Origin of the sequence: Nocardioides luteus, from assembly GCF_014648595.1 — a bacterium.
GTDB classification, from domain to species: Bacteria; Actinomycetota; Actinomycetes; order Propionibacteriales; family Nocardioidaceae; genus Nocardioides; species Nocardioides luteus.
In genome coordinates this window covers 1-57,671 of sequence record NZ_BMRK01000021.1, presented here as the reverse complement: position 1 = coordinate 57,671, position 57,671 = coordinate 1, and the positions used below count along the sequence as shown (strand labels likewise).

Annotated in this window: 46 protein-coding genes and 1 pseudogene (1 of these 47 running past the window's edge); 16 read left to right on the top strand and 31 right to left on the bottom strand. The window is 69.2% G+C overall.

Annotation, left to right across the window (positions count from 1 at the left end; genetic code table 11):
• The 7 genes from IEY81_RS20390 to IEY81_RS20360 form a co-directional block, all read right to left on the bottom strand.
• On the bottom strand, positions 1-344 hold the 5' portion of the coding sequence (locus IEY81_RS20390) for an iron-dependent transcriptional repressor DtxR (protein WP_189120327.1). Its footprint begins 343 nt before the window's first position; only the first 344 of its 687 coding nucleotides appear in the window; it begins with the start codon at positions 342-344; the stop codon falls past the left edge of the window.
• Between the two features lie 104 nt (positions 345-448).
• Positions 449-967 (bottom strand): MarR family winged helix-turn-helix transcriptional regulator, encoded by a 519-nt coding sequence (locus IEY81_RS20385; protein WP_229788027.1) that lies wholly within the window; start codon positions 965-967, stop codon positions 449-451.
• Positions 964-2,541 carry an MDR family MFS transporter gene (locus IEY81_RS20380; RefSeq protein ID WP_229788026.1) on the bottom strand — a complete coding sequence of 526 codons (1,578 nt, stop codon included), beginning with the start codon at positions 2,539-2,541 and terminating at the stop codon, positions 964-966. Before IEY81_RS20380 ends, IEY81_RS20385 begins: the two co-directional genes overlap by 4 nt.
• Positions 2,542-3,179: 638 nt before the next feature.
• Entirely contained in the window at positions 3,180-5,168 is a 1,989-nt protein-coding gene (locus tag IEY81_RS20375; protein WP_189120325.1) for an ABC transporter ATP-binding protein, read from the bottom strand.
• Between the two features lie 53 nt (positions 5,169-5,221).
• Positions 5,222-6,970 (bottom strand): ABC transporter ATP-binding protein, encoded by a 1,749-nt coding sequence (locus IEY81_RS20370; protein ID WP_189120324.1) that lies wholly within the window; start codon positions 6,968-6,970, stop codon positions 5,222-5,224.
• 18 nt (positions 6,971-6,988) lie between these two features.
• On the bottom strand, positions 6,989-7,180 hold the full coding sequence (locus IEY81_RS20365; RefSeq protein ID WP_189120323.1) for a hypothetical protein: 192 nt from the start codon (positions 7,178-7,180) through the stop codon (positions 6,989-6,991).
• Positions 7,168-7,647, bottom strand: a complete 480-nt coding sequence (locus IEY81_RS20360; RefSeq protein WP_189120322.1) for a TetR/AcrR family transcriptional regulator — start codon at positions 7,645-7,647, stop codon at positions 7,168-7,170. The genes IEY81_RS20365 and IEY81_RS20360 overlap by 13 nt, the downstream gene beginning before the upstream one ends.
• Positions 7,648-7,823: 176 nt before the next feature.
• Between IEY81_RS20360 and IEY81_RS20355 the strand changes: the two genes are divergently transcribed.
• From IEY81_RS20355 to IEY81_RS20320, 8 genes are all read left to right on the top strand, one after another.
• The gene (locus IEY81_RS20355; protein ID WP_189120321.1) at positions 7,824-9,536 is read left to right on the top strand and encodes a S8 family peptidase; all 1,713 of its coding nucleotides are present in this window, start codon (positions 7,824-7,826) and stop codon (positions 9,534-9,536) included.
• A 182-nt stretch (positions 9,537-9,718) separates the two neighbouring features.
• Entirely contained in the window at positions 9,719-10,342 is a 624-nt protein-coding gene (gene pnuC, locus IEY81_RS20350) for a nicotinamide riboside transporter PnuC (protein ID WP_189120320.1), read from the top strand.
• Positions 10,335-11,378, top strand: coding sequence for an AAA family ATPase (locus tag IEY81_RS20345; RefSeq protein ID WP_229788025.1), 1,044 nt, complete (start codon positions 10,335-10,337; stop codon positions 11,376-11,378). The genes pnuC and IEY81_RS20345 overlap by 8 nt, the downstream gene beginning before the upstream one ends.
• Before the next feature lie 79 nt (positions 11,379-11,457).
• The gene (locus IEY81_RS20340; protein ID WP_189120319.1) at positions 11,458-13,023 is read left to right on the top strand and encodes a MoxR family ATPase; all 1,566 of its coding nucleotides are present in this window, start codon (positions 11,458-11,460) and stop codon (positions 13,021-13,023) included.
• The gene (locus IEY81_RS20335) at positions 13,020-13,691 is read left to right on the top strand and encodes a potassium transporter Kef (RefSeq protein WP_189120318.1); all 672 of its coding nucleotides are present in this window, start codon (positions 13,020-13,022) and stop codon (positions 13,689-13,691) included. Before IEY81_RS20340 ends, IEY81_RS20335 begins: the two co-directional genes overlap by 4 nt.
• The gene (locus IEY81_RS20330) at positions 13,688-15,574 is read left to right on the top strand and encodes a VWA domain-containing protein (RefSeq protein WP_189120317.1); all 1,887 of its coding nucleotides are present in this window, start codon (positions 13,688-13,690) and stop codon (positions 15,572-15,574) included. Before IEY81_RS20335 ends, IEY81_RS20330 begins: the two co-directional genes overlap by 4 nt.
• A complete protein-coding gene (locus IEY81_RS20325; RefSeq protein WP_189120316.1) occupies positions 15,567-16,193 on the top strand; it encodes a phosphohydrolase in 627 nt (208 codons plus the stop codon). The genes IEY81_RS20330 and IEY81_RS20325 overlap by 8 nt, the downstream gene beginning before the upstream one ends.
• 2 nt (positions 16,194-16,195) lie before the next feature.
• Positions 16,196-17,566, top strand: a complete 1,371-nt coding sequence (locus IEY81_RS20320) for an AMP-binding protein (protein WP_229788024.1) — start codon at positions 16,196-16,198, stop codon at positions 17,564-17,566.
• Here IEY81_RS20320 and IEY81_RS20315 read toward each other — a convergent pair.
• Together IEY81_RS20315 and pdxH are read right to left on the bottom strand one after the other, a co-directional pair.
• Complete coding sequence (locus tag IEY81_RS20315) at positions 17,550-19,541, bottom strand: beta-galactosidase (protein WP_189120350.1); 1,992 nt, start codon at positions 19,539-19,541, stop codon at positions 17,550-17,552. The genes IEY81_RS20320 and IEY81_RS20315 overlap by 17 nt on opposite strands.
• A 5-nt stretch (positions 19,542-19,546) precedes the next feature.
• Positions 19,547-20,194 (bottom strand): pyridoxamine 5'-phosphate oxidase, encoded by a 648-nt coding sequence (gene pdxH / locus IEY81_RS20310; protein ID WP_189120315.1) that lies wholly within the window; start codon positions 20,192-20,194, stop codon positions 19,547-19,549.
• 70 nt (positions 20,195-20,264) lie between these two features.
• On the opposite strand from pdxH, the gene IEY81_RS20305 reads away from it, so the two are divergent.
• Entirely contained in the window at positions 20,265-21,368 is a 1,104-nt protein-coding gene (locus tag IEY81_RS20305; RefSeq protein WP_189120314.1) for a citrate synthase 2, read from the top strand.
• A 72-nt stretch (positions 21,369-21,440) separates the two neighbouring features.
• Here the strand turns inward: IEY81_RS20305 and IEY81_RS20300 are convergent, their stop codons facing one another.
• Positions 21,441-21,920 carry a GNAT family N-acetyltransferase gene (locus tag IEY81_RS20300; RefSeq protein ID WP_189120313.1) on the bottom strand — a complete coding sequence of 160 codons (480 nt, stop codon included), beginning with the start codon at positions 21,918-21,920 and terminating at the stop codon, positions 21,441-21,443.
• Between the two features lie 43 nt (positions 21,921-21,963).
• On the opposite strand from IEY81_RS20300, the gene serC reads away from it, so the two are divergent.
• Positions 21,964-23,079: a phosphoserine transaminase gene (gene serC / locus IEY81_RS20295; protein WP_189120312.1), complete on the top strand. Its 1,116-nt coding sequence runs from the start codon at positions 21,964-21,966 to the stop codon at positions 23,077-23,079.
• A gap of 278 nt (positions 23,080-23,357) precedes the next feature.
• On the opposite strand, the gene IEY81_RS20290 is transcribed toward serC, so the two are convergent.
• The 3 genes from IEY81_RS20290 to IEY81_RS20280 all read right to left on the bottom strand — a co-directional run bounded on the left by IEY81_RS20290 (position 23,358) and on the right by IEY81_RS20280 (position 26,247).
• Positions 23,358-24,332, bottom strand: coding sequence for a hypothetical protein (locus IEY81_RS20290; RefSeq protein ID WP_189120311.1), 975 nt, complete (start codon positions 24,330-24,332; stop codon positions 23,358-23,360).
• On the bottom strand, positions 24,332-25,540 hold the full coding sequence (locus tag IEY81_RS20285; protein WP_229788023.1) for a class I SAM-dependent methyltransferase: 1,209 nt from the start codon (positions 25,538-25,540) through the stop codon (positions 24,332-24,334). Before IEY81_RS20285 ends, IEY81_RS20290 begins: the two co-directional genes overlap by 1 nt.
• A gap of 134 nt (positions 25,541-25,674) precedes the next feature.
• On the bottom strand, positions 25,675-26,247 hold the full coding sequence (locus IEY81_RS20280; protein ID WP_229788022.1) for a TetR/AcrR family transcriptional regulator: 573 nt from the start codon (positions 26,245-26,247) through the stop codon (positions 25,675-25,677).
• Positions 26,248-26,338: 91 nt separating this feature from the next.
• Between IEY81_RS20280 and IEY81_RS20275 the strand changes: the two genes are divergently transcribed.
• Positions 26,339-26,710, top strand: coding sequence for a DUF4267 domain-containing protein (locus tag IEY81_RS20275; protein ID WP_189120309.1), 372 nt, complete (start codon positions 26,339-26,341; stop codon positions 26,708-26,710).
• Between the two features lie 10 nt (positions 26,711-26,720).
• Here the strand turns inward: IEY81_RS20275 and IEY81_RS20270 are convergent, their stop codons facing one another.
• Positions 26,721-29,528: an FAD-binding and (Fe-S)-binding domain-containing protein gene (locus tag IEY81_RS20270; protein WP_189120308.1), complete on the bottom strand. Its 2,808-nt coding sequence runs from the start codon at positions 29,526-29,528 to the stop codon at positions 26,721-26,723.
• A 150-nt stretch (positions 29,529-29,678) separates the two neighbouring features.
• Between IEY81_RS20270 and IEY81_RS20265 the strand changes: the two genes are divergently transcribed.
• Positions 29,679-31,037, top strand: a complete 1,359-nt coding sequence (locus IEY81_RS20265; protein ID WP_189120307.1) for an MFS transporter — start codon at positions 29,679-29,681, stop codon at positions 31,035-31,037.
• 17 nt (positions 31,038-31,054) lie between these two features.
• A complete protein-coding gene (locus tag IEY81_RS20260; protein WP_189120306.1) occupies positions 31,055-32,014 on the top strand; it encodes an ornithine cyclodeaminase family protein in 960 nt (319 codons plus the stop codon).
• Positions 32,015-32,348: 334 nt separating this feature from the next.
• Here IEY81_RS20260 and IEY81_RS24545 read toward each other — a convergent pair whose 3' ends face one another.
• Positions 32,349-33,293, bottom strand: coding sequence for an NUDIX domain-containing protein (locus tag IEY81_RS24545; RefSeq protein ID WP_189120305.1), 945 nt, complete (start codon positions 33,291-33,293; stop codon positions 32,349-32,351).
• Entirely contained in the window at positions 33,293-34,546 is a 1,254-nt protein-coding gene (locus IEY81_RS20250; protein ID WP_189120304.1) for a geranylgeranyl reductase family protein, read from the bottom strand. The genes IEY81_RS24545 and IEY81_RS20250 overlap by 1 nt, the downstream gene beginning before the upstream one ends.
• 114 nt (positions 34,547-34,660) lie before the next feature.
• Between IEY81_RS20250 and IEY81_RS20245 the strand changes: the two genes are divergently transcribed.
• The 3 genes from IEY81_RS20245 to IEY81_RS20235 are packed head-to-tail and all read left to right on the top strand — an operon-like array spanning position 34,661 to position 37,460.
• Positions 34,661-35,719 (top strand): FecCD family ABC transporter permease, encoded by a 1,059-nt coding sequence (locus IEY81_RS20245; RefSeq protein ID WP_189120303.1) that lies wholly within the window; start codon positions 34,661-34,663, stop codon positions 35,717-35,719.
• Positions 35,720-35,736: 17 nt separating this feature from the next.
• Positions 35,737-36,708 (top strand): ABC transporter substrate-binding protein, encoded by a 972-nt coding sequence (locus tag IEY81_RS20240; protein ID WP_189120302.1) that lies wholly within the window; start codon positions 35,737-35,739, stop codon positions 36,706-36,708.
• Complete coding sequence (locus IEY81_RS20235; RefSeq protein ID WP_189120301.1) at positions 36,705-37,460, top strand: ABC transporter ATP-binding protein; 756 nt, start codon at positions 36,705-36,707, stop codon at positions 37,458-37,460. Before IEY81_RS20240 ends, IEY81_RS20235 begins: the two co-directional genes overlap by 4 nt.
• A gap of 5 nt (positions 37,461-37,465) precedes the next feature.
• On the opposite strand, the gene IEY81_RS20230 is transcribed toward IEY81_RS20235, so the two are convergent.
• The 15 genes and pseudogenes from IEY81_RS20230 to IEY81_RS20160 all read right to left on the bottom strand — a co-directional run.
• Positions 37,466-37,951 (bottom strand): pyridoxamine 5'-phosphate oxidase family protein, encoded by a 486-nt coding sequence (locus tag IEY81_RS20230; RefSeq protein WP_189120300.1) that lies wholly within the window; start codon positions 37,949-37,951, stop codon positions 37,466-37,468.
• A gap of 63 nt (positions 37,952-38,014) precedes the next feature.
• The gene (locus IEY81_RS20225) at positions 38,015-38,428 is read right to left on the bottom strand and encodes a DUF4232 domain-containing protein (protein WP_189120299.1); all 414 of its coding nucleotides are present in this window, start codon (positions 38,426-38,428) and stop codon (positions 38,015-38,017) included.
• 499 nt (positions 38,429-38,927) lie between these two features.
• Positions 38,928-42,806: a DNA-directed RNA polymerase subunit beta' gene (locus IEY81_RS20220; protein WP_189120298.1), complete on the bottom strand. Its 3,879-nt coding sequence runs from the start codon at positions 42,804-42,806 to the stop codon at positions 38,928-38,930.
• 87 nt (positions 42,807-42,893) lie between these two features.
• The gene (gene rpoB, locus IEY81_RS20215; RefSeq protein WP_229788021.1) at positions 42,894-46,364 is read right to left on the bottom strand and encodes a DNA-directed RNA polymerase subunit beta; all 3,471 of its coding nucleotides are present in this window, start codon (positions 46,362-46,364) and stop codon (positions 42,894-42,896) included.
• Positions 46,365-46,717: 353 nt separating this feature from the next.
• Positions 46,718-47,674 (bottom strand): J domain-containing protein, encoded by a 957-nt coding sequence (locus tag IEY81_RS20210; protein WP_189120297.1) that lies wholly within the window; start codon positions 47,672-47,674, stop codon positions 46,718-46,720.
• Complete coding sequence (locus IEY81_RS20205) at positions 47,671-48,267, bottom strand: hypothetical protein (RefSeq protein ID WP_189120296.1); 597 nt, start codon at positions 48,265-48,267, stop codon at positions 47,671-47,673. Before IEY81_RS20205 ends, IEY81_RS20210 begins: the two co-directional genes overlap by 4 nt.
• Before the next feature lie 137 nt (positions 48,268-48,404).
• Positions 48,405-49,676 carry an MCE family protein gene (locus IEY81_RS20200; RefSeq protein WP_189120295.1) on the bottom strand — a complete coding sequence of 424 codons (1,272 nt, stop codon included), beginning with the start codon at positions 49,674-49,676 and terminating at the stop codon, positions 48,405-48,407.
• Positions 49,673-51,142 carry an MCE family protein gene (locus IEY81_RS20195; protein ID WP_189120294.1) on the bottom strand — a complete coding sequence of 490 codons (1,470 nt, stop codon included), beginning with the start codon at positions 51,140-51,142 and terminating at the stop codon, positions 49,673-49,675. Before IEY81_RS20195 ends, IEY81_RS20200 begins: the two co-directional genes overlap by 4 nt.
• A complete protein-coding gene (locus tag IEY81_RS20190) occupies positions 51,142-52,281 on the bottom strand; it encodes an MCE family protein (protein ID WP_189120293.1) in 1,140 nt (379 codons plus the stop codon). The genes IEY81_RS20195 and IEY81_RS20190 overlap by 1 nt, the downstream gene beginning before the upstream one ends.
• A 79-nt stretch (positions 52,282-52,360) precedes the next feature.
• Positions 52,361-53,338: an MCE family protein gene (locus IEY81_RS20185; protein WP_189120292.1), complete on the bottom strand. Its 978-nt coding sequence runs from the start codon at positions 53,336-53,338 to the stop codon at positions 52,361-52,363.
• The gene (locus tag IEY81_RS20180; protein WP_189120291.1) at positions 53,335-54,387 is read right to left on the bottom strand and encodes an MCE family protein; all 1,053 of its coding nucleotides are present in this window, start codon (positions 54,385-54,387) and stop codon (positions 53,335-53,337) included. Before IEY81_RS20180 ends, IEY81_RS20185 begins: the two co-directional genes overlap by 4 nt.
• The gene (locus IEY81_RS20175; RefSeq protein WP_189120290.1) at positions 54,384-55,745 is read right to left on the bottom strand and encodes an MCE family protein; all 1,362 of its coding nucleotides are present in this window, start codon (positions 55,743-55,745) and stop codon (positions 54,384-54,386) included. Before IEY81_RS20175 ends, IEY81_RS20180 begins: the two co-directional genes overlap by 4 nt.
• Positions 55,742-56,569, bottom strand: a complete 828-nt coding sequence (locus IEY81_RS20170) for an MlaE family ABC transporter permease (RefSeq protein ID WP_189120289.1) — start codon at positions 56,567-56,569, stop codon at positions 55,742-55,744. Before IEY81_RS20170 ends, IEY81_RS20175 begins: the two co-directional genes overlap by 4 nt.
• Before the next feature lie 12 nt (positions 56,570-56,581).
• Positions 56,582-57,367 carry an MlaE family ABC transporter permease gene (locus IEY81_RS20165; protein WP_189120288.1) on the bottom strand — a complete coding sequence of 262 codons (786 nt, stop codon included), beginning with the start codon at positions 57,365-57,367 and terminating at the stop codon, positions 56,582-56,584.
• Positions 57,367-57,671: pseudogene (locus IEY81_RS20160) on the bottom strand (ABC transporter ATP-binding protein); the annotation flags it as partial. The gene IEY81_RS20165 and the pseudogene IEY81_RS20160, both read right to left, overlap by 1 nt.

The following is a 57,671-nucleotide window of genomic DNA, read 5'->3' as shown; positions in this document are numbered from 1 at the left end:
CGGCGCTCGACGGTCTCGGACATGACGTGCTCCCAGCGGCACGCCTCCTCGTGGACGAGCTCCCACTCGAGACCGATCACGTCGGTGAGCAGACGCTCGGCGAGACGGTGCTTGCGCATCACCCGGGTGGCCAGGCGGTGGCCCTCGTCGGTGAGCTGGAGGTGGCGGTCGCCCTCGACGGTGAGCAGACCGTCGCGCTCCATCCGGGCGACGGTCTGGGAGACGGTCGGACCAGACTGGTGGAGGCGCTCGGCGATGCGGGCGCGCAGCGGAACGATCCCCTCTTCGACCAGCTCATAGATGGTGCGAAGGTACATCTCGGTGGTGTCGATGAGGTCGCTCACGGGTTAATCCTACATCCTTGAATCAGTCAAAAAAACCGAACCCAGCAGGGTGTGTCCCGGACGACATCGGCCTGCAGGAGAGACCAGCGCGCGAGCCTGATCCCCTAGGAGCCCTGGCCCTCGAGGGCTTCGTTGTATCTGGCAAGCATAGCGCTGAGCTGATCGATCTCGCCCGGCGTCCAGCCGGCCAGCCGGTCGTTGAAACGTACGCGGCGCTCCCGTGCCACGCGGTCGAGCCCCTCGCGCGCCTTCTCCGTGACCGAGACCAGGCTGGCGCGGCCGTCGGCGGGGTCGGGGTGTCGCTCCAGCAGACCCAGGTCGATGATCGTCTGCACCATCCGGCTGACAGCACCCTTGTCGAGACCGAGGCCGTCGACCAGGGCCGATGCGCGCACCGGCCCGTGCTCGGCCAACCAGGTCAGCAGCATGTAGCCACCGGGCGGCAGATCGGGGTGGAGCATCCGGCCACGGGCACCCATCGCCCGCTTCCCACGCCGCAGGAAGACGCCGAGCTCGGCCTCGAGCCGGACCAGCGAGTCGACCCGGCTCTCATCGATCTCGTCGCCCTCGGCGGTCACGGCACCCCCGGCGTACTGGTCGGCGTACTGGTCAGTGGCGGTCAATTCCGAACAGCTCCCTCGGGCACGGTCGCGGCCACCGGGACGGCCATCTCCTCGGGGAGCTCGTTCTTGATGCTCGTCTTGAGCGGGACCTCCCTGATGCCAAGGATAGCGATCAGCGCGATCAGCGCGCACGGGATGGCGACCAGGAAGAGATCGGCGGTCGCCACCGCGAAGGCGTGCTCGTAGAGCGCCTGCATCGCGGGCGGCATGCTCGACGGGTCGGCCAGCCCGCCGCTCTGCAGGCTCTGCAGCTCCTCGGGCGTGACCTTGCCGCTGCGGACCAACTGCGGGACACCGTCGGTGATGACGTCCTCGACCCGGTGGGAGAGCACGGCGCCGAGCGCGGCGATGCCCATCGAGCCGCCCATCGAGCGGAAGAAGGCGACGACCGAGGAGCCCGCACCCATGTCCTTGTTGTCGAGGTTGTTCTGCACCGCGAGCACGAGGTTCTGGTTGGTCGAGCCGACGCCGAGACCGACCACGGCCATGAAGGCGCCGACCACGGCCAGGTGGGTGTTCTCGTCGATGGTGCTGAGCAGGTAGAGGCCGATCGGCAGCATGATGCCGCCGAAGACCAGGTAGCGCTTCCAGCGGCCGCTCGCGCTGATCAGCCGGCCGGTGACCATGCCGGCGCCGGAGAGGCCGAGCACCATGCAGATCGACATCAGGCCGGCGTGGGTCGGCGTCATGCCGCGGGCGGTCTGGAAGTACTGCTGCAGGTAGACCGTCGCGCCGAACATGCCGGCGCCGACGAAAAACGAGGCGACCGTGGACAGCACCATGGTGCGGTCGCGGAAGAGTCGCAGCGGGATGATCGGCTCCTTGGCGATCCGGCCCTCGGCCAGGAGCGCAAGAGCCAGCACGGCGACGCTGCCGCCGACCAGGGCGTACGAGGTGAGCGAGGCCCACTCGAAGGACTGACCACCCAGGGTGACCCAGATGAGCAGCATCGAGACACCGCTGACCAGCAGGAACGCGCCGAGGTAGTCGATGCTGACCTCGCGGCGTACGTGCGGGAGGTGGAGGGTCTTCTGGAGCAGGACGAACGCGACGACAGCGAACGGGACGCCGACGTAGAAGACGCCGGGCCAGCCGAAGGAGGAGTCGACGATCACGCCGCCGACGAGCGGGCCGATGACGGTGGCGAGCGCGAAGACCGCGCCGATGTAGCCGGAGTAGCGGCCGCGCTCACGCGGGGAGACGATCATCGCGATGATCACCTGGATCAGCGCGACGATGCCGCCCATGCCGAGACCGGCGATGACACGACCGGTGATGATCACCGGCATCGACGGCGCGAGCCCACAGATCGCGGAGCCGACGATGAACAGGCCGAGCGCGACCTGGACCAGGACCTTCTTGTTGTAGAGGTCGGCGAGCTTGCCCCAGATCGGGGTGGTCGCGGTCATCGCGAGCATGCTGGAGACGACGATCCAGGTGTAGCCACCCTGGGTGCCGTCCAGGTCGGTGACGATCCGCGGCAGTGCGTTGGCGACCGACGTGCTGGAGAGCATGGCGACGAAGAGCGCCATCAGAAGGCCCGAGAGGACCTCCATGATCTGACGGTGGGTCATCTCCGGCGCCTCTTCGGCACGCGAGGAAAGCTGCGACTCTGACAAGTGAAGACCTGACTCTCAGGAATTGGTTGACATCTACAACCAATGTACGTCCCGATAGTTGCGGAACACAACTTGTCGAGGCTCGCCGGCGATGTGATCTGCGCCTCTGATCCGCGCTTCTGGTCCGCTCATCTGAAATGGGACGACCCGCAGGCGGGCCTCTGGCCAACCCGGTGGATGAGTCCGGTACGCCTGCGGGTCGGGTGGCTGCTGTTGGATTGCCAGCCCACATCCCTTGTCCGGGAAGCTGCTAGCGAGCAGCCACCTCACGCATCCAATCGTTCTTCATCTGATCGGATCACCTCCTTTCCCGTGTGCTTCAACGGTAGGCGTCGAAGCGATCCGGATTCAAAGGGTTTTCTCGTCCGCTCGGTTCTCAGGACGACGGTGTCGGTCTCGACGAGCTCGACCACCGCGCCCGGCTGGTCGAGCCGCGAGCGCCAGCGAGCGTGTCGAAACCAACACGGTCCTTTCGGCGCTCCCTGGGACTGTGTTGGTCTCGACCCGCCCGTCGCCGGCTCGCAAGCTCGCCGGTGGGGCTCGCTCGGCCTCTTCGGGTTAGCGGCGTGCTCGCAAGCTCGCACACCGCTACCTCAGACCTCCACGAGCGGGTGGCTGAACTGCGACTGGTAGAGCTCGGCGTACGCCCCGTCGGCCTCGAGCAGCTCGGCATGGGTGCCCTGCTCGACGATCGCGCCGTCCCGCATGACCAGGATCAGGTCGGCGTCGCGGATGGTGGAGAGCCGGTGGGCGATCACGAAGGACGTACGATCCGAGCGCAGCGCGGCCATGGCGTGCTGCAGCAGCAGCTCGGTGCGGGTGTCGACCGAGGAGGTCGCCTCGTCGAGGATCAGCAGCGACGGCTCCGCGAGGAAGGCTCGCGCGATCGTCACCAGCTGACGCTCGCCCGCCGAGAGGTTGCCGCCCTGGTCGGTGATCAGGGTGTCGTAACCGTCGGGCAGCGAGTGCACGAACCTGTCGACGTACGTCGCCCGGGCGGCCTCGAGCAGCTCCTCCTCGGTCGCGGACGGCCGGCCGTAGAGGATGTTGTCGCGGATCGTGCCCTCGAAGAGCCAGGTGTCCTGGAGCACCATGCCGGTGCGGCCACGCAGGTCGGCGCGCGGGATCGAGGCGATGTCGGCGCCGTCGAGCGTGATCCGGCCGGCGTCGAGCTCGTAGAACCGCATGATCAGGTTGACCAGGGTGGTCTTGCCGGCGCCGGTCGGGCCGACGATCGCGACGGTCTGTCCCGGGCGGGCGACCAGGGAGAGGTCCTCGATGAGCGGCTTCTCCTTGTCGTAGGAGAAGGAGACGTGCTCGAAGCGGACCTCGCCGGCACCCTCGGCGTCCGCACGGGCGGCACCGGCGTCGGAGGACTGCTCCTCGGCGTCGAGGAGCTCGAAGACACGCTCGGCCGAGGCGACGCCCGACTGGAGCAGGTTCATCATCGAGGCGAGAGTGGTGATGGGCTGGGTGAACTGGCGGGAGTACTGGATGAAGGCCTGCAGGTCACCGAGGCTCAGCGCGCCGCTGGCGACGCGGAGCGACCCGACGACGCAGACCACCACGAACATCAGGTTGCCGACGAACATCATCAGCGGCATCAGGATCCCGCTGATGAACTGCGCCTTGAAGGCCGCCCCGAAAAGCTTGTCGTTCTCCTCGGCGAAGGTCTTCTCGACCTCCTCCTGACGGCCGAAGACCTTGACCAGGTCGTGGCCGGAGAAGGTCTCCTCGATGTGGCTGTTGAGCTTGCCGGTGTGGCGCCACTGGGCCACGAACTGGCCCTGCGAGCGCTTCATCACCATGCCGGTCACCAGCAGCGAGACCGGCACCGCGATCAGCGAGATCAGGGCCAGCATCGGGCTGATCCAGAACATCATGAACAGGACCGTGACCAGCGTGAACAGCGCGGTCAGCACCTGGCTGAAGGTCTGCTGCAGCGTCTGGCTGATGTTGTCGATGTCGTTGGTGACCCGGCTGAGCAGCTCGCCGCGCGGCTGCTTGTCGAAGTAGGACAGCGGGACGTTGTGGACCTTCTTCTCGACGTCCTCGCGCAGGCCGCGCACGGTACCCTGGACCACCGAGTTGAGGATCCAGCCCTGCGCGAACGAGAGCAGGGAGGCCACCACGTAGACGGCGAGCACCACGAGAAGCGCGTTGCGCAGCGCGTCGAAGTCGACGCCCTGCCCCGGGGTCACGTAGTCCATCCCGGAGAGCATGTCGGCGAGCTTGTCGTCGCCCTGGGCCCGCAGGCCCTCGACCGCCTCCTCCTGGGTGACTCCGGCGGGTAGCTCTCGGGAGAAGATGCCGCCGAAGATGATGTTGGTCGCCCGGCCGAGGAGCCAGGGGCCCAGCGACATCAGCGTGACGCTGATCGCCGCGAGCACGATCGTGGCGCAGGCGTGGATCTTGTAGGGCGCCATCCGGCGCAGCAGGCGCCTGGCCGAGGGACCGAAGGCCATCGCCTTGTCCCCCACCGCGCCGGCGCCACCCATCGGTCCGGGGCCGCCGGCGGGACGTACGATCCGCTCGGTCTTCTTCATCTGACCGGGCTGCTCGGTCTCGGCCTTGTCGCTCATGGTTTTCGGGGTCCCCGCGGCGCCCGGAGCGGAGCGAGGACGTCGTGGGGTGTTCATGCTGCAGCCTCCTCGGCGCTGAGCTGGGAGGAGACGATCTCCTGGTAGGTGGGGTTCTCGGCGAGCAGCTGCTCGTGGGTGCCCTCGCCGACGATGGCGCCGTCCTCGAGCACGAGGATCTTGTCGGCGTCGCGGATGGTGGAGACGCGCTGGGCGACCACGATGACCGTGGCGTCGCGGGTCTCGGGGGCGAGCGCGGCCCGGAGCCGGGCGTCGGTGGCGACGTCGAGCGCGGAGAAGGAGTCGTCGAAGAGATAGATGTCGGGCCTCCTCACCAGCGCCCGGGCGATGGCCAGGCGCTGTCGCTGACCACCGGAGACGTTGGTGCCGCCCTGGTCGATCTCGGCGTCGAGGCCGGTGCCGCCCTCGGGCGCCATCCGCTCCACGAAGTCGCGCGCCTGGGCGACCTCGAGCGCGTGCCAGATCTCCTCGTCGGTGGCGTCCGGCTTGCCCTGGAGCAGGTTGGACCGGACGGTGCCGGTGAAGAGGAAGGCCTTCTGCGGCACCAGCCCGAGGGTGCTGCGGAGGGTGGCCGGGTCGAGGTCGCGTACGTCGGTGCCACCGACGCGCACGACACCGGCGGTGGCGTCGAAGAGCCGCGGGACGAGGCCGAGGAGGGTCGTCTTGCCGGCACCGGTGGAGCCGATGATCGCGACGGTCTGCCCCGGCCGGGCCTCGAAGGTGAGGTCGTGGAGGACGGGGTGGTCGGCGCCGGGGTAGGTGAAGCCGGCACCCACGAGGTCCACGTGGCCGCGGCGGGAGATCTCGGTGACGCCGTCGGTCGGCGGGACCACGCTGGCCTCGGTGTCGAGGACCTCGGCGATCCGGTCGGCGCAGACGGACGCACGCGGCACCTGCATGAGCATGAACGTGCCCATCATGATCGACATCAGGATCTGCATCAGGTACTGCAGGAAGGCGGTCAGCGGGCCGACCTGCATCTCCCCGTTGTCGACCCGGATGCCGCCGAACCAGATCACTGCCACGCTGGCGACGTTGATGACCAGCATCATCAGCGGGAACATCGTCGACATCCAGCGGCCCGCGCGCAGCGCGACGTCGGTGAGCTCGTCGTTGGCCTTCGCGAAGCGCTCGGTCTCCTGACGCTCGCGGACGAACGCGCGGATCACCCGGATGCCGGTGATCTGTTCGCGCAGGATGCGGTTGACCGCGTCGATGCGCTCCTGCACCTTGCGGAAGTTGGGCACCATGCCGCGCACGATCACGGCCATGGAGAGGAGCAGCACGGGGATGACCACGGCGAGCAGCCAGGAGAGGCCGGCCTCGACCCGGATGGCCATCACGACGCCGCCGACCATCATCATCGGCACCATCACCGCGAGCGTGCAGGTCAGCACGGCGAGCATCTGGACCTGCTGGACGTCGTTGGTGGTGCGGGTGATCAGGGAGGGGGCACCGAAGCGGCCGACCTCGCGGGCGCTGAAGGAGCCGACCTTCGCGAAGATCGCGGCGCGCAGGTCGCGGCCGAAGCTCATCGAGCTCCGCGCAGCGAAGTAGACGCTGGCGACCGAGCACAGGATCTGCACCAGCGCCACGGCGAGCATGATCGCCCCGATGCGCATGATGTAGGCGGTGTCGCCCTCGGCCACGCCGTTGTCGATGATGTCGGCGTTCAGGCTGGGCAGCAGCATGAACGCCGAGGTCGACAAGAGCTGCAGGATCGCGATGACGATCAGGAATCTCTTGTAGGGGAGCAGGTGGTCCCGCAGGAGTCGGAGAAGCATGTGAAGAGGTCTCTCAGGTCAGCTGTGGAGCAGGATCCCGCCGAGCAGCACGTCGATGACGTCGTCGCTGCTCAGCGGCTGGTTGGTTCGGTGCAGACCGGGGAGCCAGGCCCCGACCGTGAGACTGCGCAGCACGAGCGCGGCCTTGCGCGGCGGCAGCCGCAGCTCGTCGACATGCGGCTCGAAGACGAGCCGCGTCAGGTTGTCCACGAGGGCCCGGTTGGCCTCGATGAGGAACGCCGGCGGGCCCGCCGGCTGGCGTACGTCATCGGGCCCGGAGGGCCCGCCGGCTGGCGTACGTCATCGGGCCCGGAGGCCTCGACCACGGCCGAGCGCACCGCCATCATGATGAGGACTCCCCGCTGCGAGGACGCGGCGAGCAGCTCGATGACGGCGCGGAGCTTGTCCTCGATGGCGGTCTCGCCCTCGACGACCTCGCGCATCGCCTCGCCGGCCTTGACCGGGTCGAAGACGTTCTCGGCCACCGCCCGGTAGAGCTCGCGCTTGTCGCGGAAGTGCCGGAAAATGGTGCCTTCCGCGACTCCCGCCGCCTCGGCGATCAGCCGCGTCGTCGTCGACGTGCCGTGCTCGATCAGCAGCGTCTCGGTCGCTGCAATGATCGCCGCACGGCGATCGGCTGCGGGAATCGGCTTGGCCCGCGTACGTCGTTCGTCCACATCGACGAGCCTAAATGAGTGAGCACTCACTCACGACTCGATTATTGACTTTCCAGAGGCCCCGAAACTCTGTTCCCCCGATGCCGACTAGGGCATGCTGGGCCCACTGTCGGACCGACAAGGGCCAGGCAGGGGTGGCCGACGATCTCGACCACCGATTCGGGAATGGAGACAGCATGCGTAGGTTGTTGACAGGCGCGACGGCGGTCGCGCTGGGGGTCACCGGCACCCTCGTCATGGCGAGCTCGGGCAACGCCACCTCCGACCAGGAGATCCGCTATGTCGTGGCGTACGCCGAGGGATCCTCGGCCGCCAGCGCCCGTGCCGCAGTGAAGGCCGCCGGGGGCGAGATCGTCTCGGAGAACACGGACATCGGCGTCGCGACGGTCACCGCGGGCGAGGACTTCGCGGCCGCCGCGAACGCCTCGGGTGCGCTCGTCGGCGCCGCCCAGGACAGGATCGTGGGTGCGAACACCCCGGACGCGGCGAGCAAGGTCCGCAAGCAGAAGGCGTCGAAGGTCGAGACCGAGTTCCGCGGCCACAAGGGCAAAGGACCGAAGCCTCCCAAGCCGAAGGGCAAGACCGAGCCGCTCTCGGCCCTGCAGTGGGACATGGCGCAGATCGACGCGCCCGCGGCCAACAAGACCGAGCGCGGCAAGGGTGTCCGCGTCGGCATCCTGGACACCGGTGTGGACGGGTCCCACCCCGACATCGCCCCCAACTTCGACGCGCGGCTCAGCCGCAACTTCACCACCGACATCCCGGTCGACGCCAACGGCGACACCGTCGACGGTCCGTGCGAGGAGGAGGCCGACGGCTCCTGCTTCGACGCGGCCGACGTCGACGAGAACGGTCACGGCACCCACGTCGCCTCGACCATCGCCTCGCCCGTGAACGGCGTGGGCATCTCCGGTGTCGCCCCGCAGGCCGACATCGTCAACCTGCGCGCCGGCCAGGACTCCGGTTACTTCTTCCTGCAGCCGTCCGTCGACGCGCTGACCTACGCCGGCCGTCACGGCATCGACGTGGTCAACATGAGCTACTACATCGACCCGTGGCTCTTCAACTGCACCAGCCACCCGGCCGACTCCCCCGAGGACCAGGCCGAGCAGGCCACGATCATCACCGCGATGCAGCGTGCCCTCGACTTCGCCCGCTCCCGCGGCGTCACCCTGGTCGCCGCCGCCGGCAACCAGGCGATCGACTACACCAAGCCGCAGACGGACGCGAGCAGCCCCGACTTCGCCAGCGAGCCGGGCGAGGCCGCCTACGTCCGTGACCTGCTCGACCCGAAGACGTGCGTCTCGATGCCGACCGAGGGCAAGGGCGTCATCGCGGTCAGCGCCACCGGCCCGTCCGAGCGCAAGTCCTACTACTCCAGCTACGGCAACGGCTTCGTCGACGTCGCGGCGCCTGGTGGGGATGCGTACGACTCGGCCGACGGCACCCGCGACTACGCCGCCACCATCCTGGCCGCCTACCCCTACGACCTGGCTGTCGCCGAGGGCGCGATCGACCCGGCGACCGGCGAGGTCCTGGTGCCGTGGGCGGTCGCGGACTGCTCCAGCGGCGAGTGCTCCTACTACCAGTACCTGCAGGGCACCTCGATGGCCTCCCCGCACGCCGCTGGTGTGGCCGCGCTGATCGTCGGCAAGTACGGCAAGCACGACCTCTCCGGCAAGACCCTCGCCCCCGCCAAGGTCGAGAAGATCCTGCGCTCGACCGCCACGAAGAAGGCCTGCCCCGAGCCGGCCGACTACACCTACGTACGCCACCTGCCCGACGGCTCCACGGTGACCTCCACCCACACCTGTGAAGGCGGCAAGGCGCCGAACGGGTTCTACGGCAGCGGCATCGTGGACGCCAAGGCGGCCATCGGGAAGCGCTGAGTCACATCCGTCACACCAGCCCCATGAATACCCGGTTGACCGGGTATTCATGGACTTGACGGGCACTGAAACACCCGACAAGTCCAGGGATACCCGGTCGACCGGGTATCCCTGGGACGGACGAACGGGCCCGGATGCTCAACCCGAGCATCCGGGCCCCTTCCGTCCCATAAGGTTCGGCCATGCAGAGTTGGCTGGTGGCGCACTGGGTCGAGATCACAGGCGTCGTCACCGGAGCGGCGTGCGTGATCCTGGCCGCACGCCGGAGCATGTGGACCTATCCGGTCGGCATCGCGAACACCGCCCTCTACCTCGTCGTCTTCACCGAGAGTGCGCTCTACGCCGACGCGGCGCTGCAGATCATGTTCATGGTGCTCTCGGTGACCGGCTGGATCGACTGGGCGCGGGCCCGGCGCCGCGAGTCGGAGGCACATCTGCAGCGCGACGATGCCTTCGTCGGCGTCGCCTCGACCGGCACGCTGCTGCTCCTGGCGCTGGGGTTCGTGGTGGCGCTGGCAGCGATCGCGTACGTCCTGCACGCCTTCACCGACTCCACGACCGAGCTGCCCGACGCGACCGTGACGGCGGGCAGTGTCATCGCCCAGATCATGCTCAACCGGCGCTGGTGGCAGTGCTGGCTCGTCTGGCTGGCCGTCGACGTCGTCTCCGTCGGGCTCTACGCCTACAAGGGACTGTGGCCGACCGCGGTGCTCTACCTCGGCTTCTGCGTGATCGTCCTGGTCGCGCTGCGCGACTGGCGTCGGGTGCTGACGACCTCGCGAGAGAAGGAGGCCGTCGGTGTCTGAGCTCGCTGCGAAGCCCTATCGCCACGGCATGGTGCTCGGGAAGTTCTACCCGTTCCACGCCGGCCACCAGGCACTCATCCGGGCCGCCCTGCGGTCCTGCGACCGGGTCACCGTCGAGCTGCTCGGCTCGCAGGTCGAGACCATCCCGCTCGAGGTGCGCGCGGAATGGCTGCGCGAGGAGCACCCGACCGCCCACGTGGTCGCCGGGATGGACGAGGCCCGCATCGACTTCGCCGACCCCGCGGCCTGGGACGAGCACATGGTGGTCATCTCCGAGCTCCTCCCGGCGCCCGTGGACGCCGTCTTCTCCTCCGACGCCTACGGCGAGGAGCTCGCCCGCCGGCTCGACGCGACCTGGGTGCAGGTCGATCCCGGCCGCGCGCTCAACGCCGTCTCCGGAACCGCCGTACGCCTCGACCCGGCCGCCCAGTGGGCCGAGCTGCCCGCCCCGGTGCGCGCCTGGCTCACCGAGCGGGTGGTGGTCCTCGGCGCGGAGTCGACCGGCACCACCACGCTCGCCGAGCACCTGGCCGCCGACCTCGGCACCCACTGGGTCCCGGAGTACGGCCGGCTCTGGTCCGAGACGCGCGACGGCGGCCTGTTCGCCCCGTGGCGCAGCGAGGAGTTCGACCTCGTCGTGGACCGGCAGATCGGCTGGGAGGACGCCGCCCGGCGCCGGGTGCCGAAGCCTGTTCTCGTCTGCGACACCGACGTGCTGGCCACGACGCTGTGGCACGAGCGCTACGTCGGCACCGCGCCCGAGCGGCTGCTGCGGCGCGCCGCGGAGCACCGGCCGGTCGCGTACGTCCTGACCGGCGACGAGATCCCGTTCGTGCAGGATGGGATGCGCGACGGGGAGCATCTCCGGCACCGGATGCAGGAGCGGTTCCGCGAGGTGCTGGCCGGCCAGCCGGTGCCGTGGATCGAGGTCCGCGGCAGCGTGGCCGAGCGGCTCGTCGCGACCAAGGAGTTCCTCGAGCCGCGGCTCGGGCGAAGCAACCGGATCGGCCCGTCACTGGAGGAGCTGGGTAGATGAGCGAGCGTCAGCGAGCGGCAGTCAGAGCTCTCATCGGGCTGCGTCCGTATTCTTGCGCCTGCGCGACGGAGGTGACCCGATGAAGGATCGCTGGCAGAAGACGTCGGCGTCGCCGACCGTGCCGCACGTGCACCACGGCGGCCCGCGCGACGGCCTCACCGCAGCCGACCTCTTCCGCTCCCCGGAGGAGACCGTCGCGCTCGACGAGAAGCTGCGGCGCACCTACTTCTGGCTGGTCAACAAGGCTGTGATCTCGCCGTTCTACGACGTCGAGTTCGACGCCGCGAAGGCCAACCGGTTCCCGCTCGGCGACGCCGGCGCGGAGATCACCCTCCCTACGCAGCCGGCCTACTCTTCCAACGTGCTGCTGCCGCTGCTCACCTTCGCGGTCGGCGGGAAGTGCCTGATGATCGGCGGCCCCGGCCGCGGGAAGACGACCCTCGCGGTGCTGATGGGGGTGCTGTCCGGGGCGGCGCCCGAGGACGTACGCCGCCATCTGCAGCAGGGTCAGCCTCAGCTGACCGTCTCCGACCTCGTCGGCTTGCCGCTGCCGCGTGATCTCGTCTCCGCCGGGTCGCTGGAGGAGATCACGATCGCCTGGAAGTCCTGGCTGACCGCCCGGGTGAAGATCGTCGACGAGTACAACCGCATCCCCACCAAGACCCAGTCGGCGCTGCTCACCATGGTCGCCGAGGGTTACGTGGAGAGCCACGACCAGCTGCGCCGGACCGCGCCCGAGGAGGGCGTCGAGAGCTGGTTCTTCACCGCCAACGACGACGCCGGCGGCGGCACCTTCCAGGTCATCCAGGCCCTCAAGGACCGCCTCGACGTCACCGTGCAGGCCTTCGGCTTCAACGGCCGCTTCTTCGACGAGCTGGTCACCCGGGTCGAGGCGGGCGAGCGACCCGAGGAGCACGTGCCGGACTCGCTGGTCTTCTCCCCCGACGAGCAGACCGCGATGCTGGCCGCGATCCGCGCGGTGCCGCTGCCCGCCGACGTACGCCGGAGGCTGGAGTACTTCACCGGGCAGTTCGAGTTCGTGCAGCACGGCGGCCAGCGCTTCGAGTACCGCACCAAGGACGTGGTGGCGACCGCCGGCGGCGACGTCGGCGCGGTCATCGACGCCAACTCCGGAGCGGACCTGGTCGTCGACCTCGGCGCGCAGACCCTCAACGGCCTCTCCGTCCGCGCGCTGCAGACCCTGATCCTGTACGCCAAGGCGTCGGCGTGGTTCCGCGGGGCCGCCGAGGTCGGGGTCGACGACGTGCGCGCGATGGTGCCGTTCGTGCTCCGCGGGAAGCTGCTGCCCAACCCCCAGCACCCGCGCTTCGAGGCTGGCGACAAGGAGCTGGCCCACGACCCCGCCTCCTGGCTGACCGACCTCTTCGACACCGCGATGAAGCAGTTCGTCGCGCTCGGGCTCGACCGCGACGACCCGGTCGGTGACCTGCTCGCCGAGCTCGGCGGAGGCCTCGACGGGCTCGACCGGCTCACCGTCTCCCGGCGGCTGACCCGCATCGAGTCCGAGGTCCGCCGCATCTCGAAGGTCGGCAAGATCTACGGTCGTGACTACGACGACCTGGTCGCGCTGAAGTATCTCCACCAGCGCTACTCCAACTATCTCCACTGGCTGGAGGGCGCATGATCCGGCGTCCCGGCCACTCGGTGAACGCCGCCGCGCACCCCGCCGAGACGGCTGCGATGCCCGTCGTCGTCGGCCTCGACCTGGAGCTCGCCGCCGCCAACGTCGCCCGTTTCGGCGGGGACGAGCGACGGTTCGACTCGTCGCTGCGGGCCGGGCTGAGGGCTCCGGGATCCCTGCCATCCGAGACGCAGGCCGTCCAGGACCTGGCCGCCGTCGCGGCCTGGCGGGCAGGCGTGATCGGGCTGCGCACCGACGCCCTGCGCGCCCTGGGATCATGCCTCGACCACGGGCTGGCCGACGCCGTCGCGGCAGTGCTCGGGATGCCTCCCACCAGCGTCGCGGAGTTCGCCGAGGCGCAGCGTACGGACCGGTTCTTCTGGCCCGCCTGGCGCGGCCTCGGGCGGGCCTATCTGATCGCCCGGATCGGTGGGTTCACCGGCCTCGGCGGGCCGTGGCTGGCCCATCCCGGCGAGGTGATCCCGGCCGGCGAGGGTCGCTGGCTGGTGGAGGTCGGCGAGGAGCTGTGGGAGGTCACCGCGGACCTGTTCGGCCACTCGGTCTCGCTCGCCGGTGACGACGCCGCCTCCGACGACACCGACACACCGGGCGTACGCGTGGTCAGCATCCCCACGTCCTACCTGCTCGAGGTCGTGCGGGAAGCCGCATGAGAGCCCCGACCACAGCCGAGCGCGAAGCGTGGGAGGCCGCCCTCGACCTGTGGGGCGTCGACCTTCACGACCCGGTCGTGCACACCCGGTCCGACGCGGGCAGCTTCGCCTGGTTCGGCTTCCCGCCCGAGGTCAACGTCGACCCCGGCAAGCTCGCCGAGCACGGCGGGAAGGACCATCTGACCAGCGTCTTCGCGCACGAGATCGGTCACCACGTGCTCTCCCCCAGCACCAAGGTCGACTCGTTGAAGATCCGCCAGCAGATGGCTCGGGTGATCGACCTCTACGACCGTCGCCATCGCCTCGACCTGGCCGCGGCGAGCGGTTTCTGCGCCAACCTGTGGTCGGACATGCTGATCAACGACCGGGTGATGCAGCTGCAGCGCGCCCGGATCGACCCCGGCGAGACCCCCGACATGGTGCTGCTCACCCGAGCGCTGGCCGCGAAGACGCTGGCCAAGGGTGCGCGCGGCGCCGAGGACAACGAGCTGTGGTGGGTGGTGCAGCGGGCCTACGAGCTGCTCTGGCGTCTCCCCGAGGGCGAGCTCGCCTGGCCCGAACCGCCGGTGCGGTGGAAGGCCGACTATCAGGAGCAGATCCACCACGCCCGGAATCTCGTGCGCAACGCGAAGCGCAAGCCTCAGGGTCCCGATGGCGGGCGGTCCGCGGCCTATGAGCAGCACCAGCGCGAGCGGGAGCTCGTCGAGCTCGAGTACGACCCACGCTCCGGCCTCGACCCGGCTCATGACGCGACCACGGTGGCCGAGGTCGTACGTACGCTCGCCGCCGACCCGGTCAGCGGCGCGATCCCGTGGGCGATGGTGATGGTCCCCTACCTGCTGCTCGGCTTCCAGAGCACCGGATGTCACGAGGAGTCGACGGGGGCGCCCACCGCCGCCGAGCTCGCCGGCGCGATCGGCGACCCGAGGCTGCAGAAGCCCCTGGCCCACCCCGAGGACGCCGAGGTGGTCCTGGCGGACGCGGTCACCACCTCCGACGGAGACGGCAGCGGGCAGGCGCTCGGGCTGGCCCGCACCCTGGAGCTGATGGCCGGCGCAGACCCGAACGCGGTGATGGCGGCCTGGTACGAGGCCGAGGCACGACCGCACGTCGCGCCCCTGGTCCAGCGCGGGCTCGCCCCGGCGGGCCCCGCCATCCCGGGCCCCACCGAGGAGTGGGAGCTCGGCGACGACCTGGCCGACCTCGACTGGCCGGCGACGCTGACCGGCGGCGCGGCCTTCGTGCCCGGTGTGACCACCCGGCGGCGTACCTTCATCCCGGACGAGCCCGAGCCCGACCACGAACCGGTGCTGCTCGACCTCTACCTCGACTCCTCCGGGTCGATGACCCACCCGACGCGCGGGTCGGCGGCGATCGTCGCCGGCACGATCCTGTCGCTCTCGGTGCTCCGTGGCGGCGGCCGGGTGCGGGTCACCTCGTGGAGCGCGGCCGGGCAGGTCGCCGGCGACAGCACCTACACGCGCGACCGGGTCGAGATCATGCGCCAGCTGACCACCTTCTTCGGCGGCGGCACCACCTTCCCGCTGGACCTGCTGCGCGCTCGCTACCCGGAGTCCGTGCGGCCGATCGATGGGCAGCGTCACCTCGTGGTGCTCTCCGACGCCGGCCTCGACACGTTCCTGGGCCGGGGCCAGGAGGAGTACGCCGACGTGGCCGGTGCCGTGCGCCGCGTCATCGACACCGGGTCGCTGATGATCATCGGGCGCTGGCGCGGGGAGTCGCGAGACGCGGCCGAGCGGCTCGGCTACGACGTCGCGGAGATCCCCGACGTGATGCAGGCGCCGGCGGCATGCGCCGCGCTGGCCGCACGGATCGCCGACCACGTCGCCACCGGAACAGCGAAGGGAACGAGCATTGGTTGACGAGGAGCTGTTCGAGGCCTGGCTCGACGAGGAGCTCGACCCCGAGGCCGCCTGGACCGGGCTGACGCCCGGGCCGTCGGTCGACGAGGTGATGTCCCGGATCTCGACGACGCCGTCGTGGTTCCTCGACGATGCCGTCGACGTGGTCGCGCTCGCCGGCGACGTGTTCGACACCGCCGACGGGCGACCGGTCGCGGCGGCGCGGCGGGTGGCCGCGACCGGGAAGGCGACCGCGCGGCAGGGTGCCGGGGTGGTCCTGTGGCTGGTCGCCTCGCAGGAGCTGGCCGGTCCGTTCTCGGCCGCCCTGCGCGAGGACCGACTCGACCGGGCGCTGGTGACGATGGCAATGCGGCTGGCCGCCGTGGTCGAGGCGCCCCGCTGGGTCGAGGAGGCCGAACGCCGCGAGGAGGCCGCCCGCACCTTCCTGCTCTGGAGCGGTCAGCTTCCCGGGCGCGAGGACGAGCGCAACGCCCGTGCCCTGCTCGCCCGCCTCGACTCCGCCGCCCGCGCCGAGGCGCTGGAGCGGGCCCGGCGCGACCGCGAGCACCGTGCGGAGATCCGCCGTCGGCTGGAGGACGCGCGCGCCCGCGAGGCCGCCAGCCGCTACAGCCCGGAGTGACCGTGACCGTTCCCGAGACCGTGCCCGAGACACCCGACCCGCTCGACCTGGCCGAATACACCCCGATGTCCTCGGTCGCTCTCACCGACGCCGAGCGCTGGCCGGGGTTGTCGCCGGTGGGAGCCGCCCGGCGCGCGGCCGCGGAGAACCACCCGTCGGCGCCGGGCTGGCGCCACCGGGTCGGCCACCGGCTCACGCCTGCCGAGCAGGAGGCCGCCCGCACCCAGGTCCCGCTCGCGGGCTGGCTGGAGGAGCACCTGGCGGTGGCGCGGTCGCTGCCTGCGTACCGTCGTCATCGGGGACCGCTCGACCGCCTCGAGGACTTCCCGCTGATCAGTCGGCAGGACCTGGTCGAGGACATCGGCGGGTTCGTGCCGCTGGACGCCGACTACGGACGGATGCTCCACGGCACCTCGTCGGGGAGCACCGGGGCGGCGCTGGTGATGCCCGACGACCCCGACGAGCTGGCTCGCGGGTTCCACTGGCTGCGTGGCGTCGTCGCCGATCTCTCCGGCGAGTGGGAGCCGGACCCGGCTCGGTTCGCCGTGGTGCAGGTCGTGTGGCAGCGGCAGGCGTTCACGTACGTCTCGGTCGCGCCGGGCTTCGGCGAGAGCCTCGTGGCTCGGGTCAACCTGCATCCGGACGAGTGGGCGGTCGACGATCAGCGGGCGTTCCTGCGCGACGCCGACCCACAGGTCGTCTCCGGCCACCCGACGTCCCTGGAGCGCCTGCTCGACCTGCGGGGCGTGGTCCGTCCGATCGCGATCATCTCCTCGGCGATGGCACTCAGCGCGACGCTGCGGACGGAGCTGGGGCAGACCTTCGGCTGCCCGGTGATCGACGTCTACGGCCTGCACGAGACTCGGCCGGTGGCGGTCAGCACCGACGGCGGGCCGTTCGTCGTCGCCGACCGCCGGGTGCACGTCGAGATCCTGGGGTCCCACGGCTCCCCGGTGCCCGAGGGCGAGATCGGCGAGATCGTCGTCACCGCAGGTGAGAACGTCTTTCTCCCGCTGGTTCGCTACCGAACGGGCGACACCGGCCGGCTGGTGCGTGTCGACGGGCGACCTGCTATCGACGCCCTCGAGGGCCGGGACGCGACGGTCTTCATCACGCCGGTCGGCGACCGGGTCCCCTGCGTCGACCTCACCCAGCACCTCCAGGACGCGGGCGCCCACGGGTGGTCGGTCGAGCAGGCCGTCGACGGCTCCGTGGTCGCAACGATCGCTGGCGGTGACGCCGACATCGTCGCCGAACGGCTCGGTGCCATGCTCGCGCGCACCATCACCGTCCGTCGCGTCGGGACGCTCGCGGATCTCGGCGAGGGCAAGCCACGCCGCTACCGATCGGCCGCACTCACTCCTCCCGGATGACCGCGACCTGCCCCGCACGCACCAGGTGCGGACCACCCTCGTTGCCGGAGAGCAGTTCGACGCCACGCACCGGGACGATGACCGGCTCGTGGGTGTGGTTGATGACGAAGACGTACGACCCCTGCTCGCCCACCCGCCGCACGGCCTCGACGCCCTCCGGCAGCCCGGCGACGACCGGCCTGGTCTCGCTGAGGACCTGGCTGACCAGGGTGTCGAGGGCGTCGGGGGTGAGCTCGGTGCCGACGTACCAGGCCGCGCCCTTGCCGACGCGGCGCCGGGTGACGGCCGGGTCGCCGGCGACGTCCCCGAAGGCGTACGCAGCCACCACATCGGCCCCGACCGCACGGCCGCGCTCGCTCCAGATCGTGCCGGTGCCGTAGGCGGTCAGCGGGATCTCGTCGCCCTCGGGGAGCGGGCAGAACTCCTCGATCCGCACGCCGAGCAGGTCGCGGAGCGCGCCCGGGTAGCCGCCGAGACGGATGTGGTCGTGCTCGTCGACGATGCCGGTGAAGTAGGTGGCGACGAGGGTGCCGCCGGCCTCCACGAAGGCGGTGAGCCGCTCGACGGTCGCGTCGGAGAGCAGATACTGCACGGGCAGCACGACCACCTCGTAGCCGTCGAGCGGATCGTCGACGCCGACGACGTCGACGCCGAGGTTTCGTGTCCAGCAGGCCTTGTGCCAGGCCCGTGCGGTGGTCATCGGGTCGACGTCGACCGAGGGGTGGGAGTCGAAGGTCGCCGCCCACCACGAGGTCCAGTCGAACAAGATCGCCACGCTCGCCTGCGCGACGCGGGTGCCGGCGACCTCGGCGATCGCGGAGAGGTCGTCACCGAGCCGGACGACGTCGCGCCACACCCGGCTCTCGGTGCCGGCGTGGGGCACCATCGCGGAGTGGAACTTCTCCGAGCCGGCGCGGGAGGCACGCCACTGGAAGAACATCGCCCCGTCGGCGCCGCGCGCGACGTGCTGGAAGGAGTTGCGGCGCATCTCGCCGGTGGTCTTGGCGATGTTGCGCGGCTGCCAGTTGACCGCCGAGGTGGAGTGCTCCATCAGCAGCCACGGTTCGCCGTGTGCCAGCGAGCGGGTCAGGTCGGCGGTCATCGCGAGCTGCTGGGTGCGGTCCTCGTCCTCGGCGATCAGGTAGTGGTCGTTGGAGACCAGGTCCTCCGCGGCCACCCACGGACGCGGGTCCGACAGCTTCCAGAAGCCCATGAAGTTGGTGGTCAGCGGCTTATCGGAGATCGCCCGCACCGCCTCCGCCTCGGCCTGGAACAGCTCCAGGAGCGCGTCGGAGGAGTAGCGCCAGAAGTCGAGCTGCTGGCCGGGGTTCGGGTGGGAGTTGTCGGAGACCTCCCGCGGCGGCTCGATCTGGTCCCAGTCGGTGTAGCGCTGGCTCCAGAAGGTGGTCAGCCAGGCCTCGTTGAGCCGGTCGAGCGTGCCGTAGCGGCGTCGCAGCCAGGTGCGGAACGCGGCGGCGCTGGTGTCGCAGTAGCAGTGGGCGTTGTGGTTGCCGTACTCGTTGCCGACGTGCCACATCACCACCGCCGGGTGGTCCGCGTAGCGCTTCGCCAGCTCGGTCGCCAGCCCGGTGGCGGCCTCACGGAACGCGGGCGACGCGGTGCAGTAGGCCTGCCGGCTGCCGAACGCCCTGCGTACGCCTCGGGCGTCGACCATCGCCGCCTCGGGATGCTGCTGGAGGAACCACGGCGGCGGGCTCGCGGTCGCGGTGGCCAGGTCGACGGCGATCCCGCCGGCGTGCAGCTTGTCGAGCACCCGGTCGAGCCAGCCGAAGTCGTAGGTGCCGGGCTCCGGCTCCAGCAGGGCCCAGGAGAAGATCCCCACGCTGACCAGGTTGACCCCGGCCTCCTGCATGAGGCGTACGTCCTCGTCCCAGACCTCCTCCGGCCACTGCTCGGGGTTGTAGTCGGCGCCGTAGGCGATCCGACCGCCGAGCGCCTCGGTGACCCGCGCCATCCCGGTCACGGGGCGAGCCTCTCCGTCCGCCAGCCGTCGTCCTCGCGGCGGTAGACGAGCCGGTCGTGCATCCGGCCGGGCCGCCCCTGCCAGAACTCCACGGTCCTCGGCTCGACCCGGTAGCCGCCCCACTCCTCGGGCACCGGCACCGGCTTCCCCTCGAACTCCGCCTCCACCCGCGCGTACGCCTCCTCGAGCTCCTCCCGCCCGGAGACGACACTGCTCTGGTGGGAGGCGTGCGCGCCGAGCTGGGAGCCGCGCGGGCGCTGGGCGAAGTAGGCCTCCACGTCGGCGCGGGAGAGCTCGTGGGCGAGCCCGTCGATGCGTACCTGCCGCTCCAGGGGGTGCCACGGGAAGAGCACCGCGCAGCGCGGGTTGGCGCCGAGGTCGGAGCCCTTGCGGGATGCGGTGTTGGTGAAGAAGGTGAAGCCCTCGGTCGAGAAACCCTTCAGCAGGACGGTGCGCGAGGAGGGCGCACCGTCGGCCGAGACGGTGGAGACCACCATCGCGTTGGGCTCGACGATGCCCGCGTCACGGGCCTCCGCGTACCACCTCTCGAACATCAGGAACGGGTCGCTCGCGAGGTCGTCCTCGTGCAGCCCGCTGCGGGTGTAGTTCTCTCTTGCTGCCGCCAGCTCAGCCGCCAGATCCATGCCGTCGAGCCTATCTTCTGGGCGCGTGGGGCAGAATGCGGAACGACACTAGGAGAATTGGAGAAGGCAAGTGAGCCAGGTACAGCACGGTCTCGAAGGCGTCGTGGCTTTCGAGACCCAGATCGCGGAGCCCGACAAAGAGGGTTCGGCCCTCCGCTACCGCGGGGTCGACATCGAAGACATCGTCGGGCGGGTGCCCTTCGAGAACGTCTGGGGACTGCTGATCGACGGCTCGTACGGCCCGGGGCTGCCGCCCGCCGAGGCCTACAACCTGCCGGTCCACACCGGTGACGTGCGCGTCGACGTGCAGGCCGCCATCCCCATGCTCGCGCCGGCCTTCGGCTTCGGGCAGACCTACGACATCTCCGACGAGCAGGCCCGCGCCGACCTCGCCCGGGTCGCCGTGATGGTCCTCTCGTACGCCGGCCAGTCGGCCCGCTCGATCCACCTGCCGGTGGTGCCGCAGCGCGAGGTCGACAACGGCAAGACGCTCGCCGAGAAGTTCCTGATCCGCTGGCGGGGCGAGGCCGACCCGGCCCACGCCCACGCCATCGACGCCTACTGGTCCTCGGCCGCCGAGCACGGCATGAACGCCTCCACCTTCACCGCCCGGGTGATCACCTCGACCGGCGCGGACGTGGCCGCGGCGTTCTCCGGCGCCATCGGCGCGATGAGCGGCCCGCTCCACGGCGGCGCCCCCTCGCGCGTGCTCGGCATGATCGAGGACGTCGAGAAGTCCGGCGACGCGTCGGCCTACGTCAAGGGTCTCCTCGACTCCGGCGAGCGGCTGATGGGCTTCGGCCACCGCGTCTACCGGGCCGAGGACCCGCGTGCGCGCGTCCTGCGCCGCACCGCCCGCGAGCTCAACGCACCCCGCTACGAGGTCGCCGAGGCCCTGGAGAAGGCTGCCCTCGAGGAGCTGCGCGCCCGTCGCCCCGACCGCGTCCTGGAGACCAACGTCGAATTCTGGGCCGCGATCGTCCTCGACTTCGCCGAGATCCCGGCCAACATGTTCACCTCGATGTTCACCTGCGCCCGCACGGGTGGCTGGTCGGCCCACATCCTGGAGCAGAAGAAGACCGGTCGCCTGATCCGCCCGAGCGCCGTCTACACCGGCCCCGAGCCGCGTCCCGCCGACGCGGTCGAGGGCTGGAACGCCGACTGGGCGAAGTAGGACCCTCTCGACGTCAGGGGCCGACCGGCAGCGCGCCGGTCGGCCCCTGGTCGTCTTCAGGTCGCCTGAGGGTCAGTGATCGAGGCGCTTGGCCATGCAGACGACGAGCTCGTCGTCCTTGTAGTAGCCGAACGGCTCGACCTCGACGTAGCCGTGGGCGCGGTAGAGGCCGATCGCCTCGTGCTGGAGGTCGCCGGTGGTGAGCACGAGGCCCTCGAAACCGGCGCTGCGGGCCGAGGCCTCGACGTGGGCGAGCATCCGCTTGGCGAGCCCCTGCCCTTGAGCCTCCGGGACGACGTACATCCGCTTGATCTCGGCGGTCACCTCGGTGCCGAGAGCCGGTTCGCCGGAGCGGCGCCAGGCGCCGGAGGCGACCGGGACGTCGTCGAGATAGGCCAGGAAGTACGCACCCGCGGGCGGCTCGAACATCTCCGGGTCGGTCGGGTCGGTGTCGGGCTCGCCGTAGCGCTCGACGTAGAACTCCTGCACCCGGTCGACCAGCTTCTGCGCATCCGGGTGGTCGTAGCCGACCCGACGAATCTCAACTGACACGTCGATATTCTGGACGATGCCCGGCTCTTGCGAGAATGGGGTCATGACGCTGCAGATCCCCGCTGACCTCCTGCCCGCTGACGGACGTTTCGGGTCCGGGCCGTCCAAGGTGCCCGCCGGACGGCTGGAGGCGCTCGCGGCGAGCGGGGTGTCGGTGATGGGCACCTCCCACCGTCAGCAGCCGGTGAAGGATCTCGTCCGCCGCGTCCAGACCGGGCTGGCCGACCTCTACTCGCTGCCCGACGGCTACGAGGTCGTCATCGGCAACGGTGGCTCGGTCGCGTTCTTCGACCTGGCGACGTACGCCCTGGTGCGCGAGCGCAGCCAGCACGCCGTCTTCGGGGCCTTCGGCAAGAAGTTCCTCTCCGCCACCAAGGCGGCACCGTGGCTGGCCGACCCGGCGGTGATCTCGGCCGACCCGGGTGGGCTGGCCGTGCCCGCCGCTGAGGACGATGTCGACGTCTACGCGTGGACCCACAACGAGACCTCCACCGGCGTGATGGCGCCGGTCGCACGGCCTTCCGGTGCCGGCGCAGACCAGCTCACGCTCGTCGACGCGACCTCGGCCGCCGGTGGGCTGCCGCTCGACGTCACCCAGAGCGACGTCTACTACTTCGCCCCGCAGAAGTCCTTCGCCTCCGACGGCGGCCTGTGGCTCGCGCTGCTCTCCCCCGCCGCGATCGCGCGCGCCGAGGAGATCGCGGCGAGCGGGCGCCACATCCCGTTGTTCTTCTCGCTGACCGAGGCGATCAAGCAGTCGCGGGCCAGCCAGACCGTCAACACCCCGTCGGTCTCCACGCTCTTCCTGATGGCCGAACAGCTCGACTGGATGAACTCCTCCGGCGGCCTCGACGCGATGGTCGCCCGCACCACCGCCTCCTCCGACGCGCTCTACGCCTGGGCGGAAAAAGCGTCCTACGTACGCCCATTCGTCGAGGACCCCACCCACCGCTCCCTCGTCGTCGGCACCGTCGAGCTCGACGCCGCCATCGACAAGGACGAGCTCCGCCGCGTCCTCACCGCCAACGGCATCGTCGACCTCGACGCCTACCGCGGCGTCGGCACCAACCAGCTCCGCATCGCCATGTACCCCTCCGTAGACCCCGCCGACGTCGAAGCCCTCACCACCTGCATCGACTGGGTCGTCGACCACCTCTGACCCGCGACCCGGCGCAACTGCCCCAGCCCTGATCGCCGAGTCGGCGCATCTGCCCCACATCCGGACGGCGAGTCGGCGCATCTGCCCCACGTACGGACGCCGAGTCGGCGCATCTGTCCCAGATTTTGTCGCCGAGTCGGCGCAACTGCCCCAGAATTCCGCGTCGAGTCGGCGCAACTGCCCCGAGTGGTGAGGCAAACACGCCGACTCGGCGCCTCAGAGCGGGGCAGATGCGCCGACTCGGCGCCTCAGAGCGGGGCAGATGCGCCGAGTGGGCGTCAGGAGCGTTTGCGGAAGATGAAGTACGCAGCCACGGCGAGCGCGACCAGGGCGATCGGGCCGGCTGAACGGCCGTCGGCGTCCTCGTCACCTGATGACTTGTCGTCACTCGTCGACTCGTTCCCGTCGGCCGGCGATGGCTCCGCACCTGGGGTCGGGGCAGCGGTCGCGGAGGGCTCGCCGATGACTTCTCGGATGAGCTCTGGGTCGACGCGGATGACCTCGGCTTGGATGCCCTCGCTGGTCACCACGACCTCGCCCTTCGGGGTGACACCGATGGCCTCGCCCTGCTCCTGGTCGGGGGTGCGGAAGGAGCCGACGCGGTCCATGGAGGGCCAGTCGTAGATGGTGGCGGAGTAGTAGCCGCGTACGACGACGTGCTTGCCATCGGGGAAGAAGGCGCCGTCGGTGGCCAGCGGGATGACCGGGGCGACCTCCTTCAGCCGGTTGGGACGGTCGGGGTCGAGGCGCTTCGGGACGGCGTAGAGACGGCCGCCGCCCCAGTCCTTGGTGGCGATGTAGACGCGGCCGTCGGGGTGGGCGAGCAGTGACTCGGCGTTGTGAGGACCGTCGGGGTAGACGAGCTCGTAGACGGTCGGCGTGACCGTGCGTTCGCCCCGGCCGACCCGCACCTTCGCGATCCGGATCGATTCCCAGACGCTGTTGTTGTCACCGATGTCGCCGACCCAGACGTGGTGGCGTCCCGCGGGCGCGAGCCCTTCGACGTCGACCGGATCGTCGGCCCAGTGGGTGACCCCGACCGTCTCGCCGCGGGAGTCGACGGTGAAGACGCGGCCGCTGTCGCCGGAGTCGTTGGTGGTGGCGTACAGCCCCTTGCCGAGCGGGGTCAGCCCGCTCGCCTCGCTGATCGCCGGATCGGTGAAGGCGAAGAGCACGTCGTCGCCGGCGTGGGCAGGAACGGCGGTGAGCAGCACCAGCCCGAGCGCGCCCGCAGCGGCGGTGACCGCCCTCATCACTTGGCGAGCAGCTCGCCGAGCTTCGGACGTACGCCCCACTCGGCCACGAGCTCGTCGTACTCCTTCTTCACCGAGCCACCCTTGACCGGCGAGCCGGTGCGGATCGCACGGAGCATGGTGTTGCGCGGGGTGTGCTGGCTCTCCACGAACTGCACCACCTCGACGCGGTAGCCCGCCAGCCGCAGCAGGGAGGCGCGCAGGGCGTCGGTCAGAGTGTCGGCGAAGCGCTCACGGAGGATGCCGTGGCGGGTGAGCATCGAGTAGGGCGCAGGCGTCGGGGCCTTGCGCAGCTGAGCGGCGATGTCGTGGTGGCAGCACGGCGCGGCCAGGATCAGCGGCGCCTCCCACTCGACCGCGCGAGCCAGCGCGTCGTCGGTGGCGGTGTCGCAGGCGTGGAGGGCGAGCACCACATCGGGCTGCTCGGCGAGCTGCACGCCCTCGATCGTCCCGGCGACGAACTCCGCGTTCACTCCGAGCTCGGCGGCGATCTTCGAGTTGTGCTCGCGCGACTGCTCCTTGACGTCGACGCCGGTGACGACGACGGGGAGCTCGCGGACCTCGGTCAGGTAGCGCTGGGCGGCGAAGGTCAGGTAGCCGTTGCCGGCACCGAGGTCGATGATCCGCAGCGGGTCCTCGGCGGTCGGGCGGCGGACCTTCCCCGACTTCATCGCATCGCCGAGGGCGGCGTCGAGCTGACGCAGGAACTCCTCGACCTGGCGGTACTTCGCTTGGCGCGACGGCTTCAGCTTGCCGTCCCTGTCGGAGAGCCCGAGCACCCGGAAGACCGGGTCGGACTCCGGCAGCAGTCGCTCCTTGGCCTGGTCGTGCCCGCGCTCGGCCTCGACCGGTGCGGTGAGCTCCGTGGTCGAGACGAGAGCCGTGGTCGGCGTCTTCGCCTGGATCTGGGTCTGCTCGGTCGCGGTCGTGAGGATCCAGTTGGCGAACGGTTCGTCGAGCAGATCGTCCAGTGCCGAACTATCTCCTACAGGATGGTTCGCCGTGAACGCCTGGGTCGCGTCGTACGTCGTGATCTGCAGATGCCGCCCGGCCTTCAGGTCGACATAGCGGAGCTCGGCGCGACGCCACTTCGGCGTGGTGCCTCGCTGCTTGCCGGACGCGACCGCCTTCACCAGCTGTTCGGGGTCGAGGATCACCGACCGCATCCGGTTCAGCGCTCGCAGCAGCGGTTCGGACTCCCTGCTCAACTCAGCACCCCGGCAATGACGACCACCAGCAGAAGGGCGACCAGCGCACCGGGAATGATCATTCGGCGATAACGCGGGTTCACCGTCTCAGTCTAGGCGCGAGCAGTACGCCGACGCCCATCGCCGCGGTGGGCTCAGGTGGTGAGCAGGTCGACGAGCACGCGCAGCCGGGCGGCCTTCTGCTCAGGGAGGAGCCGCTGGTTCCGGGCGAGGGTCGCCTGCCCGTGCAGGGCGCTCCAGACGACCTCCGCGACCGTCGGAGCCGGACCCTCGACAGGCAGCGCGGAGACGGACGTCACGATCTCCTCGAACGCCTGCTTCATCGGGGCGGGCGTCTCCTCGACCGCGAAGGCCAGGGTGGTCGGCGCATCGAACATCAGCCCGTACGTCGCGGGCCACTCCTCCGCGAAGTCGAGGTAGGCCGTGGCCAGCCGGTTCATCACCTCGCGTGGCGCCCGGGCGCGCCCGCGACCGCTGCGGATGCGCTCACCCAGCTCGTCGAACCCCTCGAGCGCGACGGCGGCCGCGATGCCGGCCTTGCCGTCGGGAAAGTGACCGTAGAGGACCGGCTGGCTGTATTCGATCGCGTCCGCCAGCCGACGCACGGTGACCGCCTCCCAGCCGTCGGCCTCGGCCATCCGGCGGGCGGTGCGCACGATCTTCCGGGCGCGTTCGGTCCGGTCCTGAGCCTGCCGCTGCTGGTTCACCACATCTCGAATCTAGCACTGCTAGACGGATTGACCAGACACGGTCTAGCATTGCTAGAAAATCTAGCATTGCTAACTCAGGAGCATCGACATGCTGCACACCATCGGTCTCGTCCTCGTCTGGATCGTCTGCGTCGGGATCATCTACATCGGAACGATGTACTTGCTGAAGAACGAGCCCAACGCGACCGGATTCGGCCTACCCGTCCTCCCCGCCCACGACGCCCGGGCCTGGTGGCAGCTCAAGGGTGTGCGCGACATCGGCAGCGGACTCGTCCTGGTGCCGATGATCTTCTTCGAGCCCGACGCCCTGCCCTGGGTCGTCCTCGTCGAGGCTCTGATCCCGCTCGGCGACATGCTCGTCGTGCTGGGCAACGGTGGCAGCCGAGCGAAGGCGTTCGGGATCCACGGCCTGACCGCAGCGGTCATGCTCGTCGCCGTGGTCCTGCTCTGGGTGGGCTGACGCCCGGGGGCTACACGCGGGAGGCGAAGAGCTCGGCGAGATGCATGGCGGGGACGTCGGCCAGATCGTCGAGCTGCACCCGGCAGGACATCCCGTCGGCCAGCACGATCGCGTCGGGCTGGGACCGCACCGCCGGCAGCAGATTGGTCTCCGCGACCGCCACCGACACCTCGTAGTGCCCCTCCTCGACCCCGAAGTTGCCGGCCAGACCACAGCAGCCCGACACCCTGGTGACGGTCGCGCCGGCCTGCTTCAGCAGCGCCTCGTCGGCAGCCCAGCCGAGCACGGCGTGCTGGTGGCAGTGCGGCTGCGCGACGACCTCGACACCGGAGAGGTCGGGCAAAGTCACCCGCCCCTCAGCCACGAGCCGGGTCACCAGCTCGGCGAAGGTGAGCATTCCGTCGCGTACGACCTCGGCCTCCGGAAGCGCCGAGAGCTCCACCGAGTCGGACCGCAGCGTCGCGGTGCACGACGGCTCCAGCCCGACGACCGGGACGCCGGAGGAGACGTAGGGCGCCAGCGTACGGACCGTCTTCTCCATGATCGCCCGCGCGTCGTCGAGCTGGCCGGTGGTGATCCAGGTCAGGCCACAGCAGGCCTTCTCGCCGATCACCCGCACCGTCAGCCCCTGCGACTCGAGCCACTTGATCGCACCGTGGCCGGACTGGGCGAAGAAATGGTCGGTGAAGGAGTCGGCCCAGATCCACACGTCCACGGTCTCCGGCGCAGACCCGAGCTTCGCCACCGGCGCCGAGCGCTTCAGCGTCTTCGGCGCGAACGCCGGGATCGAGCGGCGCTGGTCGATGCCGGCGGTCTTCTTGGCGATCTTGGCCAGCGGGCCGACCTTCAGCGACGCGTTGGCCATCTTCGTGAACGGCCCCGCGAGCCGCGCCCACTTCGGCAGCTGCCCGAGCATCGCGTGCGAGCGCGGCCGTCGCTGCCCCTGGACGTCGTGCTTCTGGTAGAGCGCCTCCGACTTGTACGTGGCCATGTCGATGCCCGTGGGGCAGTCGGACGCACACCCCTTGCAGGCCAGGCACAGGTCGAGCGCCTCGGCGACCTCGGGGGTACCGAGCCCGTCGACCAGCGAGCCGTCGAGCGCCTCCTGCAGCACCCGCGCGCGCCCGCGAGTGGAGTCCTTCTCCTCACGCGTGGCGAGGTAGGAGGGGCACATCACGCCGGCGGTCTTGGGTGCCACACACTTGCCGACCCCGGTGCAGCGGTGGACGGCGGCGCCCATGTCGCCCGAGTCGTGGATGAGCCGCAGGCCGGTGACCGGGAGCGCCCGCGGTCGCACCGGGCGCAGGTCGTCGGTGATCGAGGCAGGCCGCACGATGTTGCCGGGGTTGAGCAGGTCCGAGGGGTCACAGATGCCCTTGACCTGCTCGAACAGATCGATCGAGGTCTCGTCGTACATGATCGGCAGCAGCTCCGAGCGCACCCGCCCGTCGCCGTGCTCACCCGAGAGCGAGCCGCCGTAGGAGACCAGCTTGGTCGCGCAGGCGGTCATGAACTCGCGGAAGACCTGCGCCGACTCCGGCGAGTCGGGTGCGAAGGGGAAGTCGATGCGGCAGTGGATGCAGCCGTCGCCGAAGTGGCCGTAGGGGTAGCCGTGCAGGCCGAACGACTCCAGGATCGCCTCGAAGTCGCGCAGCCAGGCCCCGAGGTGCTCGGGCGGGACAGCCGCATCCTCCCAGCCGGAGTGGGCCGGGGTCGGCAGCGAGACACCGGCAAGGCCGGCGCCGTCCTCGCGGATCCGCCACAGCGCGGCAGCTTCCAAGGGATCGGCGACGACCCGCGACTCGAGCGAACCGGACTCGGCAGCCAGGCGTCGCACCAGGTCAGGAGCGTCCGGTCCGGCGACCTCGACCATCAGCCAACCCGCGCCCTTGGGCAGCTCAGGCACCGGGCGGCCCTTGGCGCGCACCAGGTCGGCGATGCGAGCGTCCATCCCCTCGCAGGCGATCAGGCGCCCGGGCGCCACCTGCAGCAGCGACGGCACCGCGTCGGCGGCGTCGGCCATCGTCGGATAGCCCAGCACCAGCAGGAGCCGACCGGGCGTGTCCTCGACGAGGCGGACTGTCGTCTCCAGGATCGTGGCCAAGGTGCCTTCCGTCCCGGCCAGGAACCGGTCGACCCGGCCACCCTTCTCCGGCAGCAGGTGTTCGAGCGAGTAGCCGGAGACCTGCCGGCCGAAACGGCCGAACTCGGTGCGTACGTGCCCGAGGTTGGCACCGACGAGCGCCTGGAGCCGCTCCGCGGTCTCCCCGGTGGAGATGCCGTCGACGTACGCCGCCTGCTCGCCGTTGCCGAACAGCACGGTCAGCGCCTCGATGTTGTCGACCGTGCGCCCGTAGCCGAGCGCCCGGTTGCCGCAGGCGTTGTTGCCGATCATCCCGCCGATGGTGCAGCGGGTGTGGGTCGACGGGTCCGGGCCGAAACGCAGGCCGTACGGAGCCGCGGCCCGCTGCAGGTCGGCGTGGACGACGCCGGGGTCGATGCGCGCGGTGCGCGCGTCCGGGTCGATGTCGTAGATGGTGCGCAGGTCTCGGGTGTCCACGACGATGCCGGCGCCGACCGCGTTGCCGGCGATCGAGGTGCCGGCGCCGCGCATGGTCACCGGGGACCCGGTCGAGCGCGAGACGGCGTGCACCGCGAGCAGCTCGTCGCGCGACTGCGGCCGCACCACGACGGAGGGCACGACCCGGTAGAGGCTCGCGTCGCTGGAGTAGAGCGCCCGGGCCAGCGGCGAGTCGTCGACCCGGCTGATCCCCTGGTTGCGCAGCTCATTCACCAGATCCGAAGCAGTCGCATTCACTCGCTCATTGTCACAGACCGTGGCATCGTCTCCTGCCAGCGCCCATCTCGAGCGCCCACAACCTGAACCCGTCTCAGTGCGCGATATCTGACTCTCATATACTGGGACAGCCCGCGAGAGGCGGGCACGTCCAGACCCTGGAAAGAGACCATGTCCGCCACCACTGCACCGGCAAACCCCCGCTCCCGCGTGCTCGTCGCCAGCCTCATCGGCACGACGATCGAGTTCTACGACTTCTACGCCTACGCGACCGCGGCCGTCCTCGTCTTCCCCGCCCTCTTCTTCCCGGCCGGCGATCCGACCACCGCGCTCCTGGCGAGCTTCGCGGTCTTCGGCGCCGCGATGGTCGCCCGCCCGATCGGTGCGATCTTCTTCGGTCACCTCGGCGACCGCCTCGGCCGCAAGACGACCCTGGTGATCTCGCTGCTCACCATGGGCATCGCGACGTTCCTGATCGGTGCCCTCCCGACGTACGAGACCGTCGGCTGGGTCGCGACCGCGCTGCTCGTGCTGATGCGCCTGGCCCAGGGCTTCGCGCTGGGCGGCGAGTGGAGCGGTGCCGCTCTGGTCGCCACGGAGAACGCCCCCGAGGGCAAGCGCGCCATCTTCGGCACCTTCCCGCAGCTCGGTGCCCCACTGGGCTTCATCCTCTCCAACGGCCTGTTCCTGACCATCGCCGCGCTGCTCTCCGCCGAGGGCGCCGACCCGACCAAGCCGTCCGACGCCTTCCTGGCGTGGGGCTGGCGGGTGCCGTTCCTCTTCTCGGCCGTGATGGTCATCGTCGGTCTGTGGGTGCGGCTGCGCCTGGTCGAGAGCGACGTGTTCACCAAGAGCCAGGACGCGGGTCTGGTCCGCAAGGTCCCGCTGGCCTCGGTCGTGCGCAACCAGGGCAAGCAGCTGGTCCTCGGCACCTTCTTCATGCTGGCCACCTACGTGCTCTTCTACCTGATGACCGCCTTCTCGCTCTCGTTCGGCACCGCCGCGAAGGACCTCGAGGTGCCCGGCCTGGGCTACGGCTACACGAGCTTCGTGCTGATGCTGATCTTCGGCGTGGTCTTCTTCGGCGTCTTCACGATGGTCTCCGGACCGCTTGCCGAGCGCTTCGGCCGGCGCCGGATGCTGATCGCGGTCACCCTTGGGATCATCGTCTTCGGCCTCGTATGGGTGCCGCTGGTCAACGCCGGCACCCCCGGCGTACTCCTCTGGCTGGTGCTCGGCTTCTCCCTCATGGGCCTCACCTTCGGGCCGATGGGTGCACTGCTGCCCGAGCTGTTCCCGACGAGTGTCCGCTACACCGGCTCCGGCATCTCCTACAACGTCTCCTCGATCCTCGGCGCCGCGGTCGCGCCGTTCATCGCGGTCGCACTGTGGAAGCAGGGCGAGGGCTCACCCCTGCTCGTCGGCGTCTACCTCTCCGTGATGGCGGTAATCACCCTGATCTCGCTGGTGATCGGCAAGGAGACCAAGGACGTCGCGCTCGAGGAGACCCAGGAGAAGGCCTCCGCCTGACCGTCTACGGTGGCGGGGTGAGTGTCAGGATCCTCTCCGCCGCGGACGTACGCAGCATCTTCACGCCCCGCCTCGCGCTGGAGTCCCAGCGCGAGGCGTTCACCCTGCTGGGAGCAGGGGAGGCCGTCCAGCCTCCCCGGCTCCTCGTGCCTGGGCCGGACTCCTCGGTCTCGTTCTGCTACTCCTCCCGCATCGCGCCCGACGCACCTGCGGTGAGCAAGTTCGGCAGCGTCAACCCTTCGAACGCCGCCCGCGGCCTCGGTGCCGTCCACTCGGTCATCACGGTCCTCGACCCATCGACCGGCGCACCCCTCGCGATCATCAACGGCGACAGCGTCACCGGCCTGCGTACCTCCGCCGCGACCACGCTCGCCATGCAGCAGCTGGCGCCATCGGCCGGGAACGTTCTCGTCGTCGGCACCGGCGCCCAGGCCCGCGCCCACCTCGCCGCCTTCGCCATCACCCACCCCGCCGCCGCTCTGCAGGTCTTCGGCCGGGACCAGAGGGCCGCCGCAGAGGTCGCCGCCCAGCACGGCGCGGAGGTCCGGGACGACCTCGAGCAGGCCGTACGCAGCGCCGACATCGTCGTCCTCTGCACCTCGTCACTGGCGCCGGTGATCGAGGACGCCTGGGTCACCGACGGCACCACCGTCGCCAGCGTCGGCTCCTTCGCCCCCGACCGCGTCGAGCTCCCACCGTCGCTCCTGGCCCGCTCCACGGTCGTCGTCGACCACCGCCCCTCCGCCCTCACCGACTCCGGCCCGGTCGTCGAAGCCCTCTCCTCCGGCACACTCACCCCTGAGGCGGTCACCGACCTGGGCTCCCTCCTCACCGGAGCGTCGACGATGACCCGCACTCCGACCGACGTCGTCACCTACCTCTCCGTAGGCGTAGGCGTCCAAGACGCCGCCGCAGCAGCAACGATCCTGTCCGCAGCCGAAGCCCAAGGTGTAGACACCCGAGCCGCGCTCGACTGACCACCCCGCCGAGCCCTCAGAATCCGACGCCGAGACGTCGGAAATCGACGTCGAAGGGTCAAGAATCGAGGGCGAGAAGTCGATAAATCTCCACGACAAGTCGATTTTTCGTACGCCGCCGCTCATCGGGTGGGTCGTCGGTCATCGTGGGAGCGCCCGCCCCTGCGCCTCAGTCACTTGCGTCACATCAGCCCCATGAATACCCGGTTGACCGGGTATTCATGGACTTGACGCGCACTGAAACACCCCTCAAGTCCAGGTTTACCCGGTCGACCGGGTATCCCTGGGAGCGGCCGAACCACGCCCCCGCTGCCCACTCGGCGTCGATTTTCGACTACTCGGCGCCAGATTCTGACTTCTCGGCGGCTAGGGCCGCCTGGACCACGTCCAACAGAGGGAGGTTCGGCAGGTCGGATCGGGGGATCCAGCGGACGGCGTCGGTGGTGCCGTCCTGTTCGACGACCTGAGGCTCGGCGCCGTCGGGGACGGTGGCGGAGAAGATGAGGTGTACGCCGTGGAACTCCTCGTGACGGCCGCTGGGGGCGGTGCCGACGATGTTTACGTCGTGTACGTCGAGGACGGCGCCGACCTCGCAGGTCAGGCCGCACTCCTCGGCGACCTCGCGCACCAGCGCCTCGCGCGGCTGCTCGCCGAAGTCGACGCCGCCGCCGGGCAGCGTCCACGAGCCGGCGTGGTAGCCGATCGAGGAGATCCGGGTGAGCAGGACCGCGTCGTCGGAGGGACGCATGATGAAGGCGTACGCAGCCAGCCGCTGCAGCCGCGTCGGTCGGTGCATCTCCAGGGCATCGGTGACCAGCGGAGACGTCGGGATCTCGCCGCTCGTGACCGCCGCCAGGGGCAGCCAGGCCGCCTCGGCGGTGGAGCCGTCGATCTCCATGGTCTGCGGCTCGGGGGCGTCGTGGGGCACCCAGCCGTCGTAGACGATCCGGATGGCGTGGGAGTTCACCCGGCGGCCGAGCCGCCAGGCCTTGGCCTGGTGGACGGAGTAGACCCGTGCCTCGACGCCCACCTCGACCGGCACGCCGGCCTCTTCGTAGACCTCGCGCACGACCGCGTCGCGCGGGTCCTCGCCGTGGTCGATGCCGCCACCGGGCAGCGTCCACCGCTCCTCCGGCGTTACCTTCTCCGAGAGCCGGCTGAGCAGGATCTCCGGCTCGGCCGTCGCGCCGGCTCGGATGATGACCGCGTAGGCCCCTACCCGCTGCACCTTGGGGAGCTTGCGTCGCCGCCCACCGCGGCCCCGGTTCCGCGTCGCCATCAGCTGAACGGGGGTCGGGAGTCGAGGGCCAGCGACCGGCGACCGGCCCAGCGCCACACCTTAGCGGCGCGGTCGCGGTCGTCGTCGGTGACCAGGTTGCCCATCCAGCGCAGCGCCAGCGTCATCAGCCAGTCCGACCGCATCCCGGCAGGACCGAGCGTGGAGACCAGGCGCGGACGCGTGGCGATGCCGGCCAGCCGGCGGGCGATGGAGAAAGCCTCGCCGTAGTGCTCGCGCAGGGTCGCCGGCCAGGCCACCGCGAGGTCCTCGCCCGCGACCAGCGCGTCGGCGACCAGGCGTCCGGTCTCCAGGCCGTAGTCGATCCCCTCGCCGTTGAGCGGGTTCACACACCCCGCTGCGTCGCCGATCAGCGCCCAGTTGGCGCCGGCGACGCCGGAGACCGCACCGCCCATCGGCAGCAGCGCGGACTTCTCTGCCCGCAGCTCGCCGGTGAGCCCGAAATCCTCACGGCACAGCGAGGTGTAATGGCGCATCAGCGGCTTGATCGCGACGTCAGCCGGCCGCTTCGAGGTGGCCAGCGCACCGGCGCCGATGTTCACCTCGCCGGACCCGAGCGGGAAGATCCAGCCGTAGCCCGGCAGCGCCTCTCCGGACTCGTCGCGCAGCTCCAGGTGGGAGGAGATCCACTCGTCGTCGGCCTGGTCGGAGGCGATGTAGGCACGCCCGGCGACTCCGTAGACCGTGTCGCGGTGCCACTCTCGTCCGAGCACCTTGCCGAGCGGCGACCGCACCCCGTCGGCCACGACGACCGACCGGCACGCGACCTCGACCCGCTCCTTCCCGGTGGCGTTCGAGACCTCGAAGACGACCGCCGCGATCCGGTCCCCCTCACGGCGTACGTCGACCGCCCGAGCCCCGTCCACGGCGGTCGCGCCGGACTTGATCGCCACCGTGCGCAGGTGGTCGTCGAGCTCGGTGCGCGGCACGGCCGACCCCCAGGACGGCAGCGTCCCACCGGGCCAGGGCAGGTGCAGCGTCTGCCCGAAACCGTGGGCCCGCAGCCCCTTCGAGACCGGGTGAGCGCGCAGCCAGTCCTCGAGCCCGAGCCGGACCAGCTCGTCGACGGCACGCGGGGTCAGCCCGTCGCCGCAGGTCTTGTCCCGCGGGAAGACGGCGGCATCCGTCAGCAGGACATCGACCCCCGCACGTGCCAACCAGGCCGCCGCGGCCGAGCCCGCAGGCCCTGCCCCGACGACGAGCACGTCAGCAGACTGCGGGAGGGACGATGTCATGCGCACATCTTCCCAGAACCCGCCAACGAGCCGCGAAATAACCCTCACCTCGAGCCGCCGCGCAGCCCTGCTAGGTTATTGCAAGTTCTTCGCAATAACTCTCGGAAGGCGCGCATGCACGACCCTCTCGGCATCAGCCGCCGTCGGCGCCGCGCCGTCGTCTGGCTCGCGGGCCTCCTCGCCGCCACCGCGCTGACGATCGTCGTCGCCGTCGGACTCGGCGCTGCGTACGTCTCCCCGGGGACGGTCGCGCAGATCCTCGGCCACCATCTCCTCGGCCTCCCGGAGCCCGGCTGGAAGGCCACCGAGGAGGCGATCGTGTGGAAGGTACGCCTCCCCCGCGTGCTCCTCGGCGCCCTGGTCGGCGCGGGCCTGTCGGTCACCGGCATGGCGCTGCAGGCGATGGTCCGCAACCTGCTCGCCGACCCCTACCTGCTCGGGATCAACTCCGGCGCGTCCAGCGGCGCGGCCGCCGCGATCCTGTTCGGCGCAGGCACCGGCCTCGGCGCGTACGCCCTGCCCGGCTCGGCCTTCCTCGGTGCCCTCGCGGCGTCGTTCCTGGTGTTCGCCCTGGCCCGCAGCGGCGGCCGGGTCACCTCGCTCAGGCTGCTCCTCTCCGGGGTCGCGGTCGGCTACCTCCTCTACGGGCTGACCAGCTTCCTGATCTTCGCCTCCGGCTCGGCCGAGGGCGCGCGGTCGGTGATGTTCTGGCTCCTCGGCTCGCTCGGGCTGGCGCAGTGGGACGGCCTGCTCGCCGTGGCGGCCGTCGCGGTGCTCGCCACCACGATCCTGCTGACCCTCTCCGGCCGCGGTCTCGACGCGCTCGCGATCGGCGACGAGACCGCCCACACCCTCGGCATCTCCCCCGACCGGCTGCGCACCGCCCTGCTCGTCGTCGTGGCCCTGACGGTCGGTGTCGTCGTCTCGGCGGCCGGCAGCATCGGCTTCGTCGGCCTGGTCGTGCCTCACCTCGCCCGGCGCGCGGTCGGTTCCAGCCATGCGATCGCCGTCCCAGCGGCCGCCCTCATGGGCGCGATCCTGCTGGTCTGGGCCGACGTGCTCGCCCGCACCCTCCTGCAGCCCCAGGAGATCCCGATCGGGATCGTCACCGCGCTCCTGGGCGCCCCGTTCCTCATCGTCCTCATCCGACGCTTCGCACCTCGCGACGTCTGACCCGAAGGAGCCCGATCATGATCCGCCCCATCTCCGCCGTCGCAGCCGCACTGATGCTGGCCACGACCACCGCCTGCGGCTCCGGCGCGGCCGACGAGGAGCCCGCCGCGGACGGCTTCCCGGTGACGATCGAGAACTGCGGGGCCGAGGTCACCATCGATGCTCCGCCTGAGCGGGTGGTGATGCTGAAGAGCTCGGCGGTGCCCTATCTGCACGCGCTCGGCGTGATGGACCAGGTCGTGGCCAGGGCCGGCGAGTACCCCACCGACTACTACGACACCGAGACGCTCGCCGAGCTCGACGAGATCCCGCAGCTCACCGACGAGACCGACACCAGCGGTCACCTGCAGATCTCCAAGGAGGTCGTGATCGCCGAGGAACCCGACCTCGTCCTCGGCGAGGTGGACAACCTCTCCCGGGACACCCTCGACGCCGTCGGCATCGATCTCCTCGAGGAGCCGGCGATGTGCGCCCAGGGCGTCGACGACCCCGGGTTCGACGACATCTACAGCCAGCTGGAGGCCTACGGCAAGGTCTTCGACCGCCAGGACGAGGCCGCACAGGCTGTCGCTGACCTGCAGAGACGCGTCGCCGAGCTGGAGAGGGAGAAGGTCGGCACCGGACGCACCGCCGCGGTCCTCTACCCCACCGTCGGCGGTGGCGCGACCTACGCCTACGGCACCCGCTCGATGGCTCACCCACAGCTCGAGGCGGCCGGCTTCGAGGACGTCTTCGGTGACGTCGACGAGCGTGTCTTCGAGGTCTCCACCGAGGAGCTCCTCGCGCGCGACCCCGACGTGATCATCCTGCTCCACAACGCGGGCGACCCCGACAAGGTCGAGCAGGCGATCACCCGGATGCCCGGCGCAGAGGCCCTCACCGCTGTCGAGAACGGCGACGTGATGACCCAGCTGTTCAACTTCACCGAGCCGCCCTCGGCGCTCTCGGTCGACGGCCTCGAGCGGATCATCGACAGGTTCGGCCGGTGATCGAAGCCAGCGGCCTGTCCTGGACCTACGGCGACACGACCGTCATCGAGGAGGTCGACCTCGCCTCGCACGAGGGCCGGGTGCTGGGTCTGATCGGACCGAACGGCAGCGGCAAGACCACCCTGCTTCGGCTGCTCTACGGAGCCCTGCGCGGCCGAGGAACCGTCGAGATCGACGGCGACCCGCTCGCCGGGCTCTCGGCCAAGGAGACGGCCCGCCGCCTGGCGGTCGTCGTCCAGGAGGCCGGCGCGGAGACCACCCTGACCGCCGGGGAGATGGTGCTGCTGGGACGTACGCCGCACCTGTCCGCCTTCGCCCGGGCCGGTGCCCGCGACCTCGAGATCGCCGCGGAGGCCCTCGAGCGGGTCGGCGCCACCCACCTCGGCCCGCGCTCCTTCGCCGCCCTCTCCGGCGGCGAACGGCAGCGGGTGCTCATCGCGCAAGCGCTGGCCCAGGAGGCGACCCACCTGCTCCTCGACGAGCCGACCAACCACCTCGACATCCGCTACCAGCACGAGGTCCTCTCGCTGGTGCGAAAGCTGGGAACGACCGCGGTCGTGGTGCTCCACGACCTCAACCTGGCCGCGCGCTACTGCGACGACCTGGTGCTGCTCGACCGCCGTCGGGTCGCCGCGCGAGGCACCGTCGAGGAGGTGCTCCGCCCCGAGATCCTCGAGCCCGTCTACGGCATCGACATCGAGCGCCTCGAGCTGCGCGGAGAGATCCACCTGCTCTTCCGGCCGGCGAGCTGACCGGTTCAGGCGTCCGGCGCCGCCTCGACGCGGGTCTCCGGCGCCTCCTCGTCGTCCGGGTCGACACCGGGGAGGTGTGCCTCCCAGAGCTCGACCTCCATCACGTAGAGCCGCAGGTGCGCGTCGCCGCGGAGCTCGTCGGGAGCGAACGCCCGGGCCGTCCCGACCAGTCGCTGGAAAGCCACCGCGCAGCGCTTCTCCAGCTCGAAGTCGGGCACCTGGCGGGCCATCCCGCTGACGTACGCAGCGCTCGCGCCCGATCCGGGCGGCACCGAGGAGTCGAAGATGACACCGGCCACACGCGGGTCGCGAACGATGTTGCGGGAGTGCTGGGCATCCGGCGAGGAGACCCAGTAGAGGTCCTTGTAGCCGTCGTGGGAGAAGTAGACCGGCGACGTACGCGGCCGTCCATCGGGATCCGCCGTGGCCAGCACCAGGTAGGCGACACCGTCGACGATCCCCCGGACGTGTTTGTCCAGATCAGCAGCCATACCGGGAGCGTAGGCCAGATCAGCCGGGCGCGCCCGGCCAATCTCCGCAGAACAGCCGAACGGCTAGTGGAAGGCCTTGTGCGAGAGGAGCTTGACGTCCTTGGCCGCGCACGCGGTCGTCTTGTGAGCGACGAACTGGGAGTCGTAGGAGTCCGGCACGTAGATCCGGAACCCGTCCACCTTCGTGGGCTTGCAGGTCGATGCCGGGTACTTCTCGGCCGTCGACTCGGAGACCGCGCTGACCGCGACCTGACCCGGCTTCATGATGACCTTGCGCCACGACCCCTCGCGCACGGCCGGCGCGCCGACCTGGGTGCCGTTGCCGCCGCCGACGTAGGACAGCCCACCGAAACCGCCCAGCGCGCAGGCGTGGTCGGCGACGTTGGTCAGCGTGATCTCGCCGAACCGGGAGCCGGCACCCGCCTCCGTCGCGCGGTAGCCGGCCTTCAGGTCGTCGTTGGTGCACTTCGGTGTCACCGGGTCCGCCGGCGCGGGATCTGCAGAAGAAGACGCTGAAGAAGACTCAGTCCTCACCGGTGATCCCCCCGTGGCCGCCGGTGAGGACTGAGTCGGGGACGGTGCATCGCTGCTCGGCCGGGCAGGGTCCGCGGTCCCGGAGGCGGATGGTGACGACTCGACCGCCCCGTCCGTCGTCGATCCGCAACCTCCCACCGCGAGCACGCCGAGGATCCCGACTCCGACCACCATCAGCCGTATGTGCCGCAAATTCGCTCCTCGAGTAGCAGATGTCTTGCAGGCAATCCATCGTCCCACTACTGAAACGCATGGACGGCGAGGTTCGTTGCGCCCGCCTCCGAGAAAATCTCAGGCCCTGGCGTCGTAGTCCGTACGCGCCGCATCGACCTCCGCCATGTGTGGTCCTCCGCCCACTCCTTGAGATGGCAGAGCACCGGCAGTAGAGAAATGGGGAAGGCCCCGCCACCCGAGGGTGGCGGGGCCTTCGTGGCTACGTGCTTCAGCTCTGGTAGGAACCGAAGTCGAAGTCGTCCAGCGCGACGGCCTGGCCGCCGGTGTTGCCGAACTCGTAGTCGTAGTTGTCGTAACCGGTGACGGAGTACGCCGCGGCGCGAGCCTCGTCGGTCGGCTCGACCTTGATGTTGCGGTAGCGCTCCAGGCCGGTGCCGGCCGGGATGAGCTTACCGATGATGACGTTCTCCTTCAGACCGCGCAGCGAGTCGGAGCGGCCGTTGATGGCAGCGTCGGTGAGGACGCGGGTGGTCTCCTGGAAGGAGGCCGCCGACAGCCAGGACTCGGTGGCCAGCGAGGCCTTGGTGATGCCCATCAGCTCCGGACGACCCGAGGCCGGCTTGCCGCCCTCGGAGACCACGCGCCGGTTCTCCGACTCGAAGTCGATGCGGTCGGCCAGATCGGACGGCAGCAGGTTGGTGTCACCGGACTCGAGCACCGTGATCCGGCGCAGCATCTGCCGCACGATGATCTCGATGTGCTTGTCGTGGATGGACACACCCTGCGACCGGTACACGGCCTGGACCTCGTCGACGAGGTGCTGCTGCGTCTTGCGGACACCGAGGATACGGAGGACCTCCTTGGGGTCCGGCGTACCGATGGTCAGCGGAGCGCCGACCTCGATGTGGTCGCCGTCGGCGACCCGCAGCCGCGAGCGACGGGAGACGACGTACTCCTTGACGTCCGAACCGTCGTCCGGGGTGACCAGGACCTTGCGGGCCTTGTCGGTCTCCTCGATCTCGATGCGACCTGCGACCTCGGAGATCGGCGTGACACCCTTCGGCGTACGCGCCTCGAACAGCTCGACGACGCGGGGCAGACCCTGCGTGATGTCGTCGGCCGAGGCCACACCACCGGTGTGGAAGGTACGCATGGTCAGCTGGGTGCCGGGCTCACCGATCGACTGGGCGGCGATGATGCCGACCGCCTCACCGATGTCGACGAGCTTGCCGGTGGCCAGCGAGCGGCCGTAGCACTTGGCACACGTACCGGTGCGAGCCTCACAGGTGAGGACCGACCGGACCTTGACCGTGGTGATGCCGGCGCGAACCAGCTCCTCGATCTTGACGTCGCCCAGGTCCTCACCGGCGACCGCGAGAACCTCGCCGGTCTCCGGGTGCTCGATGTCGACGGCAGCCGTGCGAGCGTACGCAGCGGTCTCGGCGTTGTCGTCCTTGATGACGACGCCGCCACCCTGGTCGACGCCGATGACCTTCGGCAGACCGCGCTCGGTGCCGCAGTCGTCCTCACGGATGATGACGTCCTGCGAGACGTCCACCAGACGACGGGTCAGGTAACCCGAATCGGCGGTACGCAGCGCGGTGTCGGCCAGACCCTTACGAGCACCGTGGGTGGAGATGAAGTACTCCAGGACCGAGAGGCCCTCACGGAAGTTCGACTTGATCGGGCGCGGGATGATCTCGCCCTTCGGGTTGGCCACCAGGCCTCGCATGGCGCCGACCTGACGGATCTGGTTGAAGTTACCGGAGGCGCCGGAGGTGACCTGCATGAAGATCGGGTTCTTCTTGTCGAACGCGTCCTCCATGGCGGCACCGACGACCTTGGCGGCCTCGGTCCAGATCTCGACGAGCTCCTGACGGCGCTCCTCGTCGGTGACCAGACCACGCTCGAACTGCTTCTGCACCTTGGCGGCCTGGGTCTCGAAGGACTCCAGGATCTCGGCCTTGTTCGGCGGCGTGGTGACGTCGTCGATGGAGACCGTGACACCCGAGCGGGTGGCCCAGTGGAAGCCGTTGTCCTTGAGCGCGTCCAGCGACGCCGCGACCTCGACCTTGGTGTAGCGCTCGGCCAGGTCGTTGATGATCGCGCCGAGCTGCTTCTTACCGACCTCGTAGTTCACGAAGGGGTAGTCGGCGGGGAGGGTGTCGTTGAAGATCACCCGGCCCAGCGTGGTCTCGAGCACGATCGGGTCGCCCTGGGTCCAGCCCTCCGGCACGTCGTAGCCGAGCGGCGGGACGATGTCGTCGAGGCGGATCTTGATCTTCGACTGCAGCGTGATCTCGAGGTGGTCGAAGGCCATGATGGCCTCGGCCGGCGACGAGAACGCGCGCCCCTCGCCGACCTCGTCGTCGCGGTCGGAGGTGAGGAAGTACAGACCGATGATCATGTCCTGGGTCGGCATGGTGACCGGACGACCGTCGGACGGCTTCAGGATGTTGTTGGTCGAGAGCATCAGGATGCGAGCCTCGGCCTGGGCCTCCGCCGACAGCGGCAGGTGGACAGCCATCTGGTCACCGTCGAAGTCCGCGTTGAACGCGGTGCAGACGAGCGGGTGCAGCTGGATGGCCTTGCCCTCGATCAGCTGGGGCTCGAAGGCCTGGATGCCGAGGCGGTGCAGGGTGGGCGCACGGTTCAGCAGAACCGGGTGCTCGGTGATGACCTCTTCGAGGACGTCCCACACGACCGGGCGAGCACGCTCGACCATCCGCTTGGCGGACTTGATGTTCTGAGCGTGGCTCAGGTCCACCAGGCGCTTCATCACGAACGGCTTGAAGAGCTCCAGCGCCATCTGCTTCGGCAGACCGCACTGGTGCAGCTTCAGCTGCGGACCGGAGACGATGACCGAACGACCGGAGTAGTCGACGCGCTTACCGAGCAGGTTCTGCCGGAAGCGGCCCTGCTTGCCCTTGAGCATGTCGGAGAGCGACTTCAGCGGGCGGTTGCCCGGCCCGGTGACCGGGCGGCCACGACGACCGTTGTCGAACAGCGAGTCGACGGCCTCCTGCAGCATCCGCTTCTCGTTGTTCACGATGATCTCGGGGGCACCGAGGTCGAGGAGACGCTTGAGGCGGTTGTTGCGGTTGATCACACGACGGTAGAGGTCGTTGAGGTCGGAGGTCGCGAAGCGGCCACCGTCGAGCTGCACCATCGGGCGCAGGTCCGGCGGGATGACCGGGACGGCGTCGAGCACCATGCCGGTCGGCTGGTTGCCGGTCTTGCGGAAGGCGTCGACGACCTTGAGGCGCTTGAGCGCGCGGACCTTGCGCTGACCCTTGCCGGTGGCGATGGTCTCGCGCAGGTTCTCGACCTCGGCCTCGATGTCGAAGTTCTCGAGGCGCTTCTGGATCGCCGTGGCGCCCATGTGGCCCTCGAAGTACTTGCCGAACCAGGTCTTCATCTCGCGGTAGAGCAGCTCGTCGCCCATGAGGTCCTGGACCTTCAGGTTCTTGAAGGTGTCCCAGACCTCGTCGAGACGGTTGACCTCACGCTCGGTGCGGTCGCGCAGCTGCTTCATCTCGCGCTCGGCGCCGTCCTTGACCTTGCGCTTGGCGTCGGACTTGGCGCCCTCGGCCTCGAGCGCGGCCAGGTCGGTCTCGAGCTTCTTGGCGCGGTCGTTGATCGCCACGTCGAGCCGGCCGGTCAGCATCTTGCGCTGCTGGTCGACCTTGGCCTCGAGCGAGGACAGGTCGCGGTGACGCGCGTCCTCGTCGACCGAGGTGATCATGTACGCAGCGAAGTAGATGACCTTCTCCAGGTCCTTCGGGGCGAGGTCGAGCAGGTAGCCCAGCCGCGACGGAACGCCCTTGAAGTACCAGATGTGGGTCACCGGAGCGGCGAGCTCGATGTGGCCCATGCGCTCGCGGCGTACCTTCGAGCGGGTGACCTCGACGCCACAGCGCTCGCAGATGATGCCCTTGAAGCGCACGCGCTTGTACTTGCCGCAGTAGCACTCCCAGTCCCGGGTGGGACCGAAGATCTTCTCGCAGAAGAGGCCGTCACGCTCGGGCTTGAGCGTGCGGTAGTTGATGGTCTCAGGCTTCTTGACCTCGCCGTGGCTCCACGCGCGGATCTCGTCCGCGGTGGCCAGGCCGATCTTGAGCTGATCGAAGAAGTTGACGTCGAGCACGGTGGCTTCCAGTTCCTTCGTTAGTTCTTGGAAAGTTCAAAGGGGACTGAGGGTGGGAGGTGCGCCCGCAGGCGCACCTCCCGCTCGTCAGACTTCCTCTACGGAAGAGGGCTCGCGGCGGGACAGGTCGATGCCGAGCTCCTCGGCGGCGCGGAAGACGTCCTCCTCCGCGTCACGGAGCTCGATGGCCGAGCCGTCCTGGCTCAGCACCTCGACGTTCAGGCACAGCGACTGCATCTCCTTGACGAGAACCTTGAACGACTCCGGGATGCCCGAGTCGGGGATGTTCTCGCCCTTCACGATCGCCTCGTACACCTTCACGCGGCCCGGCACGTCGTCCGACTTGATGGTCAGGAGCTCCTGCAGGGCGTAGGCGGCGCCGTACGCCTCCATCGCCCAGACCTCCATCTCACCGAAGCGCTGGCCACCGAACTGGGCCTTACCGCCGAGCGGCTGCTGGGTGATCATCGAGTACGGACCGGTCGAACGCGCGTGGATCTTGTCGTCGACCAGGTGGTGCAGCTTGAGGATGTACATGTAGCCCACGGCCACCGGCTCCGGGAACGGCTCGCCGGAGCGACCGTCGAAGAGGCGGGCCTTGCCGTCGGGACGCACCACACGCTGACCGTCCCGGTTGGGGAGGGTCGCGCTGAGCAGACCGGTGATCTCGTCCTCACGCGCACCGTCGAAGACCGGGGTGGCCACCTTGGTGCCCGGCTCGGCCTTGTCGGCGTGGATCTTGATCAGGCGCTGCTTCCAGGCGCTGTCTTCCGGGTCGTCGGAGAGGTTGAGGTCCCAACCCTGCTGGGCGAGCCAGCCGAGGTGGAGCTCCAGGACCTGACCGATGTTCATACGACGCGGGACACCGAGCGGGTTGAGCAGGACGTCGACCGGGGTGCCGTCCTCCATGAACGGCATGTCCTCGACCGGCAGGATCTTCGCGATGACGCCCTTGTTGCCGTGACGGCCGGCGAGCTTGTCACCCACGGAGATCTTGCGCTTCTGCGCCACGTAGACACGAACCAGCTGGTTCACGCCCGGGGGCAGCTCGTCGCCCTCCTCACGGTCGAAGACGCGAACACCGATGACGGTGCCCTCCTCGCCGTGCGGAACCTTCATCGAGGTGTCGCGGACCTCGCGCGCCTTCTCACCGAAGATCGCGCGGAGCAGCCGCTCCTCCGGGGTCAGCTCGGTCTCGCCCTTCGGGGTGACCTTGCCGACGAGGATGTCACCGGTGGTGACCTCGGCGCCGATGCGGATGATGCCGCGCTCGTCGAGGTCGGCCAGCATCTCCTCGGAGACGTTCGGGATGTCCCTGGTGATCTCCTCCGGGCCCAGCTTGGTGTCGCGGGCGTCGACCTCGTGCTCCTCGATGTGGATCGAGGTGAGGTAGTCCTGCTGCACCAGACGCTGGGAGAGGATGATCGCGTCCTCGTAGTTGTGGCCCTGCCACGACTGGAAGGCGACCAGGAGGTTCGCACCCAGCGCCATCTCGGCACCCTGGGTCGCTGGACCGTCGGCCAGCGGGGTGCCGACCTCGACCCGGGCGCCCTCGTCGACCAGCGGCTGCTGGTTGACGCAGTTGCCCTGGTTGGAGCGCTCGAACTTCGCCAGCTTGTAGGAGGTGTAGGTGCCGTCGTCGTTGAGGGTCTCGATCAGGTCGGAGGAGACCTCCTTGACCACACCGGCCTTCTTCGCGACCAGCACGTCACCGGCGTCGACCGCGGCGCGGTACTCGATGCCGGTGCCGACCAGCGGCGAGTCGCTGCGGACCAGCGGGACCGCCTGACGCTGCATGTTGGCGCCCATGAGCGCACGGTTGGCGTCGTCGTGCTCGAGGAACGGGATCAGCGCGGTCGCGACCGAGACCATCTGGCGCGGCGAGACGTCGATGTAGTCGACCTCGTCGGCCAGGAGCTCGGAGACCTCTCCGTCGCGCTGGCGGACCAGGACGCGCTCGGTGGCGAACCGCATGTTCTCGTCGACCGCGGCGTTGGCCTGCGCGATGACGTAACGGTCCTCGTCGTCGGCGGTCAGGTAGTCGATCTTGTCGGTGACGACGCCGTTCTCGACCTTGCGGTAGGGCGTCTCGACGAAACCGAACGGGTTGATCCGGCCGAAGGAGGCCAGCGAGCCGATCAGACCGATGTTGGGACCCTCAGGGGTCTCGATCGGGCACATCCGGCCGTAGTGCGACGGGTGGACGTCTCGGACCTCCATGCCGGCGCGGTCACGGGAGAGACCACCCGGGCCGAGAGCCGACAGACGCCGCTTGTGCGTCAGGCCCGCGAGCGGGTTGTTCTGGTCCATGAACTGCGACAGCTGCGAGGTGCCGAAGAACTCCTTCAGCGCAGCGACCACGGGACGGATGTTGATCAGGGACTGCGGCGTGATCGCCTCGACGTCCTGGGTCGTCATCCGCTCGCGCACGACCCGCTCCATCCGAGCCAGGCCCGTACGCAGCTGGTTCTGGATCAGCTCGCCGACCGTACGCATACGGCGGTTGCCGAAGTGGTCGATGTCGTCGGCCGCGATGTCGATGGTGCCCTGCGGCGTCTCGAGCTGGGTGCGGCCGTCGTGCAGCGCCACGACGTACTTGATCGTCGCGACGATGTCGTCGACGGTCAGGGTCTGCTGGTCGAAGGCCTCGGTCAGACCGAGCTTCTTGTTGACCTTGTAGCGACCGACCTTGGCGGTGTCGTAGCGCTTCGGGTTGAAGTAGTAGTTGTTCAGCAGCGTCTGCGCGGCCTCACGCGTCGGGGGCTCGCCCGGGCGCAGCTTGCGGTAGATGTCGAGCAGCGCGTCGTCCTGAGCGGTGGTGCTGTCCTTCTCGAGGGTCAGCATCATCGACTCGTACTCGCCGAACTCCTCGCGGATCTGCTCGTTGGTCCAGCCGAGGGCCTTGAGCAGCACGGTGACGTTCTGCTTGCGCTTGCGGTCGAGACGGACGCCGACCAGGTCGCGCTTGTCGATCTCGAACTCGAGCCAGGCACCGCGGCTGGGGATCAGCTTGGCGGTGTAGATGTCCTTGTCGGACGTCTTGTCAGCGGTGCGCTCGAAGTAGACACCGGGGGAACGGACGAGCTGCGAGACGACGACCCGCTCGGTGCCGTTGATGACGAAGGTGCCCTGGTCGGTCATGAGCGGGAAGTCACCCATGAAGACCGTCTGGCCCTTGATCTCGCCAGTGTCGTTGTTGGTGAACTCCGCCGAGACATAGAGAGGCGCGGAGTAGGTGAAGTCCTTCTCCTTGCACTCCTCGACGGTGTACTTGGGGTCATAGAAGACAGGGCTCTCGAAAGAGAGGGACATCGTCTCGGAGAAGTCCTCGATCGGGGAGATCTCCTCGAAGATCTCCTGTAGACCGGACTTGTGAGACACGTCCTCACCCGCTGCTTCGCGGGCGGCAACCTGCTCCTGCCAGCGCTCGTTGCCGATCAGCCAATCGAAGCTGTCGGTCTGGAGGGCGAGGAGCTTGGGAAGCTCGAGAGGCTCTGAGATCTTTGCGAAAGAGATGCGGCGAGGGGTGGAGTCACCCGACGAGGTGCGCGCGGCCAAGAGGAATCCTTCGACAAGGTTCGCAGGTGGATTCGCGCTGCCGACCACCGAACAGCCACCGGGCAGGCTGAGGGGCATATGAAGGCATGCGCAAAGAGCCATAGTACGGCACAAAAGCGCACTTCACAACACCGGGCCTCAATTAAAAGTCCGGCGTCTCTTCATCCACACCTGCCGCGCTCGATCGTGGGCGTTGGTGAAGCGGTTGCCGTGTCGAGCATCGCGGATGATCATGCGCCTCATCGGCACCCTGGGTCAAGCATCCGCCCCAATCGGTCCGCCTCCCGGAAAAGTTATTCCAATCACTTGACAGGTAGCGCAAAGTCGGCGCGGGGCCCGGCCCGCGCGGGGTCCTACTTCTTGCTGGGCTGCGTCTCGACCTTGTCCACCAGCCACGTGTCGCCGGACCGGACCATGGTCAGCATGGCGTACTCCTGATAGCCGATCGGCGTGCTCCGCTGGGCGTTGGTGACCTGACGGTCGACCAGCACGAGGATCTGCACGGTGTCGTCGGAGACCCGGATGACGCCCGCGTCGACCGGGGCGAGCGTCTTCACCACGGTCTTCGTCTGCGGGACGTTGTCGACGAGCACGGCGAAGAGCCGGTCGTAGTCCTCGCGGTAGCTCTTGGTCATCACCGCGTGGGCCGCGGTCTTCGACTCGTCCATCTTGCTGTAGTCGTAGGAGAGCAGCGGCACCACGGCCTTCTTCGCAGCCGCGAGGGCCTCGCCGCCCTGCTCCTCGACGAGGAGCTCGTGGTTGCGGCTGATCCGCTTGCCCACCGCGCCCTCGACCGTGCTGGTCGTGACGTTGTCGTTGGAGACGGTCGAGACGTTCTCCTGGCCGAAGAAGAAGAGCACACCGGCCGCGACGACCGCAGCGATCGCGAGCACGCCTGCCGCGCGCAGCGACCACACCGGAGGCGCGGACAGCGTACGGCTCTCCGTCTCCGCCGGCTCGTCGGCGGCCTTCTCGTCCTCGGCGTCGGGCACATCGTCGGACTCCTCCGGCGCGGCGGCACCCCGGACGTCCTCCTTGCCGTCCTCCGCGACCTCCGCGTCCCCTGCGTCGTCGGCGGTCTCGGCCTCCTCGACGGCGCTCTCCTCATGAGCGGCGAGCTCGGCGTCGTACGCGGCCCGCTTCTCCTCGTCCAGGAGGACCGCGGCGGCCTCGTTGAGGGTGCGGAAGCGACGGTCGGTCGGGCCGAGGTCTGCGATCCCGGACTTCCACGCCGCGCGGATCTCGTCGGTGGTCGCGTCGGGCTCGACGTCGAGCAGGTCGTACCAGGTCGGGCTCATCGTGGCGCTCATGGAGTCACCCCTTCGCTCTCCTCGGACGTGGGAGCCTCTTCGGCGGGATACCAGTCGTCGACCAGCCACTTCCCGTTCTGCTTCACCAGCTCGACCTCGGTGCGCGCCAGCTGGCGGGCGGCCTCGACGCGCTCCTCGGAGTCCTTCTCCTTCGGGTAGCTGATCGCGAGCTCGGCGACGACGAGCACGGTCGCGCTGTCCTCGTCGAGCCCGGCGACCGCAGTGCTGTGCACGTCGGTGGTGCGGCCGACGCCCTGCTGGGCGACGGTGGCCTCGGCGAAGGCGACGTTGCTCAGGAAGTCCTTCTCGAACTTCGGGGTCAGCAGCTCGCCCACCCGCTCGCGGTACTTCGGCATCGTCTTCTTGTCGTCACCGACGTCGTCGGGGCCGTAGGTGTTGACCCGGCCGACGAACTTGTCGGCCGCGGCCTTCGCCTGCTCACGCTGGGTCACCACCGAGTCCTCGGCGCCGCGGGTCAGCTGCCAGCCGACGTAGCCGGCGGCCGCCAGGACGACGGCGATCAGCAGGGCCAGGACACCCCAGCGGAGCAGCGCTCCGCGCCTGGGGATCGGCTGGTCGGTCGTGGTGCTCAAACGGATCACTCTCTGTGGTCAGCGGCTCCAGGAGCCATTTCCAAGCGTCATCACCGTACGCCGCAGGTGCATCGGTCGACACAACGCCGTGACGCGGCCCCGACCCGGGCCAGGCGTCTGTGGTCAGGTCGGTCCGGTTACTCCGACTCCATCGGCTGCAGGTAGAGCCACTTCCAGGCGTCGTCGCCGTAGGAGGAGGGAGCCGCGGTGGAGGTCCCCGTGGTGGCCTCGCCCTGGTTCCAGGTGAGCTCACCGGTCTTCGGGTCGAAGCTGGCGATCGAGTCGGCCCCGCCGGCGGCGGCGCGCGGCAGCTGGCTGGAGCCGCGCGCGTTCGACTTGCTCGGGTCCTCGGTGCAGTTGACCTCGGTGTTGAACGGACGGCTGTCCAGGTCGAGCGGACTCCGCTTCTTGGTGCTCTCGTAGCCCTTCTTGCACGGCGTCTGACTGGTCAGCGCCAGACCGAAGTGGGCCTGAGCCAGGCCCGGGTGGCCGACGTCGACGACGGCGAAGCTGCCCTCGACGACGATCGGGAAGATCGAGAGCAGGTGCTTGACCCCGGGCAGGTTCTTGCGGACGACCTTGCCGGTCACGAGCACCTCGTTGAGGAGCTCGCTGATCTCGACGTCGTTCTGCTCCAGGAACTGGCGCAGCTCGGTCGCGCCGGCGGAGCCGCTCTGGATCAGCCTGATCAGGTCCTTGTTGGAGCCGGCGAGGGTGCCGGTGAACAGCTCCAGGTCGGTGGCGAACGACTTGATCGCCGAGCTGCTGTCGAGCTGGCCCTGGAGCACGGTGTTGCTGTCCCGGATCAGCTGCGTGGTGAGCCCGAAGTTCTGGTCGGCGGTCTCCACGAAGGCGGTGCCGGTGTCGATGATCGTCTGCAGGTCCTGACCGGTGCCGGCGAAGCTCTTGCCGAGCTCGTCGACGGTCGTGGTGAGCGCCTTCTGGTCGACCGAGTTCACCGTGGTGGTGATGTCCTCGAGCAGCTTCTCGGTCGGCAGCGGCGTCGTCGTCGCCGCGCGGGCGATCTCCGAGCCGTCCTCGAGGTAGGGGCCGCCCTTCGACTGCGGCTGCAGCTCGACGTACTGCTCACCGACGGCGGAGCGGTTGCCGACCACGGCGAGGCTGTCGGCCGGGATCTTGCCCTTCCAGCCCTTGTCGATCTTCAGGGTGACGTCGACGCCGCTGCGGTTGAGCACGAGCTCGCCGACCTGGCCGATCTTGACGCCGCGGTAGTCGACCTCGGCGTCCTCGTAGATGCCGCCGGACTGGGCGAAGTGGGCCGTCACGACGTAGTGGTCCTTGACGAACAGCGACCCCAGCCGGGCGTAGCGCGCGCCGACGAAGCTGACCCCGACGAGGGTGATCAGCAGGAAGACCATCAGCTGCAACTTGGTGCGACGGGTGATCATGAGCCGCCCTCCTGACGGGTGTTTCCGGAGGTGCTGAGCGCGGGGATCATCAACGAGGTCAGACCCGGGTCGAGCTCCTTGCTGAGCTCCTCATAGGTCACCGCATGTGTCCCGGGTGATGCACCGGCGCGACAGAAGAGCAGCAGTACGCAGCCGGATCCCTCCTCGGCGGTGCTGCCCTTGTTGTCGGACGTGCCGAGCGTCACCAGACCCTCAAGCGTCTTGCCGACGGCCTCCAGGATGCCGGTCACACACTCTGCGGGCGGCCTCGCCTGGCCGGTCAGAGCCTCCTGGCAGGTGTCGATCGCGCTCGCCAGACCGCCCTTCTTGCAGACGTTGGTGAGGTTGTCGAGCCAGTCGAGCGCCGTCTTCTGGTCAGGGAAGCGCTGGATCTTCCGGTTGATCTCGTCCTTGGTCCAGCACACCGCGCTCCCGAGCCGCGGCGCGTTCTGCAGCAGCGTGTCGAGGTTGAGGTCGACGGTGACATCGAGGTTGACGAAGTCACCCATGTGCAGGTTGCGCGCCGCCTGGGGCGAGCCACCGACCGCCTGGTCGACGAACGGGTAGGTGAGGACCGTGTTGAACGCCCGGACGAAGTTGTCGCCCGCGTCGGCCAGGTTGGTCAGGATCGGCTGGAGGTCCTTGACGATCCCGATGGTGTTGTCCTTGGACGCCCGGATGACGCGTACGCCGGTGTCCCCCAGCTTCTCGAGCGCCTCGAGCATCTTGACGAGGTCGGCACGCTGCTTGTCGATGCTGGAGATCGCCGAGGGCAGCTCGTCGAGCGCGGCGTCGATGGAGCCCATCTGCCGGTTGGTGGCCTTGGCCAGCTCGTCGAGCGCCTCGATCGCCGCGACGATCTTCTGCTTGTTCTGGTCCAGCTCGCGCGCCAGTTCCTCCACCTGGTGGAGCACCGAGCGAGCCGAGTCCTCACGGCCGGCGAGGGCCTTGTTGAGCTCGGTCGAGATCGTCTTCAGCTGCGCGACGCCACCACCGTTGAGCAACAGGCTCAGCGCGCTGAAGACCTCTTCGATCTCCGGGTTGCGGCCGGTCTGCGACAGCGGGATGGTGGAGCCGTCGGTGAGCTTGGTCGACTCCGGCTTCTCCGGTCGCTCCAGCGCGACGTACTTCTCACCGAGCAGCGAGGTCTGCTGGATCGACGCCCGCGCGTTGCTGGGCAGGTCGACGTCCTTCTTCAGCAGCATCTGGACGGTAGCGACGCCGTCGTCGAGCCAGACCTTCTCGATCTTGCCGACGTCGATGTCCTCGAGCTTCACCGTCGACTGCGGCACCAGGTCGAGTACGTCCTGGAACTGCGCCTTCACCGCGATCGCGTCGTCTCCGGCGTCCACACCGCCGGGGAGCGGGAGGTCGTAGACGGAGAAGGTGCCGCAGCCGGTCAGCACCATGGCGCCGACGATGACCCCGACGAGCGCCTGGAGGGCGCGCTTCATGGTGGTACGCATCATTTCACCTCCACCAGGCCGCCGAGCGACATGTCGTAGGGCACGCCGTAGGACGAGCCGGTGCCGAGGCCGATCGCGGCCGAGCGGTTCAGGCCCGGCAGCTGCCGGATCTGCGAGCAGAGCTTCGCGCTGCTGCCGTTGGTCGCCTGGTCCACGAGACTGCACAGGAACGAGGCCGGGTTCTGCAGGATCTCGTCGAGCACCATCGTGATGTTGGCGTTGGTGTCGAGCGTGCCGGTCTCGGGGTTGTAGGCGAGGCCCAGGTTGTTGAGCGCCAGCGGCGCGGTGCGCAGGCTCTCGTCCAGCGCCTTGCGCTGGCGCACCAGCACCTTGCCGATCCGGTTGAGCCCCTGGATGTCCTCGCGCAGGATCGCCTTGTTGTCACGGACGAACTGGGTCACCTTGGTCAGCGCGACGGAGAGGTTCTTCATCGACGCGGCCAGCTCCTCACGCTCACCCTCGAGCATCGAGGAGACCTCGGAGAGAGCCTGGGCGAAGTCGCGTACGGTCTGGTCGTTATCGGCCAGCGTGCCGATAAAGCCCTCGAGCTGCTCGGCCGAGTTGAAGAACTGCTCGTCGCGGTTGTCGAGCGTCTTGGTGAGCTTGCCGAGGTCACCGATGGTCGAGTTGATCTTCTCGCCCTGGCCACCGAGGTTCTTCGCGGTCTGCTGGAGCAGGTCGGTGAGCGCGCCGTTCTTGTTGGCACCGTCGGGGCCGATCGCGACCACCAGGTCGTCGACGCTGGAGTAGATCTGGTCGAGCTCGACCGGGACGGAGGTCTTGTCAGTGCCGAGCACCGCACCGTCGGCCAGCTTCTTGCCGCCGTCGTAGGCCGGGGTGACCTGGACGTAGCGGTCGCCGACGATCGACGGGGAGATGATCACGGCCTTGGCGTTCGCGGGCAGGTCGACGTCGCCCTTGTATTCCAGGGTGACCTTGACGTCGGTGCCGTTCGGCTCCACCGCGGTCACCTTGCCGACGGCGACGCCGAGCACGCGCAGGTCGCTGCCCTCGTAGACGGAGACCGTGCGCGGGAAATGCGCCACCAGCGTCTTCTCGCCGGTGTCGCGGACCAGCGCCCAGGCACCGATGCCGAGGACGAGCGCGCCGATGATGATCGGGACGATGATCTTGTTCATGCCGCCACCCCCGTAGCGCAGGCGCCAGAGTACGGCCGCGGCGGCGTGAAGGGCTTCATGTTCACTCGCTGTCGCTCGTTCATGGGGTCTTCCCCCCGGTGAGAGCCGGGACGGGAGGCATGTTCTGGATGTAGGTGTCCCACCACGGGCCGTTGCCCAGGGTGTTGTTGAAGACCTTGTAGAACGGCGCCATCAGCTTCAGCGACTTCTCCAGGTTCTCTTCGTTCTTCGTGAACACGTCCAGGATCACGTCGAGGCTCTCGAGCGCCGGCTTGAGGTCGGCCCGGCTGTCGTCGACCAGCTTGGACAGCTCCTTCGAGAGCTGCTGGGTCGAGACGAGCAGGTTGTGGACGGCCTCGCGCCGCTCGACCAGCGCGGCGAAGAGCTGGTTGGCGTTGTTCATCAACGTGATCAGGTCGTCGTCGCGCTCGTCGAGCACCTTGGTCACCCGGTCGAGCTGGGTGAGCAGCGACTCGATGCGCTCGTCCTTGGCGGCCAGGTTGCGCGAGAGGTCGGAGACGCCGGTGAGGGCGGCCTGGAACTCCTCCGGGGTCGAGCGGGTCAGGTCGGCGAGGGTGGTGAGCGCCGCGGCGAGCTGGTCCTTGTCGATGTTGGCGGAGGTGTCGGCCAGCCCCTCGAAGGCCTCGACCACGTCGTAGGGCGACTCGGTGCGGTCCACCGGGATGGTGGCGCCCGCCTTCATCTGACCCTCGCCCCCAGGCTGCAGCTCGAGGAACATGTCACCGAGCAGCGTCTTGACGCGTACGCCGGCAGCGGAGGTCTCACCGAACCTGACCTTCTCGCGGATCTTGAAGGCGACCTTGACCTTGTTGCCGTCGAGCTCGATGGAGTCGACCTTGCCGACGCGGACACCGGCCACCCGGACCTCGTCCCCTGCCTTCAGGCCACCGGCCTCGGAGAAGTTGGCGTAGTAGGTGGTGCCGCCGCCGATCAGCGGCAGGCTGTCGGCCTTGAACGCCATGACGACGAGCATCGCGAGGACGGCGATCGAGACGGCGCCGATCTTGACGGGGTTGCGTTCGCGGAACGGGATCATCCGAGGTTGCACCTCGCTTGACCGGGCTTGTAGATCGGGATGTCGAGGTCCTTGCCCTGCGGGTCGCGGATGGTGCCACGCAGGCCGCAGAGGTAGAAGTTGAACCAGCCGCCGTAGCTCGCGGTGGCACCGATCTTGTCGAGCTTGATCGGCTGGATCTCGAGAGCGTCGTTGAGCTGGCGCTTGTCCTTGGCGATCTCGTCGGAGAACCGGCGCGCCTGGCGCAGGTCCTCGAGGAGCGGGTCCTTCGCCTCGTGGACCAGGTCGGCGGTCTCCACGGAGAGGGCCGAGATCTGGTCGAGGGAGCCGAGGATCGCCTCGCGGTCCTTGTTGAGGCCACCCACGAAGTCGCGGAAGGTCACGATCAGGCTGGACAGCTCCTTCTCACGATCACCCACGTGCTCGAGCACCTCGGTGAGGTTGTCGATCAGGGCGTTGATGATCTGGTCCTTCTCGGCCAGCGTCGAGGTCAGCGAGGCCGTGTGGGAGAGCAGGCTCTCCAGCGTGCCGCCCTCGCCCTGGAAGACCTGGACGATCTCGTAGGAGAGGGTGTTGACGTCGTTGGGCGACAGTGCCTGGAAGAGCGGCTTGAAGCCGTTGAAGAGCACCGTCAGGTCCAGCGCCGGGTGGGTCTGGCCGACCGGGATGGTCTGGCCCTCCTGCAGCGCCGACGCGTCGCCGACCAGCTGGTTGGTCAGCGCGAGGTAGCGCTGGCCGATCAGGTTGCGGTACTTGATCGTGGCCTCGGTGGTGGTCGCGATCTGCTGCGCGCTGTCGACGGTGAAGGTGACCACCGCGCTGCGCGCATCGTCGGCGACCTCGACGCCCTTGACCGAGCCGACCTTGACGCCGGAGATGCGTACGTCGTCGCCCTTGTTCACGCCGGTGACGTCGGTGAAGACGGCCTTGTATTCATCGGTCTGGCCGAAGGTGACGTTGCCGATCGTGATCGCGAGCAGACCGGTGGCCAGCGTCGTGACGATGATGAAGACGATCAGCTTCCAGAAGTCCTGGAAGGTCTTGGCGTCGAAGAGCTTCGTGGCGCTCACTGGTAGCTCACCTCCGCTCCACGGGCGGCCGGACCGAGCATCAGCGCGCCGAGGTCGGGGACCTCGTCGGCGCTCATGCCCATGCCCGGGGCGAACAGCTCGTTGATGACGTCGGTCTCTGCCGAGGTGCCGACGTAGGACAGCGCGGAGTATCCGGTGGTCCCGGTGGCGGAGCGCATGACGCCCTTTCCGGTGGGCTCGTCGACGCCGTCGTTCTTGTTGGGGAACGGCGCGAAGGGCTTCTTCTGGTTCCAGGACGCGTTGGGCAGCTCGCCGCACTCGGGGCCGCTGTCCTCGCCGTAGATCGGCTTGTCCTTCGTGGAGTAGGGACGCGACTGGTGGGGCAGCGTCTCCAAGGTGATGTGGACGGTGTAGTTGCGGAACACCTCGGTGAACTCGTCGGTCAGCGTGTCCATACCGCCGATGAGGCACGGCACCATCGGGGCGTAGCGCGCCAGGGCCTGGGTGACCGGGCGACCGACCTCGCCGACCTGGATCAGGGTGTCCTCGTTGTCGGCCAGGAAATCGTCGGCCGTGTTGGAGAACGCGGTGACGTCGGTCAGCAGCTTCTGCAGCTGCACCTCGCGATCCTCGAGCGTGGTCGCGGTGACGATCGAGTTGCGCAGGATCTGACCGATCTCCGGCAGCACGGCCTGGTAGGTGCCGGAGACCTTCGTGGCCAGCTCGAGGTCCTCGATCAGCGCCGGGATCTCGGGGTTGAGCCGCTTCAGGTAGGAGTCGAGCGTGTCCAGCGACTCACCTAGCTTGTCGCCGCGGCCCTCGAGCGCGGTGGCCAGAGCGTTCAGCGTGTTGTTGAGGTCGGCCGGCTGGATCGTACGCAGCAGCGGGTAGAGGTCGCGGAGCACTTCCTGGACCTCGGTGGCCATCTCGGTCTTCTCGATGACGGCGCCGGCCTGGATCGGCTCGCTGAACTCGGAGTCGGGCGGCACCAGCGAGACGTACTTCTGGCCGAAGAGGGTCTTCGGAAGGATCGCGCCGGTCACGTCGGGGTGGACCTTGCTGATCTGGTCGGGGAAGAGTCCCAGCGTCAGCTCGGCGCCGTCGGAGGTCGGCTTCATGTCGATGACCTCGCCGACGAGCAGGCCGCGGACCTTCACGTCGGCGCGCTCGGGGAGCTGCAGGCCGATGCGGTCGGCCTTGAGGGTGATCTCCTCGTAGCGCGCGAACTTGTGGGTGAACTGCGCCCAGGTCAGGACGAGCGCGGACAGGACCAGCGCGAGGAAGACGATCCCGAGGACCTTCCCCTTCTGGCGGCCCCAGGCGAGCGCGGCCGCGCTGCGCTTGCGGGGAGCGGGCACGCTGTGCGCGGACCCGTCGCGGGTGAGTGTCTGCGTCATCCTGCCAACCTCACCGTCGTCGTGCTGCCCCAGATCGCCATCGAGAGCATCAGGTCGAGCACGGAGACCGCGACGATGCTGGTGCGCACCGCCTTGCCGACCGCGACACCGACGCCGGCAGGACCGCCGGAGGCGTTGTAGCCGTGGTAGCAGTGGATCAGGATCACCACCACCGAGAAGATCAGCACCTTGCCGAAGGACCACAGCACGTCGCCGGGCGGCAGGAAGGTGTTGAAGTAGTGGTCGTACGTGCCGGCGCTCTGCCCGTAGAAAAGGGTCACCGTGAACCGGGTGGCGACATAGGAGGAGAGCAGGCCGACCACGTAGAGCGGCACGATCGCGATCAGGCCGCCGATGATCCGGGTGGTGACCAGGAACGGCAGCGACGGGATCGCCATCACCTCGAGCGCGTCGACCTCCTCCGAGATCCGCATCGCACCGAGCTGGGCCGTGAAACCGCAGCCGACCGTGGCGGCGAGCGCGATGCCCGCGACCAGCGGCGCGATCTCCCGGGTGTTGAAGTAGGCCGACACGAAGCCGGAGAAGGCCGAGGTGCCGAGCTGGTCGAGAGCGGTGTAGCCGGAGAGGCCGACCTGGGCGCCGGTGAAGAAGGTCATCGCCAGGATCACGCCGACGGTGCCGCCGATGACGGCCAGCGCGCCGGAGCCGAGGGTGACCTCGGCGAGGATCCGGAGGATCTCCTTCTTGTAGCGCCCCAGCGTGCGCGGGGACCATGCGAGCGCGCGCAGGTAGAACCCGAGCTCGTCGCCGAGGTGGTCGAGGCTCTTGGCAGGCTTCTCGTAGATCGCCTTGATGTTCGCCATCCGTCTCGCCTCCTAACCGGTCTTGCTCGGGATGATCTGCAGGAAGATCGCAGACATCACGAAGTTGACGATGAACAGCAGCAGGAACGTGATGACGACGGACTCGTTGACGGCGTCGCCGACGCCCTTCGGGCCGCCGCCCGCGTTCATGCCCTTGTAAGCAGCCACGATCGCCGCGATCAGACCGAAGATCAGGGCCTTGGCCAGGCCCTGCCACAGGTCGGCCATCTGCGCGAGCGCGGTGAAGCTGGCCAGGTAGGCGCCCGGGGTGCCGCCCTGGATGATGACGTTGAAGACGTAACCGCCCATCACGCCGACGATCGAGACGAGGCCGTTGAGGAAGACCGCGATCATCATCGCGGCCAGCACGCGCGGGACCACCAGACGCTGGATCGGGTCGATGCCCAGGACCATCATCGCGTCGAGCTCTTCACGGATCTTCCGGGCGCCGAGGTCGGCGGCGATCGCCGACCCACCCGCGCCCGCGACCAGCAGCGCGGTCGCGATCGGGGCAGCCTGCTGGACGACCGCGAGCACCGCGGCCGATCCGACGAAGGACTGCGCACCGAACTGGACGACGAGCCCACCCACCTGCAGCGCGATGACCGCGCCGAAGGGGATCGCGACCAGTGCGGTCGGCACGATCGTCACAGACGCGATGAACCACGCCTGCTGGATGAACTCTCGGAACTGGAACGGGCGCCGGAACACGGCCCGGCCCACGTCCAGTCCGAACGCGAAGAGCGAGCCAGCGGTCCCGATCGGCTTCAGGACCCTGGCAGCGGTCAGAGATGACATCAGCGAGGCGCCTCGGTGGGGTCGGCCTTCGTGACGAGCTGCATGGGGTCGGCCTGGAAGGATCCCGGCGGCGGCGTGACACCGTTCTCGCGGCACCAGGCTCCCGGCGGACGCTGGTACTTGCGCGGGATGCCGTTGGAAGGCTCCAGCTGCATCGGGATCGGCGGCAGCGGCGGCAGACCCATGTCCTTCTCGGCGGCCAGCTCATCGGCGTCCTTCTCCTCGGACATGCCGATCGGGCCGATGGTCTGGGCGTTGAGGAACTGCCGCACCACGGGCTCCTCCGAGCTCAGCAGCATCTCGC

Bases quoted from the DNA above. Each gene is read 5' to 3' on its own strand.
- IEY81_RS20380 (WP_229788026.1), bottom strand. From the start codon at position 2,541: ATGACCCACCGTCAGATCATGGAGGTCCTCTCGGGCCTTCTGATGGCG.
- IEY81_RS20375 (WP_189120325.1), bottom strand. From the start codon at position 5,168: ATGAGCGACAAGGCCGAGACCGAGCAGCCCGGTCAGATGAAGAAGACC.
- IEY81_RS20370 (WP_189120324.1), bottom strand. From the start codon at position 6,970: ATGCTTCTCCGACTCCTGCGGGACCACCTGCTCCCCTACAAGAGATTC.
- IEY81_RS20355 (WP_189120321.1), top strand. From the start codon at position 7,824: ATGCGTAGGTTGTTGACAGGCGCGACGGCGGTCGCGCTGGGGGTCACC.
- pnuC (WP_189120320.1), top strand. From the start codon at position 9,719: ATGCAGAGTTGGCTGGTGGCGCACTGGGTCGAGATCACAGGCGTCGTC.
- IEY81_RS20340 (WP_189120319.1), top strand. From the start codon at position 11,458: ATGAAGGATCGCTGGCAGAAGACGTCGGCGTCGCCGACCGTGCCGCAC.
- IEY81_RS20335 (WP_189120318.1), top strand. From the start codon at position 13,020: ATGATCCGGCGTCCCGGCCACTCGGTGAACGCCGCCGCGCACCCCGCC.
- IEY81_RS20330 (WP_189120317.1), top strand. From the start codon at position 13,688: ATGAGAGCCCCGACCACAGCCGAGCGCGAAGCGTGGGAGGCCGCCCTC.
- IEY81_RS20315 (WP_189120350.1), bottom strand. From the start codon at position 19,541: ATGGCGCGGGTCACCGAGGCGCTCGGCGGTCGGATCGCCTACGGCGCC.
- pdxH (WP_189120315.1), bottom strand. From the start codon at position 20,194: ATGGATCTGGCGGCTGAGCTGGCGGCAGCAAGAGAGAACTACACCCGC.
- serC (WP_189120312.1), top strand. From the start codon at position 21,964: ATGACGCTGCAGATCCCCGCTGACCTCCTGCCCGCTGACGGACGTTTC.
- IEY81_RS20290 (WP_189120311.1), bottom strand. From the start codon at position 24,332: ATGAGGGCGGTCACCGCCGCTGCGGGCGCGCTCGGGCTGGTGCTGCTC.
- IEY81_RS20275 (WP_189120309.1), top strand. From the start codon at position 26,339: ATGCTGCACACCATCGGTCTCGTCCTCGTCTGGATCGTCTGCGTCGGG.
- IEY81_RS20265 (WP_189120307.1), top strand. From the start codon at position 29,679: ATGTCCGCCACCACTGCACCGGCAAACCCCCGCTCCCGCGTGCTCGTC.
- IEY81_RS24545 (WP_189120305.1), bottom strand. From the start codon at position 33,293: ATGGCGACGCGGAACCGGGGCCGCGGTGGGCGGCGACGCAAGCTCCCC.
- IEY81_RS20250 (WP_189120304.1), bottom strand. From the start codon at position 34,546: ATGACATCGTCCCTCCCGCAGTCTGCTGACGTGCTCGTCGTCGGGGCA.
- IEY81_RS20245 (WP_189120303.1), top strand. From the start codon at position 34,661: ATGCACGACCCTCTCGGCATCAGCCGCCGTCGGCGCCGCGCCGTCGTC.
- IEY81_RS20240 (WP_189120302.1), top strand. From the start codon at position 35,737: ATGATCCGCCCCATCTCCGCCGTCGCAGCCGCACTGATGCTGGCCACG.
- IEY81_RS20230 (WP_189120300.1), bottom strand. From the start codon at position 37,951: ATGGCTGCTGATCTGGACAAACACGTCCGGGGGATCGTCGACGGTGTC.
- IEY81_RS20210 (WP_189120297.1), bottom strand. From the start codon at position 47,674: ATGAGCGCCACGATGAGCCCGACCTGGTACGACCTGCTCGACGTCGAG.
- IEY81_RS20200 (WP_189120295.1), bottom strand. From the start codon at position 49,676: ATGATCACCCGTCGCACCAAGTTGCAGCTGATGGTCTTCCTGCTGATC.
- IEY81_RS20195 (WP_189120294.1), bottom strand. From the start codon at position 51,142: ATGCGTACCACCATGAAGCGCGCCCTCCAGGCGCTCGTCGGGGTCATC.
- IEY81_RS20190 (WP_189120293.1), bottom strand. From the start codon at position 52,281: ATGAACAAGATCATCGTCCCGATCATCATCGGCGCGCTCGTCCTCGGC.
- IEY81_RS20185 (WP_189120292.1), bottom strand. From the start codon at position 53,338: ATGATCCCGTTCCGCGAACGCAACCCCGTCAAGATCGGCGCCGTCTCG.
- IEY81_RS20175 (WP_189120290.1), bottom strand. From the start codon at position 55,745: ATGACGCAGACACTCACCCGCGACGGGTCCGCGCACAGCGTGCCCGCT.
- IEY81_RS20170 (WP_189120289.1), bottom strand. From the start codon at position 56,569: ATGGCGAACATCAAGGCGATCTACGAGAAGCCTGCCAAGAGCCTCGAC.
- IEY81_RS20165 (WP_189120288.1), bottom strand. From the start codon at position 57,367: ATGTCATCTCTGACCGCTGCCAGGGTCCTGAAGCCGATCGGGACCGCT.